This window comes from Kitasatospora sp. NPDC029367 (genome assembly GCF_055569135.1).
On record NZ_JBVHYH010000003.1, the window covers coordinates 24,625 to 81,953 of the forward strand.

The following is a 57,329-nucleotide window of genomic DNA, read 5'->3' on the forward strand; positions in this document are numbered from 1 at the left end:
TTGCGGGGGGGGGGTGGTTTTTTCTTCGGGGGGGGGGGGAAGGGGGGGGGGTTGGGACAAAGAAGAAACAGGGGGGCCCCCCCGGCGCGGCTTGTCCCCTCCCCCCCCACCCCTCTGTGCACTCAGCTGAGGTTGTCGTACCAGAAGAAGATGGTCCGCAGGAGGATGCCCGGGGCGCCGGCGCCGAAGCCCAGGACCATGGCCTGGCCGACCGCGACATCCGTCGGGTCGATGCCTTGGGACCAGGTGACCTTGGCGTCCAGGCCGGGGATCGTACGTCCCGGGGCGTACGACCGGAACGTGCCGTGGGCGTCGGCGATGAGGGTGCCGTTGCGGCGCAGCTCCGCCCGGCGCAGGCCCCTGGGCCGCAGCTCGTAGGTGCGGTCGCCCACCACAGCCGTCCGCGTGCGGTTGCGGGCCCGGCTGGTCGGGATGTTGTGCCCGCCCATGTTCATCGCGCCGTGGTCGCGGTCGGGCACCACCGTGACGGCCGGTATCCCCGCCCCCTGGACGCGCGCGACGACGGACGGCCAGCGGTCGTGACTGATCTGTATCGGCCCGAACGGGCCGTCGATCACTCGCTGTTGGAGCTTGGGCATGCCTGTGCTACTCCCCCTGAACACCTGAACACCGGATATCACACAGCGGAGCCGCCATGACGGCGGCTCCGCTGTGGGCTGGATGACCTTGTCTTAGAAGTCGTCGTCGAACGAGACGGAGCCCTCGACCGCGACCTGGTACGCCGACACCCGGCGCTCGAAGAAGTTGGTCAGCTCCTGGACGTTCTGGAGCTCCATGAACCCGAACGGGTTGGTCGACCCGTACCGGATCGGCATCCCGAGCCGCGCCAGGCGCTGGTCGGCCACGGCCTCCAGGTACTGGCGCATGGAGTCGGTGTTCATGCCGGCCAGACCGTCACCGCACAGGTCCTGGGCGAACTGGAGCTCGGCCGCGACGGCCTCCTCCAGCATCTCGGTGACCTGCTTGGCCATCTCCTCGTCGAAGAGGTCGGGCTCCTCCTCGCGCACGGTGTCCACGACGGACATCGCGAAGTCCATGTGCATGGACTCGTCGCGGAACACCCAGTTGGTGCCGGTGGCCAGACCGTGCAGCAGGCCACGGCTCCGGAACCAGTACACGTACGCGAACGCGCCGTAGAAGAACAGACCCTCGACGCAGGCCGCGAAGCAGATCAGGTTGAGCAGGAACGCCCGCCGGTCCTCCTTGGTCTGCAGCGAGTCGATGTGGTCGACGGCGTTCATGTACTTGAAGCAGAACTGGGCCTTCTGGTGGATGGAGGGGATGTTCTCCACCGCCGCGAAGGCCGCGTTGCGGTCCTCCGGGTCCGGAAGGTAGGTGTCCAGCAGCGTCAGGTAGAACTGGACGTGCACGGCCTCTTCGAACAGCTGCCGCGAGAGGTACAGCCGCGCCTCGGGCGAGTTGATGTGCTTGTAGAGGCTCAGCACCACGTTGTTGGCGACGATCGAGTCACCGGTCGCGAAGAACGCCACCAGGCGGCCGATCAGGTGGCGCTCGCCCTCGCTGAGCTTCGCCAGGTCGGCGACGTCGGAGTGCAGGTCCACCTCCTCGACGGTCCAGGTGTTCTTGATCGCGTCGCGGTACCGGTCGTAGAACGACGGGTAGCGCATCGGGCGCAGGGTCAGCTCGAAGCCGGGGTCGAGCAGCATCTTGCGGTCGTCGGCAGTCATTACTGGCAGGCCTCGCAGGACTCGGGGTTCTCCAGGGAGCAGGCCAGCGCGGCCTCTTCCTCGGGGGTGAGGGTCGGGGTGTTGACCGGCACGGGCGCGGCGGCACGGGCGGTGCCGGAGGCGGCCTGGGCGATCCGGGTCGCGGGGCGCGAGCGCAGGTAGTAGGTGGTCTTGAGACCGACCTTCCACGCGTAGGCGTACATCGAGCTGAGCTTGCCGATGGTCGGCGCCGCCATGAACAGGTTCAGCGACTGGCTCTGGTCCAGGTACGGCATGCGGGCCGCGGCCAGGTCGATCAGGGCGCGCTGCGGCAGCTCCCAGGCGGTGCGGTACAGCGACCGGACCTGCTCCGGCAGCCAACCCAGCTCCTGGACCGAGCCGTTGGCGTCGCGCAGGGCGTCGCGGGTCTGCTGGTCCCAGACGCCGAGCTCCTTGAGCTCGCGCACCAGGTACGGGTTGACCTGGAGGAACTCGCCCGAGAGGGTCTCGCGCTTGAACAGGTTGGACACCTGCGGCTCGATGCACTCGTAGACGCCGGCGATGGAGGCGATGGTCGCGGTCGGGGCGATCGCGAGCAGCAGCGAGTTGCGCAGGCCGGTCTCGGCGATGCGGGCGCGCAGCGCCGTCCAGCGGTCGGTCCACTCCGGGGCGGCGCTCGGGAAGTGGTCGATGTGCAGCTCGCCGCGGGCGGCGCGGGTCTCGCCGTAGGCCTCGTGGCGGCCGAGCTGCTCGGCCAGGTCGGCGGAGCGCTCGTACGCGGTGAGCATGATGCGCTCGGCGATCAGCGTGGACAGGCGGGCGGCCTCGGCGGAGTCGAAGTCGATCCGCAGCTTGAAGAAGACGTCCTGGAGGCCCATCACGCCGAGGCCGACCGGGCGCCAGCGGGAGTTGGACGTACCGGCCTCGGTGGTCGGGTAGAAGTTGATGTCCACCACGCGGTCGAGGAAGGTGACGGCGGTGCGGACGGTGGCGTCGAGGCGCTCCCAGTCCATGGCGCCGAGCAGGTCGTCGGCCGTGGCGCCGGGGGCCACGTGCGCGCCGAGGTTGACCGAGCCGAGGTTGCAGACGGCGGTCTCGGAGTCGTCCGTGACCTCCAGGATCTCGGTGCACAGGTTGGAGGAGTGCACCGTGCGGCCGGGCAGCGCGGTCTGGTTGGCGGCGCGGTTGGAGGCGTCCTTGAAGGTCATCCAGCCGTTGCCGGTCTGCGCGAGGGTGCGCATCATGCGGGCGTAGAGGGTCTGCGCCGGGATGGTGCGGACGGCCTTGCCGGCCAGCTCGGCCTTGCGGTACGCCTCGTCGAACTCGGCGCCCCACAGGTCGACCAGCTCGGGGACGTCGGCGGGGGAGAACAGCGACCAGTCGGCGTTGGCGTTCACGCGGCGCATGAACTCGTCCGGGATCCAGTGGGCCAGATTGAGGTTGTGGGTGCGGCGCGCCTCCTCACCGGTGTTGTCGCGGAGCTCCAGGAACTCCTCGATGTCGGCGTGCCAGGTCTCCAGGTACACGCAGGCCGCGCCCTTGCGGCGGCCGCCCTGGTTGACGGCGGCGACCGAGGAGTCGAGGGTGCGCAGGAACGGGACGATGCCGTTGGACTTGCCGTTGGTGCCGCGGATCAGGCTGCCGCGCGAGCGGATGCGCGAGTAGGACAGGCCGATGCCGCCGGCGTGCTTGGAGAGCCGGGCGATCTGCGCGTAGCGGTTGTAGATCGAGTCCAGGTTGTCCAGCGGCGAGTCCAGCAGGTAGCAGCTGGACATCTGCGGGTGCCGGGTGCCGGAGTTGAAGAGCGTCGGCGAGGAGGTGAGGTACTCCAGACGGCTCATCAGGCCGTACAGCTCGGACACCTCGCGCACCGACTGCTCGGAGTCGCCGACCGCCAGGCCGCAGGCGACGCGGAGCAGGAAGTGCTGCGGGGTCTCGATCACCTTGCGGGTGATCGGGTGGCGCAGCAGGTAGCGGGACTGGACGGTGCGCAGGCCGAAGTACTCGAAGCGGTCGTCGCCCTTGGTGTCGACGAGCGCGTTCAGGGCGTCGGCGTGCTTGGCGACGAAGGCCGCGGTGGTGTCGCCGATCAGGCCCTCGGCGTGGCCGACGGCGATCGAGGCGGAGAAGGAGGTCGAGCCCTGGCTGTTCGCCTCGTCGACGATCTCCAGGGCGAGCAGGCGGGCGGCCAGCTTCGAGTACTGGGGGTCCTCGGCGATCATCGACGCGGCGGCGTCCACGGCCAGCCCGCGCAGCTCGGCGAAGTCCGAGCCGGCGTGGCGGCCGCGCAGCGCGGCGGCGGCGACATGGCCGGGGTCGACCTCGGTGAGGTCGGCGCTGCGGTCGGTGAGCAGCCGCAGGAGAGCACCGCCGGGGTCGGAGACCGTCGGGTCGGTGAAGGCGGTACCGGAGCCCTGGGCGGGCAGGGTGACTGAGGCAGCGGTGGTCAAGGCGCTCTCTCCTGGCGGCGATCGTGCGGCGGTGATCGGGGTCACCCGGGCCGATCTGGGCAGGGGAGCACGGCGCGGACGCAAAGGCGCCGCGCGAGGTGTCTCCCCGGCCCGCCCGCGAGGCCCGGAGGGGTGGTGCTGGGTGCCGGCGCGGCCTCTGCGGGAGGGCCGTGGCGCACGCTGTTCGGCAGGTACTCGGACTCGCGGTACGGCTGCTGGAGCCGCCCGCACACCGCTGCGGGGCAGTCCCGGATTCCCACCGGGTTCCCCTGCATCGACAGCAGAAGCGAGCATACATGTAGTGGTGTCTCCTCGATGCGACACCACATGTAGTGCGGCGTGGTGTGTTGTCGCGATGACGGGTTGTGCCCGGGCCGGTGGCGGTTCGTGGTCGTCCGAGGCCCGGAAGCACGCTCCGGACGTGTCGCGGCCGCCCGCCGGACGCCTCGGATCCGGGTGTCGGACACCCGGGGCCGGCGCGCCGGGCGTCCGGGTTTCGATACGGAACGGTCACCGGGCCGAGGGGCGGTGAGGGTCATGCCCTACGATCTGGGCGCATGAGCGACGGAACTGGTGTACCTGGGCACGGGCCGCAGGGGACGCCTCCCGCCGGGTCGGGGGGCGCACAGAATCAGCAGCCGGTGGGGCCGGGTCCGGTGCCGCCGCCGGGCGGTGGTTTCGGCCCGCCGCCGGCCTCGTACGGACCGGTGGCGCCGGCCGCGCAGCCGTTCTCCCAGCCCGTCCCGCCGGTGCCCCAGCCGGTTCAGCCGCCGGCTCCGCAGCCGCAGTGGCAGCAGCCTCCGCAGCAGCCGGGCCCTCCGCAGCAGCCGGTCGCGCCTCAGCAGCCGGTCCCGCCGCAGCGCGTCGAGCCGGACTGGGCGGCGCTGGCGGACCGCAACGAGGCCGAGGCCAGGCGCAAGCGCCGGGTGAAGATCATCGGCAGCGCGGTGGCCGTCGTCCTGGTGGGCGGTCTGGTCGCGGGTGGAGTGCTGCTGTTCGGCAAGAAGGACGACCCGGCCAAGCCCGGCGGCGGTGCGGTCGCGACCGCACCCGCCTCGGGCAAGCCGACCCCCGGCCCGTCGAACGGCGGCGCGACCCCGGGCGGGCAGCCGGAGGACCCGTCGAAGCCGATCTGGGAGGCCGCCACCGACCCGGCGCCGCAGGATGCGGGGGCCCTGTTCTCCGCGCTGCAGGTGACGGTCAACGGCGTGTCCTGGAACCGGACCGTGGTCTCGCTGGACCAGCCCTGCTGGGACGGCAACTCCACCACCGGCGGGCTCGGCAAGGTCCTCGGGGACCAGGGCTGCCAGAAGGTGCTCCGGGCGACGTACGTCTCCGGCGACAGCGCGGTGACCGTCGGCGTCGCGGTCTTCGACCACAAGATCCAGGCCGAGACGGCGATCAAGAACTACACCGGGCAGCTCAAGGGCCTGCCCGCGCCGGGCGCCCCGGCGTTCTGTGCCAACCCCGGCTGCACCGGCACGCACAGCAGCCTGGGCCGGTACGCCTACTTCACCGTCGAGGGCTCGGCGAAGGGCGGCAACGCCCCTGACGCCACCGCGACGGCGGCGGCTTCCGGGTTCGCCGAGCACGTGAAGGCCCAGTTGCTCCAGCGGGCCAAGGCGGCAGGCTCGGCCACGCCGGGTTCGCAGGGCACGCCGACGGCCGCCGCGACCGGCTGACCCGCTGTGACACCCCGGTCCCGGCGGACCTGTTCGCCGGGACCGGGGGAGTGTGGCAGGCTCTCGTCGGAGTCATTCGTACGCGTGTTCCGGTTGCGTCCGTGGGGGTCGGCGCCGGCGAGAAACCGGAGGAGCGGTCGTGGCCCTGCCCAGAGCCCTGCGCGGTAAGCCGGCCGTCCTGGCCGCGGCCGGTGTCGTGGTCGCCGCCGGCAGTCTCGTGCTGCTGGACCGCGACGACCGGACCGAGGTCGGACTGCCCATTCGGGTGCCGGTGTCGGTCGGCGCCCCCGGCCGCACCCTGCCGCCGGACGTGGGCCGGGACCTGCTGGCCCGGGATCCGCAGGCCTCGCCGAACGCCCGCGCCGTCCAGCAGTTCCTCGCGGACCTGGAGGCCCAGGCCCGCACCGGGCACAGCGGCGGCACGGTGATCGGCCAGCACGTCGAGGCGCACAACGAGCGCAACAACCCCGAGTACGGCGACTACCGGGGCACCAAGCAGGTCGGTTACTACTACAAGAAGGCCGCCGACATCACCGGCCGGCTGCCCGGCTTCATGGAGACCGACCTCGGCCCCGGCTACGGCCAGAACGCCTGGGGCGTCGGCAACCCGCGCTCCTACTCGGCCGGCCGCTGGCCCACCTGCCGCGCCGGCTGGCAGTACACCGACGACGCCGTCGACCTGATGACCGCCGTCTGGTCCGGCCACCCGCGCGCCGACGACGGCACCTACGACGGCTCCGGTGTCCAGCAGAACTGCGACGGCAGCACCACCGCACTGCCGGACAACGGCGGGGCCCCGGCCGGAATCGTCGGCATGTCCTTCCACGAGCCCTATCCCGGGTCCGGCGTCAAGTCCTTCGACCGGGTGCTCTGTTCGAACTCCCCGGCGGCCAAGGACCCGGGCTGGTTCGGCCGGGTCGTGGACGCCGGGGGCGACACCCCCGAGTACCGCGCACTGATCACCGACCTGTCCTACCTGGCCGACCACCTGGAGTACCTGGCCGCCCACGACGTGCCGGTGCTGCTGCGCCCCTACCACGAGATGAACGTCCAGGACTGTGCCAGCCGGTTCTGGTGGGCGGGCCAGAAGCCGGCCGACTACCAGGCGCTGTGGCGGATCACCTACAAGTACCTGGTGGAGACCAGGGGCCTGCACAACCTGCTGTTCGTCTGGACGCCGGTGTCCTGGGACGGCGCCCCGGGCGTGGACCCGTGGGACTACTACCCGGGCTCCCAGTACGTCGACGTGGTGGGGGTGGACGACTACAGCGGCAGCCCGGCGCACCCGATCGGCACCGGCGAGGTGTGGACCAAGCGCTACTACGACGGGCTCGCCGCCTACCACAAGCCGAGGATGCTCGCCGAGTCCTTCGCCGTGCCGGTCAACTCCCGCCAGCCGGACACCCTCAGCCGCACCCCCTGGACGATCTGGACGGTCTGGGGGCAGTCCCTCACCTCCGACAACCTGGCCCCGGACCAGCCGCGGAACTCCGGGGCGGACGTCAACGCCACCTACCACAGCCCGCTGGCGATCACCGGCGGCTCCGGGCCGTCCGGCGGGAGCCTCGACTGGGGCGGGCTGCACGTCCGCTGACCGGTCCGGAGCCGTTGAACCGGCGGAATTCCGGGTCCGTTGTGCCGTGTGGCATCCTGTGGCGGCGAAACCCGAGGGTTCGGCGGACGGTCGGAAGAGGACCGGAGGGGCGGGGTGCGGGGATGACACAGACACGTCCGATACGCGGGGCCGGTGGCCTGGCGGTCGGCTGGGGCGTGGTGCTGCTCGGCTGGGCGGCCTACAACTGCTTCGGGCAGGTCGGCTTCGCGACCTACCTCAAGGGCATCTTCTACTACGGCGGGACCTCGGTGGACGCCGAGACCGGGAGCCTCAACTACGGCCTGCTGTACCTGGCCGCGGGCATCCTGCTGCTGCGCGGGCGCGACTGGGCGCTCGGCGTGGCGGCGGGCGTGGCACTGGTCGAGGGCTACAACCGGGTGCGCAGCCTGACCGGCGCGCTGCTGGACGAACCGCAGCGGCAGTGGTTCACGGGGACGACCGAGGGCGGACTGAAGCTCGCCACCTTCGCGCTCGGTGTGGTCGTCACGGCGACGCTGATCGTGCTGCTCGCCCGCTCCAAGTGGCGGGAGCAGGCGGAGGGCTCTTCGGCCGGGACGGCCTGGCCGCCCGCGCAGAGCGCGGCTCCGGGCGGGCCGCTGCCGGGGCCGTACGGAGTGCCGCAGCCGGGCCAGCTACAGCCCGGGCAACCGCAGCCCGGGTGGCCGGAGCAGCCGCCGGCCCAGCCGGTGTGGTACCAGCAGCCGCAGCCGCAGCCGCAGGCCCAGCCCGCCGCCTGGCCGCCTGCGCCGCCCCAGGCGGTGCCGCCCGCGCCGGGCCCGTACGCCCAGCAGCCGCCCCAGGCGGCGACGTACCAGCCGACCGCGGTCCAGCAGCAGTGGCCCGCCGCCCCGCCCGTACCCGGCCCGCAGGCCCCCGGCCCGCAGGCCCCCGGCCCGGTCGTGCCGCCGCCCGCCGACGCGCCGCCGGCCCAGCGTCCGCCGCAGGCCTGACCGCCCACCGCTCGGCCGCGCTCCCCACCGGAGCCGGACCGACCGGACCGATCGATCGACCGACCGACACCAGACGAGGAACGACTTCCGCCATGACGTCCACAGCCCCTGCGCGGACGGTGCTCACCACGTCCCGCGAGGCCGCCCGGCTCGCCGAGCGACAGATGTCCTGGAAGCCCCGGGTGCTGCCGTTCTACACCGCCTTCGTGATCATCTTCGCCTTCTCGATCTGGGCGTACGTGCCCAACCCGACCCCGCTCGGCTGGGCGATCACCATCCTGTGGGGCATGCCGGTGTTCGGCGTGCTGATCGGTTTCCAGGGGGTACTGATGGTCCGCCGACGGCTGCGGCAGGTGGACCGGATGACCCCGCCCGCGCCGGCCGAGGACGACTTCCTGATCGTGCTGGTGCCGACCATCGGCCGGCACGACACCTACCCGGCGCTGGAGCGCTCGGTGCTCTCGTACGTCGAGCACCTGCCGCCGTACTTCCCCTGGATGAGGGTGGACATCCTCACCGAGGAGGGCTGCGCCGCCGCGGAGAAGATCGACGAGCTGGCCGAACGCCACCCGTTGATCCGGGTGGTGACCGTGCCGAAGGCGTACGAGACGGCCAACGGCACCAAGTTCAAGGCCCGCGCCAACCACTACTCGCACGAGCTGCGGATCGAGGAGGGGGAGGCGCAGGACGACGTCTGGGTGCTGCACATGGACGACGACACCGGTGTCGGGCCGGACACCGCCGCCGCCGTCGCCCAGTTCGTCAACCGGCAGCGCCGGGCCGGGGACGACGCCAAGCACATGGCGCAGGGCATCCTGACGTACCCCCGGGAGAACGCCGTCTCCACCTTCACCTGGCTCGCCGACGCGATCCGCCCGGCCGACGACATCGCCCGCTTCCGGGCGATGACCGGCACCGGCACCCCGATCGCCGGAGTGCACGGCGAGCTGCTGATCGTGCGCTCCTCGGTGGAGGCCACCATCGGTTGGGACTTCGGGCCGAAGACCATCGTCGAGGACGCCCAGATGGCGCTGAACTTCTGCCAGCGCTACCCGGGCCGCAGCGACTGGTTCAACGGGCGCTGCTACGGCGCCTCGCCGGCCGGCGTCAAGGACTTCCTCAAGCAGCGCGAGCGCTGGGCCTGGGGCCTGGTCGCGCTCTGCTTCAACAAGACCATCCCGCTGCGGTACCGGCTGTTCATCGGGATGGGCATGGTCAGCTGGGTGCTCGGCCCGCTGCAGCACGTCGGCCTGGTGCTGCTGGTCGCCTGGTTCACCGGCACCTGGAACACCTCACCGGTCACCCAGTCCGTGGTGCTGCTGTGGGCGATCAACTTCGCCTACGTGATCTGGACCTACTGGGAGGGGCTGCGGCTGAACGTGGTCGCCTCGGCCAACCACCGGCGCAAGTGGTGGGAGCCGATCGTCGTGGTGGCCTGCATCCCGGTGTTCTCCTTCCTGGAGGGCTGGGGCGGGCTGCGGGGGCTGATCAAGTTCCTCAAGCGCGAGGAGAACAAGTTCGTCGTCATCGCCAAGCCGGCCTGATCGGAAGTCACGACCGTTGAAGCGCCCTGCCATCTTCATCCTGCCGACCGTCGTCGTCGCCGTCACCGTGGCGGTCCCCGTGGTGTGGGGAGACCACCCGATCCGGTTCGACCACCAGCGGCCCACCACCGTCCACCTCGCCGCCCCCACCGAGCAGGGCCGGGTCTGGGGCTTCGGCAAGGACACGCCGCCGGTCGAGGACACCGGCCCCAAGGTGGCCCGTCCGTGGAAGAAGGGCAGCCCCGAGTGGGGCGTGCAGGTGTACTGGCTGGACGACCCGGCGGACCCGGACAACTTCGTCCAGGGCAAGGTCGACCGCATCGTCAAGTACGTGGTCGGGCTGAACGCCAACTCCCTGTCGGTGACGTTCCCGTACTACACCACGGGTACCAAGTCGAACGCCGTCGCCGCCCGGCCGACCACGCCCACCCCGGAGCGCCTCGCCCTGCTGCTGGACGCCGCCCACCGGGCGGGTCTGCGCACCACCGTGCGTCCGATCATGGACGAGGACGTGTTCGACTACGTCCACACCCTCAAGTGGCGCGGCAACATCACGCCGACCGACCGGGACGCCTGGTTCGCCAGCTACACCGCCTTCCTGGCGCCGTACCTGAAGACCGCCCAGGAGCACTCCGTGGCGGAGTTCACCCTCGGCACCGAGTTCAACTCGCTGGAGGGCGACCCGCACTGGCAGGGCCTGGTCGACGAGGCCAGGAAGGCCTTCCACGGCGAGCTGGCGTACGACGCGAACTTCGACAACTGGGCCAAGGGCCCGATCGCGGTGCCCGTCGACGCGACGGGCGCGGACGCCTACCCGCCGGCCAAGAACTCCGACGACGACGCCCCGATCGCCGACCTCAAGGCCAGCTGGAACGCCTGGCTCGACAAGCGCAGCACCGGCCCGCAGCCGACCACCAAGCTCACCGAGGTGGGCATCCCGGCGCAGAAGGGCGCGTACAAGACACCCGGTGAGTACTACAAGAAGACCGAGGTGAACGAGGCCGTCCAGGCCACCTGGTTCACCGCGGTCTGCCAGGTCGCCCAGGAGCGCAAGCTGCGCGGGGTGTACTTCTGGTCGCTGTACTTCGGCATCGACCCGACCCTGCCGGTCACCCCGGACACCCCGCGGATGGACTACGCCGGGCGCCCGGGCTCCGAGAAGGCGATCCGCGACTGCTTCGCGCAGACCTACCAGATCCCGCAGCCGTAGCGGGCCCGGCGCAGGTCCGCTACGGCTGGGGATCGGCGCAGGTCCGCTACGGCTGGGGCTCGGCCGGGTGCTCGCCGGCGCCCTGGGTCCCCTTGGCGGTCGGCGTCCGGGTCGGCTTGGCCGGGGTCGGCTTACCTGACGGCCGGGTGCTCGCCGTCGGCGTCGGTGTCGGCGTGGGGGTGGGGGTGGGCGTCGGGGTGGAACTCGGCGCCGCGGTCGGGGTCGGTGCGGGCGCCGACCCGGCCGGGGACTGCGGCTGGGCCCCGGACAGCCCGTCCGCGATCTGCTTCTCCAGCCACGGGGTCACGAACCGCATGCCGGCCGGGGTCAGGTGCACCCCGTCGTTGGCCGGGGTGACCCAGTGGCCGTCCTTGTCCTTCCACACGCAGGTGTCGTACGGGCAGTAGAAGGTGTCGAGGTCGACCAGCCGGACGGTGCCGCCGGCGGCCTTCACGAAGTCGCCGACCTGCTGGTTGAAGCAGGTGCCCCAGGTCTTGCTGATGGCGCCGTTCTCGACGCGCTCGTTCATCAGCAGCACCCGGGCGGCGGGCGCCCGCCGGCGGACCTGCTCGACGGCCTGGGTGAGCTCGGTGCGGTACCGGCTGCGGTAGTCGTCGTCGCAGGGGCTGAGCCAGGTGCCGTCCAGGTACTGCTCGGCGGCGTCCCAGCCGAGGTGGATCACCACGGCCTCCGGCGCGGCGGAGGCGATCTGGCGGTCCCACTCGGCCGCCCGGTTCCGGCAGTCGGAGCTGGTCTCGAACTCCGTCCCGGAGACGGTGCGCACCTTGTCCGGGTCGAACACCCCGCAGCCGCTGATGCCGCCGTCGACCACCCGGTAGCGGTCGCCGTCCCGGTACAGGCCGGTGGCGAGGTCCTGGGCGAAGGAGTCGCCGAGCACCAGGACCAGCGGCTTGCCGCTCGGTCCGGACCGCATGTCGTGGGTGACCCAGGCCGGCAGGTACCAGGCCCCGGCGGTGGCCACCGCGGTGGTGACGGCCAGCAGCGGGATGGCCGGGAAGGCCCGCCAGCGCAGCACCCGCAGCTTCTCGGTCGCGGTGTGCAGCAGCCAGGCCAGCACCCAGGAGACCGGGCCGCCGATCAGCAGCAGCTTCTGCGGCGAGATGTCGTCGACGTAGTGCTGCAGCAGCCAGTACACCGGCAGGTGGAGCAGGTAGAGGCTGTACGAGATGGTGCCGGTGAGCCGCAGCGGCGGAAGTGACAGCAGCCGCACCAGGGGGCCGCGGTCGCGGCAGAGCGAGGCGGTCAGCACGGCGGCGAGCGCCGCGACCAGGGCCAGTCCGCCCTCGTACAGCCAGGGTTCGTGGTAGGTGCCGACGGAAAGGCTGGCCCAGACCAGGCCGCCGAGGGCCGCCGTGCCGACCAGGGTGGGCACGGCGGTGCCGCCGCGGCGGGCCGAACGGGGGGCGTCGGCGGTGGCACGGGCCTTGCGGCGCTGCCACAGGTAGACCCCGAAGGCGGCGGTGGCCCCGGCCGCGAAGCCGACGGCGCGGGTCTCGGTGCCGAGGTAGAGACGGTCGCTGTTGCCGCCGTTCCACATCAGCGGGGCGACGAGCGCGGAGGCCGCGAACAGGACGGCGGTGGCGATGCCGGTGGCGCGCAGCGAGCGGCGGCACAGGCCGAAGACCATCAGGAGCAGCAGCGGCCAGACCGCGTAGAACTGCTCGGTGATGCTGAGTGACCACATGGCCGCCAGCGGGTCGATCGAGGCGAAATGCTGCCAGTAGGCGTCGCCGCGGGACAGCTGGGCCCAGTTGGCGACCTGGGCGAGCGTGGCGAGCGCCTGCGGGCGCAGGTCCCGGACGTCCCGGAGCGGGCTGACCAGGGCGGACAGTCCGACGACCAGGATGATGGTGGCGAGCAGTCCGGGCAGCAGCCGCTTGGCGCGGCGGCGGTAGAAGACCCCGAGTCGGATGCCGTCGGTGCGGTCCAGCTCGCGGATCAGTACCAGGCTGACCAGGAAGCCGGAGAGCACGAAGAAGACGTCCACGCCGAACAGGCCGTTCTGGAACCAGTCGGTGTGGTAGAGCAGCACAGAGGCGATCGCGAGGCCGCGCAGCCCGTCGACCGCCTTGAAACGGACCGAGGGCGGCAGCGGGCCGCGCGGTACGGGGGGCGGCGCGGGGATCGCGTAGCGGCTGGAGGTCGGGGCCTCTATGCCCCGAGCCTCGCGCATGTCCTGGAGCGTCGGGCCGCTTCCGGGCATGCTGAGGCCGGGCCCGTCGTCCATGTGGTGGGTCCCCCCGGTCGATCGACTGTCGCGACGTGTCGAAGACATGTCTTGATCTGTGGTTTATATCAAAAGACGCCTGTTGATCGTCTGCCTGTCACCGGGGTGGGGAGGGGCCGGTGAACCGCTGCTGGGAGCTCAGAACGCCATGGTGTAGACCATCAGGTCCATCCCCGGGTACGGGGCCCAGTCGCGTTCGGGGGTGCGGCGGAAGCCGACCCGCTCGTAGACGCGGTGGGCGGCGGTCATCTCGGGGCGGGTGGAGAAGGCCATGCCGGTCAGGCCGAGTTCGCGGGAGCGGGCGACGCAGGCGCGGACCAGGGCCTCGCCGACGCCGCGGCCGCGGGAGGCGGCGGCGGTGGCGAGCATCCGGATCTCGCCCTCCTGCGGGGTGGCGATGTCGGCCCACTCGGTGCCGCCGACGGCGAAGGTCACGCAGCCGAGGACCTGCTCGTCGGCCCCGTCGACGGCGACCAGGAGCTCGGCCTCGCGGGAGCGCCGCCCGGCGTCGCGGAGCAGCTCGACGTAGCCGCTTGTGGGCTTGGTGTAGCCGTCGCCGACGAAGGCCTCGACGGTGATCCGGCCGGCCTCTTCGAGGTCCTGGGGGAGGGCGTGGCGGATGAGGTAGTCCATCGGGCCAGTGTGCCGGAGCCCGGTACGGCGACCGGCCCGGGGGCCGGGCGGAGCGGCAGGTCAGCGGCGTCGGCGGCGCGGGCCGGGGGCACGGCCGGAGCCGCTGCCGGGGCGCCGTGCAGCCGGTCGGCGCGGTGTGGGTCGGCGGGGTAGCCGCCGGGCCGGTGGTAGTTGTCGCGGCCGGCCGCGGGGCCGCGGGAGAGCTCGCGGCCGATCAGGGTGCCGAGCAGGCCGAAGCCGCCGACCGCGCCGACCAGGGCGAGTGCGCTTGCGAGGGTGCCGGATTCCATGGCCACCACTGTGGCCGGGCGGTGCCGGGGCCGACGAGTGGCAGGAACGCCGGGTTGCCTCGAAATCCTGCCAGCCGGGGGCTTCCCGGCGCCCGGCCCGGCGGGGCATCCTGGGCGGCATGCTGAGGAACGTGGTCGCGGTGGTGCTGGAGGAGGTCCACCCGTTCGAACTGGGCGTGGCCTGCGAGGTGTTCGGCCTGGACCGCACCGCGGACGGGCTGCCCGGCTACGACTTCGCGCTGGCCGGCGCCCACCCCGGGCCGCACGCCACCCACTCCGGGTTCACGGTGGACGTCCCGTACGGCCCGGAGCGGCTGGCCGACGCGGACCTCGCGGTGGTCACCGCCTCGGGGATCCGCGACAGCTACCCGGAGCCGCTGCTGGCGGCGCTGCGCGCGGTGGTGGCGCGCGGCGGCCGGGTGCTGTCCATCTGCAGCGGCGCCTTCGTGCTGGGCGCCGCCGGGCTGCTGGACGGCCGCCGCTCCACCACCCACTGGCGGCACACCGACGACCTGGCCCGCCGCTTCCCGGGGACGGCGGTGCAGCCGGACGTGCTGTACGTGGACGACGACCCGGTGGTCACCTCGGCCGGTACGGCGGCCGGCATCGACGCCTGCCTGCACCTGGTGCGCAAGTTCCAGGGCGCCGAGGTGGCCCGGGGGATCGCCCGCCGGATGGTGGTGGCGCCGCACCGGGAGGGCGGGCAGGCGCAGTTCGTGAACCGCCCGCTGCCGGAGGGCGGCGGCGACTCGCTGGGCCCGCTGCTGGACTGGATGCGCCACCACCCGGACCAGGAGGCGACCGTCGAGCAGCTGGCCGCCCGGGCGCACATGTCGCCGCGCACCTTCGCCCGGCGCTTCCAGCAGGAGACCGGCACCACCCCGCACCGCTGGCTGGTGGGGCAGCGGGTGCTGCTGGCCCAGCGGCTGCTGGAGTCCACCACCGAGTCGGTGGACGCGATCGCGGCCCGCTGCGGCTTCGGCAACGCCGCGGCGCTGCGGCACCACTTCGGGCGCCGGCTGGGCACCACGCCGCTGGCCTACCGCCGCGGCTTCGCGGACCCGGCGGTCGGGCGGTGACCCGACGGCTGGTGGCCCGACGACTGCCGACCCGACGCCTGGCGACCCGTCAGTCGCCCTCGCCCGTCAGGTGGTCGACGGCGTTCCAGCGGTCCGGCCGCAGCCGCCCGTCCTGGGCCCGCCACAGGCTGGTGGAGCAGTTGTGCACCGCCCCGAGTTCGATGAGCTGCTGCTCGGTGAGCCGGTCCAGCGCGTAGCGCAGCATCAGCACCGTGCAGTCGTGGGCGACCAGCAGGACGGGCCGGCCGGCCTCCTCCTCGCAGACGTCCCGCAGCAGGCTGCGCACCCGCAGGGCGACGTCGGCCCAGGACTCGCCGCCGGGCGGGCGGTAGTACAGCTCGCCCATCTTGCGCCGCCGGGCGGCCTCCTCCGGGTGCTTGGCCTCGATGGCGGCCTTGGGCAGCATCTCCAGGATGCCGAGTTCGCGGTCGCGCAGCCGCTCGTCGTAGCGGACGGCCAGGGTGACGGGCACGGCGCCGAGGCCGGCGGCCTGGGCGAGCGCGAGCCGGGCGGTCTCGGCGGTGCGCACGTACGGCGAGCACCAGACGCTGCGCGGGCGGTCGGTGCCGGGCAGGGCGGCCCACCAGCGGCCGAGGGCCTGGGCCTGCCGCTGGCCGCGCAGGGACAGCGGGATGTCGGCGTCCCGGCTGCTGATCGGGACGCTGAGCGCGCCGACGGCCTCGGCCAGCTGGAACTCGACGTTGGCGGTGGACTCGCCGTGCCGGGTGGCGATCAGCACGGACGGCAGCCGGGTGGCCGCCGCCGGGCGGTGGGCGGTGACGTGGGGGTGGTGCTGGTGTTGGGGGTTCTGGTGCTGGGTGGCCTGGTGCTGGGTGGACTGGTGCTGGCCGTTGAGGGTGGTGCCGAGTTCTGCCATGGCCGCGAGCTCCCCGTGGGTCGATCAGGTTCCGGCCGGATGCCGGTCCGGTCTGGTGGTGCCCGGCGTGCACGCCTGTTCATACATATGATCGCGCCGCCTCCTCCAGTGTTCACGGAGAAGGCGGCGCGATCACAGGGCGCGCGCACGGCCAATCAGTGCGCCGCTACGGGCTCCGGCGCGTTCTCCCGCTCGTCGCCGCCGGCCTCGGCGCTGTAGTCGGAGGGCTTGGTCTCGTCCGGGCCGTCGGGCGTCCTGAGCGCCCGCAGCACCAGGGTGAGCACCACCGAGACGATCAGGTTGAGCACGAAGGCGGTCAGGCCGATGTAGCCGATCTCGCCGATGCCGGGGATCTCGGCCGCGTTGCCGCCGAAGTGCTTGGTGGCCGGGCTGGCCAGCCCGTACGCCTGCCAGGTGCCGTAGCCCATGCCCGCCGCCCAGCCGGCGAACAGCGCCCAGTGGTGGAACCAGCGGGTGAACAGGCCGCCGACGATCGCCACGAAGGTCTGCAGGATCCACAGGCCGCCCAGCAGCTGGAGGTTGATCGCGGCCTGCTTGTCCATGCCGAGCACGAAGACTAGCGCGCCGACCTTGACCAGCAGCGAGACCAGCTTGGCGACCCGGGTCTCGTCGGCCGGGGTGGCGGCGGGCTTGAGCCACTCCTTGTAGACGTTGCGGGTGAACAGGTTGGCCGCGGCGATGGACATGATGGCGGCCGGCACCAGCGCGCCGATCCCGATCGCGGCGAAGGCCACGCCGGTGAACCAGTCCGGGAACATGTTCGCGAACAGCTGCGGCACCGAGAGCTGGGCGTTGTAGCCCTTGACGCCGCTGCCCACGCCCGCCGCGATCGCCATGAAGCCGAGCAGCGCCAGCAGCCCGAGCATCAGCGAGTACGCGGGCATGATCGCCATGTTGCGGCGCACGGTGTTGCGGGACTTGGAGGCCAGCACGCCGGTCACCGAGTGCGGGTACATGAACAGCGCCATCGCCGAGCCGATCCCCAGCGTGGCGTACGTCCACTGCTTGTTGTCCGGGAGGGTCAGCCCGCCGGCCTTGGCCTGCTTGAAGTGCGCCGCGGCCGCGTCGAAGATGTGCCCGTAGCCGCCGAGGCGCAGCGGGATGTAGATCACCGCGACGATGATCACGATGTAGACCAGGGCGTCCTTGACGAAGGCGATCAGCGCCGGGGCGCGCAGGCCGGAGGAGTAGGTGTAGGCGGCCAGCACGCCGAAGGCCAGGAACAGCGGCAGGTCCTTGACGAACCAGTTGGCGTCCGCCCCGCCGCCGAGGCCGAGCACGTCCAGCACCGCCTGGATGCCGACCAGTTGCAGGGCGATGTACGGCATGGTGGCCAGGATCCCGGTCAGCGCGATGACCAGGGACAGCGGCCGCGAGCCGTAACGGCCGCGGACGAAGTCGGCCGGGGTGACGTAGCCGTGCACCCGGGAGACCGACCAGAGCCGGGGCAGGAACAGGAAGACCAGCGGGTAGGCGATGATCGTGTACGGCACCGCGAAGAAGCCGGCCGCGCCGGTCGCGTACACCGCGGCCGGGACGGCCACGAAGGTGTAGGCGGTGTAGAGGTCGCCGCCGAGCAGGAACCAGGTCACCCAGGTCCCGAAGCTGCGCCCGCCCAGGCCCCACTCGTCCAGGTGGGCCGCGTCGTCCGCGCGGCGCCAGCGGGAGGCGAGGAAGCCCATCACGGTGACCAGCAGGAAGAACAGCACGAAGACCACGAGGGCCGGCACGTTGACGTCCTTCATCGCGCACCGCCCTTGCGGGCCGCGCTGCGGGCCTTCTCGTCCCGGTTGATCAGCAGGTAGGCGGCGACGGTGAAGACGGCCGACACCGGCACCCAGAGCAGCTGGTACCAGTAGAAGAACGGCATCCCGGCCACCGCCGGGTCGGTCTTGTCGTAGGAGGAGACCCAGAGCATCGCCACGATCGGCACGAGCAGGGCGAGTCCGGCGAGCACCCGCTCGGGGGTCACGGCCGGGACGGGACTCCCGGCCGGCTCGGGCATGACAGCTTCGCTGGGGGCTTGGTCAGACGGCATCTTCTGCTCCGCTCCGGAGGGTTCCGTCGGCGCCGCAGCCCCGGAGGTGCCGGGCACCCCCGTAGCCCGCCGGGCAGCACCATCGGTGATCGGCAGTCAGTACGGCTGCGCAATCTAGAGCATGGGGTGATCCATGTCACCCGATATGACGCAACTTCCCGCCATCCGGACGCGAACGGGCACCGGCGCGCGGGTCGCGCACGCCGGTGCCCGTGGTGAGAGGGGAGGGGCCCACCCGGGGCTCGTGCCCCGGACGGCTGCCTCGGTCCGGGGCTGCCTCGGACGGCCGCCCCGGACCGCTACTCCGGCCGCTGGAGCCGGGTGATGAACTTGTAGCGGTCGCCGCGGTAGATGGAGCGCACCCACTCGACCGGGTCGCCGTCCGCGTCGAAGGAGTGCCGGGAGAGCTGGAGCATCGGCAGGCCCAGGTCGGAGCCGAGCAGGCCGGCCTCCCGCGGGTTGGCGAGGGTGGTCTCGATGGTCTCCTCGGCCTCGGCCACGGTGACCCCGTAGACCTCGCGCAGCGCCGCGTACAGCGAGTTGTGCTTGGCCAGGTTGCGCCGCAGGGCGGGGAAGCGCTTGGCGGAGAGGTGGGCGACCTCGATGGCCATCGGGTCGCCGTTGGCCAGGCGCAGCCGTTCGATCCGCAGCACCCGGCCGCCGGGCTTGATGTCGAGCAGCGGGGCGAGCCGGTCGTCGGCGGTGATGTAGCCGATCTCGATCAGCCGGGAGGTGGGCTCCAGGCCCTGGGCGCGCATGTCCTCCGTGTAGGAGGTGAGTTGCAGCGCCTGGGCGACCTTGGGCTTGGCCACGAAGGTGCCCTTGCCCTGGATGCGCTCCAGTCGGCCCTCGACGACGAGTTCCTGGAGGGCCTGGCGCACGGTGGTGCGCGAGGTGTCGAACTGGGCGGCCAGCGCGCGCTCGGGCGGGACCGGGGTGCCCGCGGGCTGGGTCTCGGTGAGCTGGAGGAGGTGGCGCTTGAGGCCGTAGTACTTGGGGACGCGCGCGGTCGGATCTGCGCCGGTCTGCGTCGGGAGGTTCTTCACCTCGGGGTCGTCGGCCTGGGCGGTGGATCCCCCGTCGCTGCTCATCGGACCTGTTCTCCCGCTTCTCGCGGGGCCTTCTACCGCCCCGCCACATCGTTAACGGACCACATCGTTGCATGTATGGCTACGGAACGAATACCTCATCACGCGATGAACGATGTGCGGTGTCGGCTTGATAACGGGTGGTCGAGATCGGTCGAACAGCCGTTGACAGGCCCATTGGTCTAGGCCAAGCTCCAGGCATCTGGTCTACACCACTAGGCCGGTAACGATGAATCCCCCCACCCGCTCGAAGGGGTCCGCGGCACCTTTCCTCCCGCTTTGCGTGGGTCTGCCGCAGCCGCCCGACGGGGGTAACCCAGGCATCCCTCAGGAGGATGGCGTGAAGCGTCAGCTCATCGCGGCGGTCGGCGTCGCAGCAATGGTCGTCGGTCTCGCGGCCTGTGGCTCGGACGGCAAGAAGGACGACGGCGGTTCCTCGTCCTCCACGTCGGCCGACCGGTACAAGGGCAAGACGCTCAAGGTGTGGACCATGACCGGCTCCGCCCCCAAGGGCTGGACCGACTCGGTCAAGGCCGAGTTCGAGAGCACCTACCCGGGCTCCAAGGTCGACTTCCAGGCCCAGGAGTGGACCGACATCGGCCCGAAGATCACCGCCGCCCTGTCCGAGGGCTCGGTCGACGTCCTGGAGCTGGGCAACACCCAGACCTCCGGCTACGCCGCCACCGGCGGTCTGCTCGACATCACCAAGGACAAGTCCGCGCTGGGTGGCGACGCTTGGGCCGCCAACCAGAACGAGGCCGCGATGCTGGACGGCAAGCAGTACGCCGCCCCGTGGTGGGTCTCCAACCGCGTGGTCGCCTACAACAAGGACCTCTGGAAGGCCGCCGGCCTGACCGACGCGCCGAAGACCCTGGACGAGTTCTACGCCGACCTGGACAAGCTCAAGGCCACCCCGGGCGTCGTCGACCCGATCTACCTGCCGGGCCAGGAGTGGTACACCTACTTCGGTCTGCTCACCGGCGAGGGCGGCAAGATCGCCAAGCAGGAGGGCGGCAAGTGGGTCGGCGGCCTGGAGTCGCCCGAGGCGCAGCGCGCCTTCGAGACCTACAAGACGCTGCAGAGCCACTCGCTCACCGGTCCGAAGGACAAGGACGAGGCCACCCCGCAGCAGAAGGACGTCTTCGCCAAGGGCAACGTCGGCACCATGATCGCCCTCGGCTGGGAGCTCCCGCTGGAGAAGGAGATGCCGAAGGACAAGATCGGCTTCTTCCCGATCCCGGGCAAGACCGCCGACAAGCCCTCCGGCGTCTTCATCGGCGGCTCGAACCTCGCGATCTCCGCGCAGAGCAAGAACACCGCCATGGCGAAGGACTTCCTGAAGATCGCCCTCAACGACAAGAACGAGGGCATGGTCGCCGCGGCCGGCAACATCCCGAACAAGCCGGCGCTGAACAGCCAGCTCACCGGTGACTTCGCGAAGGCCGCCCAGGCCGCCACCGCGGTCGGCGGGATCACCCCGAACACCCCGAACTGGGCCAGCGTCGAGAACACCCCGAACCCGATCAAGGACTTCCTGACCGCGGTCCTCCAGGGCGCCGACTACGCGTCCACCGCGAAGAAGTACGACGACGAGATCGCCAAGCGGCTCAACCAGAAGAACTAGTGCATCGAGCGGCGTCGCTCACCGGCCCCCGGCGGGGGGCCGGTGGGCGGCGCCCGTCCGTCGTGGCCGGGCTGTGAGGAAGTGAGAACGATGGCTGTGCATTCGGACCGGGTGCGGACGCAGTCCCCGGAGTCAGGGGAGGCTGTGGTGGCCGAGATTGACACCAGTGCCGCCGGCGGCGGAGCCAGGGGCACCGCGCCGAAGGGCACCAGACCCGCGAGCGGCCCCGGTCTCGGCGCCCGCTCCGCGCCGTACCTGTTGCTGCTGCCGGCCATCGTGGCGACCATCGTCCTGCTCGGCTGGCCGCTGCTGAAGACCTTCCTGCTGTCGTTCCAGAACCTCAACCGGCGCCAGCTGGTGATGCACCTGACCGAGTGGACCGGCTTCGACAACTACAAGGACCAGCTGAGCGACCCGGAGTTCTGGTCGGTCACCGGTCGCACCGTCGTCTTCACCCTGGTCAACGTGGTGCTGATCATGGTCGGCGGCACCCTGGTCGGCCTGCTGCTCAACCACCTCGGCAAGAAGATGCGCCTGGCGCTGTCGATCGCCCTGCTGATGGCCTGGGCGATGCCCGTGGTCGCCGCCACCACCGTCTACACCTGGCTGTTCGACGAGCAGTGGGGCGTCGTCAACTGGGGCCTGGACAAGCTCGGTTGGCACTCGATGGCGAACTACAACTGGATGAGCGACGAGTACTCGACCTTCTTCGTCGTCATCCTGCTGATCGTCTGGCAGTCCATCCCCTTCGTGGCGTTCAACATGTACGCCGGCCTGACCACCATCTCCAAGGAGCTCTACGAGGCCGCCCGGATGGACGGCGCCGGCTCCTCGAAGATCTTCAGCTCGGTGATCTTCCCGAACCTGAAGCCCTTCTTCCTGGCCACGACCTTCCTGGAGGTCATCTGGGTGTTCAAGTCCTTCACCCAGATCTACGCGATCAACGGCGGCGGCCCCGAGAAGCTCACCCGGACCCTGCCCGTGCACGCCTTCCTGGAGGGCCAGGGCAGCCAGCACTACGGCGTCGGCGCCGCGATCGCGGTGCTCACCATCCTGATGCTGGGCGTCCTGATGGCCTACTACTTCCGCATCGTGATCAAGCAGGAGGACGAGCTGTGAGGCGCTCTCTCTTCGGACGTACCTGGCCGAACGTGATCGCGGTCGTCCTCGTCGTCTTCTTCATCTTCCCCGTCTACTGGATGATCGCGACCGCGTTCAAGCAGAACCGCGACATCATCAGCAAGACGCCGGTCTTCCTGCCCCTCGACGCGACCTTCGAGCACTTCACCACCGCGGTGGACGCGCCGAACTTCTGGACGTACGTCACCAACAGCATCACCGTCACCGTCGGCGCGGTGCTGATCTCGCTGGTGATCGCGACCCTGGCGTCCTTCGCCGTCGCCCGGATGAAGTTCCGCGGCCGCAAGAGCTTCGTGCTGGTCATCATGCTGGCCCAGATGGCGCCCTGGGAGGTCATGACCGTCGGCGCCTACATGATCACCCGCGACAACGACATGCTGAACAGCCTGCTGCCGTTGACGTTCTTCTACATGATGATGATCCTGCCCTTCACCATCTGGACGCTGCGCGGCTTCATCGCCGCGGTGCCGAAGGAGCTGGAGGAGTCGGCCATGGTGGACGGCTGCACCCGCACCCAGGCCTTCGTGAAGGTGATCTTCCCGCTGCTGGCCCCGGGCCTGATGTCGACCTCGCTGTTCGGCTTCATCACGGCCTGGAACGAGTTCCCGCTCGTCCTGTGGCTGAACAAGGAGCAGGGCAAGACCCTCCCGCTCTGGCTGACCTCCTTCAAGACGGCCTTCGGCAACGACTGGGGCGCCACCATGGCGGCCTCCACGATGTTCGCCGTCCCCGTGCTGATCCTGTTCGTCTTCCTCCAGCGCAAGGCGGTCGGTGGTCTGACCGACGGCGCCGTGAAGGGCTGAGCCACCGTGAGCATCCTCGTACCCACCGCCCCGGACAGCGACCAGCTCCACCGGGACGCCCTGACCGTCCTCCAGCCCGGCTTCGTCGGCACCGAGCCGCCCGCCTGGCTGCGCCGCCACCTGGCCGCCGGGCTCGGCTCGGTCGCGCTGTTCGACCGCAACGTGGTCGACCTCGACCAGCTGTCCGCCCTCACCGGCGCGCTGCGCGCGGAGAACCCCGACCTCCTGATCGCGATCGACGAGGAGAGCGGCGACGTCACCCGCCTGGAGGCCGGCTCCGGCTCGTCCTGGCCGGGCAACCTCGCCCTCGGCGCGATCGACGACCCGGCGCTGACCAGGGACGTCGCCCGCGAGCTGGGCCGGGCGCTGGCCGCGGCCGGCGTCAACTACAACTGGGCGCCCACCGCGGACGTCAACTCCAACCCGCGCAACCCGGTCATCGGCGTGCGCTCCTTCGGCGCCGACCCCGAGCTGTGCGCCCGGCACACCGCCGCCTGGGTGGAGGGCCTGCAGTCGGCCGGTGTGGCCGCCTGCTCCAAGCACTTCCCCGGCCACGGCGACACCGCGGTGGACTCGCACCACGGCCTGCCGGTGATCGACGTCGACCTGGACGTGCTGCGCACCCGCGACCTGATCCCGTTCCAGGCCGCGATCGCGGCCGGCACCAAGGCCGTGATGACCGCCCACATCATGGTCCCGGCGCTGGACCCGAAGCTGCCCGCGACCTTGAGCCCGACCGTGCTGCGCGACCTGCTGCGCGCCGCCCCGGCCGACGGCGGCCTCGGCTACCAGGGCCTGATCGTCAGCGACGCGATCGAGATGGGCGCCATCGCCGACACCTTCGGGATGGGCGAGGGCACCGTGCTGGCGCTGGCGGCCGGCGCGGACGCGATCTGCGTCGGCGGCGGGCTGGCCGACGAGGAGACCGTGCTGATGCTGCGCGACGCCATCGTGGCGGGCGTGCGCTCCGGCCGGCTCACCGAGGAGCGGCTGGCGGACGCCGCCGACCGGGTCCGGGCGCTGGGCAGCTGGGGCCGGATCGCGGCCCAGGGTGAGCAGGCCGAGCCGGACCTCGCGGTGGGCCTGCGGGCCGCGCGCCGGGCGCTCAAGGTGGTCCGGGCGCCGGGCCGCGAGGTGCTGCCGGTGAGCGAGCGCCCGTACGTGGCCTCGTTCTCGGACGAGCCGAACATCGCGGTCGGCGACGTGACCCCGTGGGGCGTGGCCGGCATGCTGGCCGACCGCTTCCCGGGCACCCGCACCCGTGCGGTGTCCGCGGCCGAGGCCGCGCCGGAGCTGCTGGAGGCCCTGGTCGCCGAGCTGGTGGCGGGGGCGCAGGGCCGCCGCCTGGTGCTGGTGGTCCGGGACGCCCACCGGCATGCCTGGATGGCCGCCGCGCTGGCCCGTCTGGTGGCGGCCCGGCCGGACGCCGCGGTGGTGGAGATGGGGCTGCCCCAGTCCGAGCCGGTCGGCGCGCTGTACATCGCCACCCACGGCGCCGCCCGGGTCTGCGGGCTGGCGGCCGTGGAGGTGCTCACCGGGCAGCCGGGAGCGGTCGGCTGAGACCGTACGGACGCCGCCGGCCGCAGCCGGGGGCGTCCGCCGACGGGCCCGTCATGCGCATGTCGCATGGCGGGCCCGTCGCGTTTCCCCGGTGTCGACCCGGGCGTCCGCCGAATGACCGTGCTCCCTCAAGACAGCCTTAAATCCACCTTAAGTCCCACTGAGGGTGATGACCCGACGACTGATCGCCACGCGGTACAACGGGTCGGCAACAGCCTTGGTAACAAGGCCTGTTGGCCGTTGACACCACAGTTGGTCTAGGCCAGAGTCCATGCAACCGGTTCGAAATCGAACTCACCGGTTGTGGTATCGCGCCCTCCTCGAAGCTCTTCGCCGCCCCCGCCAGGACTCTCCGCCGCGGGCGCCAATCACGCTGTCGGCGGGCACCACCGTTCTTGGACAACCCTCGGAGGATGGCGTGAAGAAGCGTCAGCTCGTTTCGACGCTCGGGATCGTGGCGCTGGCCGTCGCACTGACAGCCTGTTCCTCGACCGGATCACCCTCGGGCGACGGCCGGAGCTCCGCCGCGGATCCGAAGGCCGCCGCCGGCACCGTCACCGTCTGGCTGATGGACGACGCCCAGAAGAACTGGCCGGACCTGGTCCAGCGGGTCAACGACGAGTTCGCGGCGAAGTACCCCAAGGTCGCCCTCAAGCTGGTCTACCAGGGCTGGGCCGACAAGGTCGGCAAGCTCGACAAGGCGATCGCCGACGGCAACGCCCCCGACGTGGTCGAACTCGGCAACACCGAGACGATGAAGTACGTGCTCTCCGGCGCGCTGGCCCCGGTGGACCGCACCACCTTCGACAACTCCGACAGCTGGATCAAGGCGCTCGCCAACACCTGCACCTACCAGGACAAGCTGTGGTGCGTGCCCTACTACGCGGGCGCCCGGGTCGCGGTCTACAACTCCACCGTCTTCCAACAGGCCACCGGCAGCGGGGAGTTCCCCAAGACCGAGGGCGAGCTGATGACCGCCCTGGACAAGATCGCGGACAGGAGCAGATCGGACCGCACCTTCTCCCCGCTCTACCTGCCCGGGCCGTACTGGTACGCCGCGATGAGCTACGTGGCCGCGTACGGCGGCAGCATCGCCAAGTTCGACAGCTCCGGCAACTGGCACGGCACCCTGCACGACGCCAAGTCCCAGCAGGGCATCAGCCACTTCGTGGACCTCGTCCGCAAGTACAACAAGGGCGACCTGACGCAGAACGAGCAGAACCAGTTCGAGGCGATGGCGCGCGGGCACGCCGCGTCCTTCTACGGCAACGGCTTCGAGGCCGCCAGCGTGATCGCGCCGGTCACCGGCGACTCGGGCCTCAAGGACAGCGTCAAGGTCGCCACCATGCCCGGCCCGGACGGCAAGCCGCTGCCCACCTTCATCGGCGGCTCCGACCTCGCCGTCACCGCCAAGTCCCAGCAGGCGGCGCCGGCCGCCGACTGGATCCGGATGTTCACCAGTACCAAGTCCGAACAGGCGCTGGCCGACAAGGACATCCTGCCGAACAACCTCAACCAGCTGAACCCGTTGAAGAACAAGCCCAACACCGCCGCCGCGGCCAACGCCGTCCCGGACGCCTGGTTCACCCCGCTCGCCCCCGGCTGGGGCGCGGTCGAGAAGCAGAAGATCATCCCCGACATGCTGACCGCGATCCTCAAGGGCAAGTCCGTCGACCAGGCCACCAAGGACGCCGACGCGGCGATCGACCAGCTGATCAACAACCCGTCCTGACACCCGGTCCGCCCGCCGCCCCCGCCCGCCCCCGTCCAGCCTCCGGTTCGGGGGTGCCGCGGCGGGGGCCCACTCGTAGGATTGCCCAGCAGGAATCGCAGCGAGTGTGCGGACTCGCCGCCGTAGAGGTCCCCGTCGGGCAGCCCGCCCGGGCGGGGTCGACCCATCTCATCGGAGGCAATCCAGATGTCCGACCCGCAGACTGTTTCCGTCCCCGGCCGGATCATGGCGGCGGAGATGGCCGAGCAGCCGGCCGTCCTCCAGCGCATCCTCGACGAGGGAGCCCCGAAGATCCGCGAGATCGCGGCCGGGATCGCCGCCCGCAGTCCGCGCTTCGTCCTGCTGACCGCGCGCGGCACCTCCGACAACGCCGCGCTCTACGCCAAGTACCTGATCGAGATCCTGCTCGGCAAGCCGGCCGGCCTGACCTCGATGTCCACCACCACGGCGTACGGGGCCCGGCCCGACCTCACCGACGTCCTGGTGATCACCGTCAGCCAGTCCGGCGGCTCGCCGGACCTGGTCGCCTCCACCAAGGCCGCCCGCGAGGCCGGGGCGATCACCCTCGCCGTCACCAACAACCCCGACTCCCCGCTCGCCGAGGTGTCCGAGTTCCACATCGACGTGCTGGCCGGGCCGGAGAAGGCGCTGCCGGCCACCAAGACCTACACCGCCGAGTTGCTGGCGCTCTACCTCCTGGTCGAGGGCCTGCGCGGCGGGGACGGCTCGGCGGCCAAGGAGCTGCCGGGCCTGGCCGCCGGGGTGCTGGCCCGCCAGGCGGAGGTGAAGGCGCTGGCCGAGCGCTACCGCTTCGCCCAGCGCCTGGTCATCACCTCGCGCGGCTACGGCTACCCGACCGCCCGCGAGGCGGCGCTCAAGCTGATGGAGACCACGTACATCCCGGCCACCCCGTTCTCCGGCGCCGACCTGCTGCACGGGCCGCTGGCCATGGTGGACAACGTCTCGCCGGTGATCGCGATCGTCCCGGACGGCAAGGGCGGCGAGGCTCTCCAGCCGGTGCTGGACCGACTGCGGGGCCGCGGCGCGGACCTCGTGGTGATCGGCCAGCAGGCGCAGGTGGACGCCGCCTCGGCGGGCTTCGCGCTGCCGGCCGGCGTGCCCGAGGAGGTCCAGCCGATCCTGGAGATCCTGCCGCTCCAGCAGCTCGCCTACGAGGTCACCATCGCCCGCGGCCAGGACCCGGACGCCCCGCGCGCCCTGGCCAAGGTCACCGAGACGCGCTGATATTCGCCCGCTCGCCTCCGGGGCGCTCTGACCCGGTGCCGACGGTCGTCGCTCCGGCGCTCGTGCCTCGCTTGTCGCTCCTCGCTTTCGGCACCGGCGCGCCCCTTCGGCTCGGGGCGGGGGCTCGCCCGCTCGCCTCCGGGGCGCTCGGACCCGGTGCCGACGGTCGGCGGGCACTGCGCCACCTCCTTCGTCGGTGGCTTGGCCCTTCTCCCTTTCGGCACCGGCGCGCCCCTTCGGCTCGGGGCGGGGGCTCGCCGTTCGGGGACGGAACCGGCCCCCGTCCACAGGCTGTGGACGGGGGCCGGTTCGCTGAGCGGCGGAAACGGGTCCGGAAAGCACTACGGGCCACGGCGCCGACACGGGACCCTCAACCCATGCGGCACCGCAGCCCGGAGCTGTCGTCGGGCGCCGGTGTCGATCGAGGACTGTGCGGGGTCCTCGTTCGGCGGCGTCCGACCGAGGAGAAGCCGCGCGCGGTCAGGGCAGTTGCGCGGTGGGCCTCTCCTTGGTGCCCTTTCATTGTGGACTAGACCAATCTGGGTTGTCCAGGCAGCTCGGCGAATTGGTCTAAACAACTCCGGACAGTCATCCGGCGCCAGCGGACAGTCCGCCGAGCCCCCCACCGGGCCGCGGCGCTACGCTCGCCATGTGCCCTCGCTGAACGAACTCGTCCGCCGCCACACCACCCTGACCGGGGCCGACGTGGACTGGCTCCACATGCTGGTCTCGGAGTGGCAGCTGCTCTCCGACCTCTCCTTCGCCGACCTGGTGCTGTGGATCCCCACCTGGGACGGCATCCGCTACGTCTCGGTGGCACAGATGCGGCCCAACACCGGGCCGACCTCCTACCAGGACGACATGGTCGGCCACCTCGTCCCGCGCGGGCGCCGCCCCCTGCTGGACGCCGCCTTCGACGAGGGGCGGATCGTGCGCGAGGGCGACCCGGAGTGGCGCGAGGAGGTCCCGGTCCGGGTCGAGTCGATCCCGGTCCGGCGCGAGGGCAAGGTGCTCGGGGTGATCGCCCGCAACACCAACCTGCTGACCGTGCGCACCCCCAGCCGCCTGGAGCTCACCTACCTGCAGAGCGCCTCCGACCTGGCCCAGATGATCGCGGCCGGCAGCTTCCCGTACCACGGCGTCGAGCAGGCCGACATGGACGCCGCCCCCCGGGTCGGCGACGGCCTGATCCGGGTGGACGCGGACGGCATCGTCACCTACGCCAGCCCCAACGCGCTCTCCGCCTACCACCGGCTCGGCCTCACCACCGACCTGGTCGGCAGCCACCTCGGCCGCGCCACCGCCGACCTCGCCCCGCCCTCCCGCTCGGCCGTCCACGAGGCGCTGGTGAAGCTGGCCAGCGGCTGGGCGCCCCGGCAGACCGAGGTGGAGGCGCAGGGGGGAGTGGTGACCCTGCGCGCGATCCCGCTCAAGCCCAAGGGGACGCTGACCGGCTCCCTGGTGCTCTGCCGGGACGTCACCGAGCTGCGCCGCCGTGACCGCGAGCTGATGACCAAGGACGCCACCATCCGGGAGATCCACCACCGGGTGAAGAACAACCTGCAGACGGTCGCCGCTCTGCTGCGGCTGCAGTCCCGCCGGATGGAGTCCGAGCCGGCCCGGGCCGCGCTGGACGAGGCGGTGCGCCGGGTCGGCTCGATCGCGATCGTGCACGAGACGCTCTCCCAGGCGCTGGACGAGCAGGTGGCCTTCGACGAGATCGCCGACCGGGTGCTGGCGATGGCGATGGAGCTGTCCCAGGACGGCCGGGTGGCGACCCGCCGCAGCGGAAGCTTCGGCATCCTCTCCGCCGAGGTGGCCACACCGCTGTCGATGGTGCTGACCGAGCTGCTGCAGAACGCGCTGGAACACGCCTTCGGTCCGACGGCCTCCGGCAACCTGGAGGTCAGCGCGCTGCGCGGGCGGGCCCCGGCGACCGGCAAGGGCTGGTCGGACAGCTGGAACGGCGGCGCCCGGCCGGAGGAGTACCTGCTGATCACCGTGCAGGACGACGGGCGCGGCATGCCGGAGGGCTTCGACCCGAAGACGGCCGGCAACCTCGGTCTGCAGATCGTCCGGACGCTCGCCACCGGCGAGCTGGGCGGGACCTTCGACATGGTGGCCGGTCCGAACGGCGGCACCAAGGTGATCCTGGAGATCCCGGTGCGCTGATGCGTCGGGTTGCGCGTCGGGGGCGTGCGCGTGGTGGAAGCGCCGGGTGCACGCTCCGCGCGCCCGGCGTGTGGAGCCGGGGCGGAGGCGGGGCGCAGGTGTGGCGGAGCCGGAGTGGAGACCGGGCGCGGGCGCGGCGCAGGTGCGGCGGAGGCGCGCGGAAACAGAAACGAGGCCCTGTCGACCGGGGGGGGGTGGGTCGACAGGGCCTCTCAACCCGTTCCGGCCGTCGGGGGGAGTCGGCCGGAACGGGGGCTCTGGGTGGTGCGGCACCTCGCATGTGCGTTGCACACGGTGAGCGCCTCAGCTCCACGATATTGCTCTAAGTGAACAGTATCAAGTGGCTGGACGGTTCGGTGTCGCGGGACCTCGCGAGGCAAGGCCCTTGGTGCGGAAGGCTTCACCAGGAGGAGCAGGGAAGCCTTTGATCATGTGTTGATCGGTTGTTGATCGGTACTACGGTTACTGCTGGTGCTACGGCGTGTGACCGGATGCTGCTGATCAGGCGGTGCGGGCGCGGTTGCGGGCGGCACGGCGCTTCATCGCGCGACGCTCGTCCTCGCTCATGCCGCCCCAGACGCCGGCGTCCTGGCCGGTCTCGAGGGCCCACTGGAGGCACTGCTCCATCACCGGACAGCGGCGGCACACGGCCTTGGCTTCCTCGATCTGCAGCAGAGCAGGACCGGTGTTCCCGATCGGGAAGAACAGCTCCGGGTCCTCTTCGCGGCAGACAGCGCGGTGGCGCCAGTCCATGGTCGTCCAACTCCTCCTGCCGCGGGGGGTGGCCCGATCGGCATAATCGAATGGCTTGTGAATGTGAACGCTTTCACGAATCCCACAACAGCAAAAGAGACCAAAGGCCCACCGGGCCCGGGTGGTCTGCGCTGGGAGGGGATTCGGCGATTCGAGGGGCACTCCGCGGTCGGCGCTCCTGTGGTTCCGGAGGTGCCGTCGCTGCGATGTGTCCCGATCGCCATGTAGAGGTTCGCAAACCTCGGGCTCGGATACAACCCCCTTCGGGGAGGAATTTTTGATTCTTCGGTGTCGCCTAGCTCACAGCCAGTACTTCCATGGAGTGAAGGGGGCTTGTGCGTTCGAGAAGAAGGGCGAACCCCCCTTCCGGTCACACAATCACACGCAGTGCCCGCCGAACGCCTGTGAAACTGACGCGACTCCGGTCTCCAAGATGGTCCCCGTCGACCTGGAACGGCACGGGTTCCTGGGAAACCAAGGTGAAGTGTCTGACGTCGTGATAGGAGACGACGTGCTTTCCGGACGGTCCGGCCGCCGGGGCGCCGTCGCTCGAAGGCGCGTACGACCGCAGGATCTGACGGATCGTTCGAGCCGTACCGAACGCCGTCATCCGGGTGATGCCGAAGACGTCCAGATCCGTGTCGAAGGAGGCGAGGGGCGAGGGGTAGACCGGTCGGTTGCCGAGGAACGTCCACGGCGAGGTGTTGCTGACTATCGTCAGCGCCAGGCCCGGAACGGCCTCGTGGCCCGGGATTTCCAAGGCCACCGGGCCCGAGCGGCGCTGCTCACGCTGGGTGAAGTAGTGCCGGAGGGCCTGCCCGACGTACAGGGCGTGGGTGGACTTGCGCCCGGCCCTGCGCTGCTCCTCGACCCGGCCCACCACGCCGGCGTCGAAGCCGAGGCCGGCGGTGAAGGTGAACCAGCGGTCCGGCAGCCCCTCGGTCATCGCCTTGCCCAGTCCGATCGGCCGCTCGTGCCCGCGCTCCAGCGCGTTCAGCAGGGCGCCGGTGGCCTCCACCGGGTCGTTGGGCAGGCCCAGCGCGCGGGCGAAGACATTGGTCGAACCGCCCGGCACCACGGCCAGTCGCGGGACCTTCTCGCCCGGGCCGTGCGCCAGCAGCCCGTTCACCACCTCGTTGACGGTGCCGTCCCCGCCCAGCGCCACCACCAGGTCGACGGTGCCGTCCTGGGCGGCGTCCCGGGCCAGGTCGTGCGCGTGCCCCCGGTACTGGGTCTCGGCGACGTCCAGCTTGAGGTCGCTGCGCAGCGCGTGGATCAGTACGTCCCTGGTCCGGCCACTGGTGGTGGTGGCCTTGTGGTTCACGACCAGGAGAGCGCGCATGGGGAAAGCCTACGGGGCGGTACGGACCGACCGGCGGCTACCCTGCTGGAGTGACCGCAGAATCCTCCGCACCCGCACCCGCCCGTCCGGTCCCGCTCACCCTGGGCGCCGCCATCACCGCCCTGGAGGGCGCGGCGCTCGCCGTCGTCGGCGTCTCGGACATGGTCTCCGCGCTGTCCGGCCAGGCCAAGCAGCTGGCCCTGAACGAGTTCGGCGGCCTGGTCATCGTGCTGCTCGGGGTGCTGCCGATACTGGCCGCCCGGGCGCTGCTCAAGGAGCGCCGCTGGGGCCGCAGCCCCGCCGTGCTGACCAACTCGATCTGCCTGCCGGTCGCTTACTACATGATCCAGAGCGGCGGCGCGATGATCGCGGTCGGTGTGCTGGTCGGGCTGCTCGGCCTGGTGGGCATCGGCGCGCTGCTGAACCCGCGGTCGACGGCGGCCCTGTACGCGCAGCAGCAGGAGGGCTGAGCGCCCGCACCGCCCCGCACCCGCACCGCCCCGCACCCGCGCCGCAGTGCCCCGCACCGCAGTGCCCCGAACGCGAACGGACGGCCGCCGCAGCACCCGCTGCGGCGGCCGTCCGTTCGTCCTGCGCCTGCTACTCCTCCACGAGGAGCTTCTCCCGCAGCTGGGCCAAGGTCCGGGCCAGCAGTCGGGACACGTGCATCTGGGAGATCCCCACCTCGGCGGCGATCTGCGACTGGGTCATGTTCCGGAAGAACCGCAGCACCAGGATCTTCTGTTCCCGGGGCGGCAGTTGGGCCAGCAGCGGCTTGAGCGACTCGCGGTACTCGACCCCCTCCAGCGCCTCGTCGGTGGCGCCCAGGGTGTCCGCCACGGCCGGCGACTCGTCGTCGCTGTCCGGGACGTCCAGGGACAGCGTGGAGTACGCGTTGGCGGACTCCAGGCCCTCCAGCACGTCCTCCTCGGAGATGCCCAGGTGCTCGGCCAGTTCGTGCACCGTGGGGGAGCGGCCGTGCCGCTGGGAGAGCTCGCTGGTCGCCGTGGTGAGCGACAGCCGCAGCTCCTGGAGGCGGCGCGGGACGCGCACCGCCCACCCCTTGTCGCGGAAGTGCCGCTTGATCTCGCCGACGATGGTCGGCGTCGCGTAGGTGGAGAACTCGACCCCGCGCTCGTGGTCGAAGCGGTCCACCGACTTGATCAGTCCGATGGTGGCGACCTGGGTCAGGTCGTCCAGCGGCTCACCCCGGTTGCGGAACCGCCGGGCCAGGTGCTCGACCAGCGGGATGTGCATCCGGACCAGCTGGTTGCGCAGCTCCACGCGCTCCGGGGAGCCCTCGGGCAGCGCGGCCAGCCGGACGAACAGCGCGCGGGCGGCCTCCCGGTCCGGCGCGCCGGTGCGGTGCGAGCCCTGGGCGGGCACGGCGCCGTGCAGGTCCGCGCCCTCCTCCGCCGGTTCCGCCGGGGGAGGGGAGGCAGGCGTCGGCTCAGACGTCGGCTCGGTCGGGTGGCTCATCCGGTGGGCGTCCTTCGGGTGCGCTTCGTCGTTGGCGGCGAGGCCGGAAACGCTCGCCTGGGTCGGTACGGCAGGTCCCGCCGTCGCGAGGCCGGTACGGTCCAGATCACTCACGGCCATTCCCCCGTTCCGTTCCGGGAGCACCGGGGCCGTCGGCCCCGGCATCGTCTCGTTGGTCGTACCGCCGGTGGGGCGGTACCGGGAGCCGCCCGCCGGCCCCGGGCGGGGTGCGGCGGACGGCCCTTGCAGGGTGCTGCTCGGTGCCCGGTCAGTGGGCGGCGGACCCGCCGCGCTTCTTGTGCAGGCTGATCGTCACGGTGTTGTCCTCGGCGACCGAGGAGTCCACCTCGCCGGCCAGCGCGGAGAGCACCGTCCACGCGAAGGTGTCGCGTTCGGGCGCCTTGCCGTCCGTGGTGGGAGCGGAGACGGTCACCTTGAGCGAGTCGCCGACCAGCCGGAACTCGCAGGACAGGACGGAGCCGGGCACCGCCTGCTGGAGCAGGATGGCGCAGGCCTCGTCCACCGCGATCCGCAGGTCCTCGATCTCGTCGAGGGTGAAGTCCAGCCGGGCGGCAAGCCCGGCCGTCGCTGTTCGCAGCACGGAGAGGTAGGCCCCCGCCGCGGGCAGCCGGACCTCCACGAAGTCCTGAACTCCGAGATCGCTGTCGATCTGGGACACCCTTGCCTCCTGGGTGACGCGCTGTGCTTGCTTGGTCCCCCGAGGGGGCGTCCTCCGCACCCGGTGCGGGAGTTACTCATGGTAAGGCATTGCGACGCAGGGTGGCAGGGGCTTTGCCCGTACTCCGTGCGTGGGTTCAACGCTTCCCGGCGGCCGTGAGTGCCTCGTCGGTGAGCCGGTAGACCGTCCACCCGTCCATCGGCACCGCGCCGAGCGAGCGGTAGAAGTCGATCGAGGGCTGGTTCCAGTCGAGCACCGACCACTCGACCCGGGCGTAGCCGCGCTCGACGGCGATCCGCGCCAGCTCCAGCAGGAGCGCCTTGCCGTGGCCGCCGCCGCGGGCCTCCGGGCGGACGTAGAGGTCCTCCAGGTAGATCCCGTGGGTGCCGCGCCAGGTCGAGAAGTTGAGGAACCAGAGCGCGAAGCCGACCGGCTCGCCGGTGGCCGGGTCCTCCGCGATCAGGCCGAACAGCGCCGGGGCGGCGCCGAACAGGGCCTCGCGCAGCTGCTCCTCCGTGGCCACCGCCTCCTGGGGGGCCTTCTCGTACTCCGCGAGTTCGCGGATCATGGCCAGGATGACGGGGACGTCGGTGACTACGGCGGTGCGGATCATGCCGCGAGCCTACTGCGCGGGCCCCGCCCGGGCCCAGGGCCGACCGGTCGGTGGACGGTTCAGCGGGCCGGGACGGTCCGCAGGAACTCGGCCAGGGTGCTGATCGCGGCCGGGTTGCGCGGGCTCTCGACCAGGTCGGCGTAGTCCATGACGAAGATCCGGTCGTTCCTGATCGCGGCGACGTTCGCCAGCGGCGGGAAGGACTTGAGGAACTGCCGCTTCTCCTCGGCGCCCGGGGTCCCGTAGTCGTTGATCACGATCACCTCGGGGTCGCGCTGCACCACGCTCTCCCAGCCGGCGGTGACCCAGGTGTCCGCGAGGTCGCCCATGATGTTGGTCCCGCCGGCCTTCGCGATGATCTCGTCCGCGGCGGCGAACTTCCCGGCGGTGTACGGCTTGTCCTGCCCGCTGTCGTACAGGAAGACGGACGGGCGGCGCTCCGGCTGCGGCACGGCGGCGATGGTGGCCCTGGACTCGGCGATCAGCCGGTCGGCGCGGTCCTTGACGTCGAAGATCGCGCCCAGGTTGGCCAGGTCGGTGTAGAGCGCCTCCAGCGGGTCCATCACCCCGCGCTCGGAGCCCTTGCCGCTGCGGCAGGACTCGCTGAGCACGTAGGAGTCCACGCCGAGCGCCTTGAACGCCTGCGGGGTGACCCCGCTGCCCTCGTCGAAGCCGTAGTGCCAGCCGGCGAACACCAGGTCGGCCTTGGCGTCCAGGGCGATCTCCTTGGTGAGCACCTTCTTGGAGAGCCAGGCGGTCTGCTGGTAGCCGTCCTTCCAGGCCACCTTGTCGACCTTCCCCTTGTCGTCGGGCATCACGTAGCCGGCCATCCGGTCGGCGAGGCCGAGGGAGAGCATCAGTTCGGTGATGTTGACGTCGTTGGTCACCACCCGGGCGGGCTTCTGCGCGAAGGTGAGCCGCTCGCCGCAGTTCGTCACGGTCACCGGGTAGTGGGCGGAGGCGGTGGTGGCGCCCGGGCCGGGGGCGATCTCGGCGCCGCAGGCGGTCAGCCCGAGGGTGAGCAGGGCGGTGGCGGCAACGGCCTTGGTGCGCATACGAGTTCCTCGGGGATTCACGGATCGGCTCGGGGATTCACGGGTCGGTCAGACGAGACGGTCGAACAGCAGCTGGAGGGCGCCGGTCGCGGGGTGGCGGACGGGGGTGGCCCGGACGCCGAACACCTCGGCCAGCAGCTCGGGGCGGAGCACCTCGTGGGGCTCCCCGGCGGCGACGATCCGGCCGGCTTCCAGCACGTACAGCCGGTCGCAGTGGGCCGCCGCCAGGTTGAGGTCGTGCAGGGCGGTGAGCACCGTCGGCCCGGCCTCGCGGGCGAGCGCCAGCACCTCCAACTGGTGTGCGATGTCGAGGTGGTTGGTGGGCTCGTCCAGCACCAGCAGGCGCGGTTCCTGGACGAGGGCGCGGGCGATCAGCACCCGCTGCTTCTCGCCGCCGGACAGGCTCGGGAAGGCGCGTTCGGCGAGGTGGTCGGCCCGGACCCGGCGCAGCGCGGCGGCGCAGCGTTCCCGGTCCCCGGCGGTCGGGCCGGCGGCGAGTCCGCGCCGGTGCGGCAGCCGGCCCATGGCGACCACCTCGGCCACCGTGAACTCGAACTCGGCGGGGTGCTCCTGGGTCAGCGCGGCCACCCGGCGGGCGGTGTCGCGGGCGGTGAGCGCGTGCAGGTCGTCGCCGGCCAGCCGGACGGTCCCGCCGGCCGGGCGCAGCACCCGGTAGACGCAGCGCAGCAGGGTCGACTTGCCGCTGCCGTTCGGGCCGATCAGCCCGACCACCTGCCCGGCGGCGGCCGCCAGGCTCACCTCGTGGACCAGCCGGGCGCCGGCCAGTTCCACCGAGACGCCGTCGACGCGCAGTTCCTCGGCGCCGGTCGAAGGGGTCGGGGCCGTCATCGCCGTCATCGCCGGCCTCCGAAGGCCTGGCCGCGGCGGCGCATCATCAGCAGGAAGGCGGGCACCCCGAGCACCGCGGTGAACACCCCGACGGGCAGTTCGGCGGGCGCCAGCAGGGTGCGGGAGGCGATGTCCACCCAGACCAGCAGCAGCGCGCCGGCGAGCGGCGCGATCACCAGCACCCGGCGGTGCCCGGCGCCGACCAGCATCCGGGCCAGGTGCGGCATCAGCAGGCCGACGAAGCCGATCGCCCCGCTGACGGCGACCACGGTGCCGGTGACGGCGGCGGTGACCACGAACAGTTCCCGGCGCAGCCGGTCCGGGTCGACCCCGAGCGAGGCGGAGGTCTCGTCGCCCATCGCGAGCGCGTCCAACCGCCCGGCGGCGCAGGCCAGGTAGGCCAGTCCGGCCAGTACGGTGCCGGCCGCGATCGGCACCGAGCCCCAGGTGGCGCCGCCGAGGCTGCCGAGCAGCCACATCATGGCGTCCCGGGCGGCCTCGGCGTGGTCGGCGGAGAAGACCATCAGGGTGGTCACGGCGGAGAAGCCGTAGGAGAGCGCGGTGCCGGTGAGCACCAGCCGCAGCGGGGTGAGCCCGTACGCGGTGCGGGCGGCGAGGTAGACCAGCACCATGGCGAGCAGCGCGGAGCCGAACGCGGAGACCGAGATCGCCCACACCCCGAGCGAGGCGAAGGCGCCGAGCAGCAGGACGGCGTTGGCGCCGACGGCGGCGCCGGAGGAGATGCCGAGCACGAAGGGGTCGGCGAGGGCGTTGCGCACCAGGGCCTGGACGGCGACCCCGGTGGCGGCCAGCCCGCCGCCGACCACGGCGGCCAGCAGGGTGCGGGGCAGCCGGAGCTCCCAGACGATCGCGTACGCCGCCGCGTCGCCCGCGTCCAGCCGTCCGCCGGTCAGCCCGGCGCCCAACAGCCGCAGGACGTCCGGGAGTTCGATCCCGGAGGCGCCGAGCGCGACTCCGCAGACCAGGGAGAGCAGCAGGGCGGCGGCGAGGCCGAGGGCGAGTGGGAGGGTCGGTATTCGGCGAACGGGGTCACTCACGTGCGGGCGCGCCTTGCCTCGGGCCACGGGTGTGCCGGGGCGGGCGCCGGTCGGGGACGGGCCCGGGCGCCTTCCCCTCGCAGTCCACGGCGAGTTGTCGGGAGGTCAGCGGCCGGGGGCGATCGGGCTGGCACAGTCGCTGGGACTGCGCTCACCGTTGCGGGTCAGCGCCGGATTCGCACCGGACTTCCCCCTCGGACGCCCTGGCAGCATAACAGCCACTCAGGGCAGGCAACCCTTACCGGGATCCGTTCCCGGGGTGGCAGGCCTGGGAGACCCGGACCGGCCCGGGAAACGCACGACCGCCCCCGTCCGACGGTGCGGACGGGGGCGGCCGGGTGGCGACGCGTCAGGCTCAGGCCTGCTTGGTCTCCCAGAAGATCTTGTCGACCTCGGCGATCAGGTCCAGCAGGGCCTGGCCGGTGGCCGGGTCGGTGGACGCCTTGGCGGCCGAGGCGGCCTTCAGGGTGTCGTTGATCAGCTGGTGCAGCTGCGGGTACTTCTCGAAGTGCGGGGCCTTGAAGTAGTCGCTCCACAGCACCGAGATGTGGTGCTTGACGGCCTCGGCGCGCTGCTCCTTGATGATGATGGCGCGGGCGCGGAAGTGCGGGTCCTCGTTGGCCTGGTACTTCTCCTGGGTGGCCTTGACCGACTCGGCCTCCAGCTTGGCCTGGGCCGGGTCGTAGACACCGCACGGCAGGTCGCAGTGGGCGTGAGCAGTGGCACGCGGTGCAAACAGACGAGAGAACATGGGAGTCCTTCCTTAGATCGTCTTCCCGCGCCCGAGATTACCCTTCCGGCCTCCGGGTTTCGCGGCCGGGCGGTGGGCCTAGGGCAAAAGACGGACCCGGAACCGGGGTAATCCGGACATCGAACGGACCTGTGACCGGGGTCGTCCGGACATCGAACGGATGACGGTCCGTACGGCAGACTGGGGGCGGTCGGTCCCCCCGGAGGAGGAGCCATGGCGCGGAGCACGGAGCCGCAGGGCGGCGGGCCGGGCGGCGCGGTGCCGTTCGGGCTGGTGGACGTCTCGGGCCCGTCGATGGTCCCGACCCTGCGCGAGGGCGACCAACTGCTGGTCCGCTACGGCGCGCCGATCCGGCCCGGTGCGGTGGTGCTGTTCCGGCACCCGTTCCAGCAGGACCTGCTGGTGGTGAAGCGGGCCGCCGAGCGCCGTCCGAAGGGCTGGTGGCTGCTGTCCGACAACCGTCCGGTGGACAGCGACAGCCGCAGCTACGGCCCGGTCCCGGACGAGCTGGTGCTCGGCCGGGTGCTGCTGCGGCTGCGGCCGAGCCCCGCCTGGCTGGCGCCGGGCCGGGGGCTGGAGCGGCTGCTGCTCGGCCCCCGGCTGGCCCGGGTGCCGGGCCTGGCCCGCCGGTTCGGGGTCTTCGTCGACGAGCCCTGAGGCCGCCGCTACGTCCCGGCGGTGTGCGCCGCCTCGGCCTCCTGGCGCTTGCGGGCCCGGTACGCGGCGACGTTGGCGCGGGTCGCGCAGCGGTCGGAGCAGTAGCGGCGGGAGCGGTTGGTCGAGGTGTCCAGGTAGGCGTTGCGGCACGGCGCGGCCTGGCAGATGCCGAGCCGGTCGGCGCCCAGCTCGGTGAGGTGCACGGCCAGGCCCATGCAGGCGACGGCGCTGAAGTGCGCGGTGGCGGTGGGCGAGTTGTCGGCCAGGTGCAGGTGCCAGCGCGGCCGGCCGGCGTCGTCCAGGTAGTCGTGCCCGGAGACCAGCGGGCTGACGGGGTACTCCATCAGCAGGCTGTTCAGCAGGTCGACGGACCGGATCTCGTCCCCCTCGGCGGCGGCCTCGAACACCCCGCGCAGCCTGGTCCGCACCGCCCGCAGCCGGGGCACGTCGGACTCGTCGGCCAGCGCGGCGGCGCGGGAGGAGTCGGAGAACAGGGCGCGTACGGCGTCCACCGAGGTCAGCGTGTCGGTGCCGCGCTCGGGTTCCTCGGTGTTCACCAGCCGAACGGCGAGATCGGCGTACGAGGCGAGCTCCACGGCGGTCCTTCCAGTGGTTGCGGTAACGGGCCCGGACCGTTGCGGTAACGGGCTGGGCGCTTCCAGCCTATTACCCGGCCGGGGAAAACGTCGGCGCCCGGCAGGAAGTCGTCTGCCGGGCGCCGGGCGTACGGGCTCAGAGCACCTTGGAGAGGAAGGCCCTGGTGCGCTCGTGCTGGGGGTTGGTGAGCACCTCGCGGGGGTTGCCGGACTCGACCACCACACCGCCGTCCATGAACACCAGCGCGTCGCCGACCTCACGGGCGAAGCCCATCTCGTGGGTCACGACCACCATCGTCATGCCCTCCTCGGCCAGGCCGCGCATGACGTCCAGGACGTCGCCGACCAGCTCCGGGTCGAGCGCCGAGGTGGGCTCGTCGAAGAGCATCAGCTTGGGCTTCATGGCCAGCGCGCGGGCGATCGCCACGCGCTGCTGCTGGCCGCCGGACAGCTGCGAGGGGTAGTTCTTCGCCTTGTCGGCCAGGCCGACCCGCTCCAGCAGGGCCATCGCGCGCTCCCGGGCCTCGGCCCGGCTCTCGCCCTTGACCTGGACCGGCGCCTCGATGACGTTCTCCATGGCGGTCATGTGCGGGAACAGGTTGAAGCGCTGGAAGACCATGCCGATGTCGCGCCGCTTGAGGGCGACCTCGCGGTCCTTGAGCTCGTGGAGCTTGTCGCCCTTCTGCCGGTAGCCGACCAGTTCGCCGTCCACCCAGAGACGGCCGCCGTTGATCTTCTCCAGGTGGTTGATGCACCGCAGGAAGGTCGACTTGCCGGAGCCGGACGGGCCGATCAGGCAGAACACCTCGCCCTGCTTGACCTCCAGGTCGATGCCCTTGAGCACCTCGACCAGGCCGTAGGACTTGTGCACGTTCTCGGCCCGGACCATCGGCTCGCCGGTGGGCGCGGAGTCGGTGGGGGTCTTGCTCAGATCGGTCATACGTGACCACCTCCCTCGAGCCCCGGGACGACGTCGGCGGTGGTCTTCGGGGCGGGCTTCCCGGCGAACAGGCCCCGCAGTCGCTGCAGCGGGGTGGGCGGGAGGGTTCGGTTGGAACCTCGGGCGTAGTGGCGCTCGATGTAGTACTGACCGATGGTCAGCACCGAGGTGAAGAACAGGTACCAGAGGCTGACCACGATCAGCAGCGGGATGTTCTGGTAGTTCCGGGAGTAGATGACCTGGCCGGCCCGGAAGATCTCCTCCAGGGAGATCACGGAGACCAGCGAGGTGGTCTTGAGCATCGAGATGGTCTCGTTGCCGGTCGGCGGGATGATCACCCGCATGGCCTGCGGCAGGACGATCCGCCGCATGGTCTGGAACCGGCTCATCCCGAGCGCGTGGGCGGCCTCGGTCTGGCCCTCGTCGACCGACTGGATGCCGCCGCGGACGATCTCCGCCATGTAGGCGGCCTCGTTGAGGCCGAGGCCCAGCAGCGCGGCGACGAAGGTCGGGATCAGGACGTTGGTCTCGCCGGACCAGAACTCCGGACCCCACGGGACGCCGATCGACAGCTTGGCCCAGATCAGGCCGAGGAAGTTCCAGAACACCAGCTGCACCAGGACCGGGGTGCCGCGGAAGACCCAGATGTAGACCCAGGCGGTGCCGGCCAGCAGCGGGTTCGGGGAGAGCCGCATCACCGCGAGGATGATGCCGCCGACCACACCCATGAGCATGGAGAGGGCGGTCAGCTCCAGCGTCACGAGCAGCCCGTGCATGATGCTGTCGTGGAACAGGTACTGCCCGACGATGTCCCACTTGAAGGCGGGGTTGGTGAGGAGGGCGCTCAGCAGCATCGCCGCGAGCAGGGCGATGACGACGGCGCCCGCCCAGCGTCCGGGGTGGCGGACCGGGACGGCCTTGATGGTCTCAGGCCGTCCCTTCGGCGCCGTCCCCTTGTCCAGAGAGTTCACGGTGTGGCCTCGGGGGAGAGATGAAGCGTACGAGGGGTCAGCTGACGGCGCCGTTGACGGTCGACTTGTCGATGGCACCGCTCTCGACGCCCCACTTGGTGAGGATCTGCTTGTAGGTGCCGTCGTCGATCAGCGACTGGATGGCGCCCTGGATGGCCGGGGTGAGCTTGGAGCCCTTGGCGAGGGCGACGCCGTAGGGGGCCACGCCGTAGGTGTCGCCGAGCTTCTCCAGCTGCCCGCCGGACTGCTTGATCGCGTAGTCGACGACCTGGGAGTCGGCCATCATCGCGTCGTCGCGGCCGGAGACCACGGCGTTGGTGACGTCCGTCTGGAGGTCGAACTTGTCGCCGTCGTTCTGGATGCCCGGCTTGCCGGCCTTGGCGCAGTCCGGGTTGCGGGTGTCCTTGATCTCGTCGGCCTGGGTGGTGCCGGTCTGGACGGCGACCTTCTTGCCGCAGAGGTCCTTCGGGTCGACCTTGCCGGGGTTGCCCTTCTTGACCGCGATGGCGCTGCCCGAGTTGAAGTAGGTCACCATGTCGACGACCTGCTCGCGCTCCTTGTTGTCCGTGAAGGACGACATGCCGAGCTGGAACTTGTTCGACTGGATGCCGGGGATGATCGCGGTGAAGCCGGAGTCCTGGACCTCGGCGGTGAGGCCGAGCTTGGCGGCGATCGCGTTGGCGAGGTCGACGTCCATGCCGATGACCTTGCCGCTGTCGTCCTTGAACTCGTCCGGCGCGTACGAGGCGTCCGCGCCGACCAGGAGCTTCCCGGCCGACTTGACGTCGGCGGGGACGAGGGCGGCCAGCTTGTCGTCGGCCTTGACCGTGTTCACGGTCGCGGAGGCGTTGGGGGCGCCACTGCCGTCGCTGCTCTTGCTGCTGCTACAGCCGCTCAGCACCAGGGACACGGACACGGCAGCCACGCCGGCCGCGAAGAGGCGGGTGCGCTGGGTACGGACGGTCATGAGGGGGATCTCCTCCTGGGGAGAGAAATCGGGCGGAGCGCGCCGCGGGAGCGGCGCACCGGGGCAGCTGGCCGTACGGAGCCGTACGGGTGGTCACTCGCGGTACGTCTTCGTACGTGCGTTGCCGGGTGGTGCAGTTGCCTGGGCGCAGGTGGCCGCCCAGGGTGGTGCGGGGTACTGCTTCCGCCACCCTCCGCCGAGGTGGACGTCGACCTGAACCGCCTCGACCGGTGGTCGGCTCGATCCGAGATGGGGGGAATCCTGCCATCTGATGACGGTCAGGGGGCCCTCATCCAGATCAAAATCGGATAACGAGGGCTCGTGCTGTCCGCTATTCGGACGGATCGCGTGCCCCTGTCACCCTGCGTATAAGTATGCAGATCCGGCTGTGCTGTTCCCGGACGCCCCGCCGCTGCCCCGCGGCCCCGCCCGTTCCCGACCCGCGCCCCGCCGCTGCGCGCGGGTCAGATGCCCCCGTTGACCACCGCGTTCTGCGCCGCGCCCGCGCTCACGTTCCACTTGGCGAGGATCTTGTCGTACTCGCCGCTGCGGATCAGCTGGTCCACCGCCTTGGACACGGTGTCGCGCAGCTCGGTGTCCTCCTTGCGGACCGCGATGCCGTACGGGTTGGAGGTGGACTGGGCCCCGGTCACCTCGAAGCGGCCCCCGCCGTCCGTCGTCTTCGCCGCGTAGGCGGCCACCGGGAAGTCGTTCAGCCCGGCCGCGGCGGTGCCGGCGGCGACCTCGGCCAGCGCCTTGGCGTCGGTGTCGAAGCGGTGCACCGTCAGCTGCTTGCCGGCGCGCGAGCAGACGGCGACCTGCCGGGTGGCGATCTCGTCCTGGGTGGTGCCCTGCTGGAAGGCGACCGTCTTGCCGCACAGGTCGTCCAGGGTCCGGATCCCCTTGGGGTTGCCCTTCGGGACGACGATCGAGGTCCCGGCGATGAAGTAGTCGACGAAGTCGACGCCCGGGTTGACCTGCTTGCCGTCGTCGTCCAGGCCGTCGCGGCGCGTGCGGACGTCGCTGAGCGCGGACATCGCCACGTCGAACTGCTTGCCCTGGAGGTTCGGTATCAGCTTGTCGAACGGGGTGTCCACGAACTCGACCCGCACGTCGAGGATCCGGCCGAGGGCGGCGGCGAGGTCCGGGTCGAGGCCGGTCGGCTTGCCGTCCGGGCCGCGGAACTCCACCGGCGCGTAGTTGACGTCCATGCCGATGCGCAGCACGCCGGCGGAGCGCTGGGCCTTCGGCAGCTTGGCGCGGATGTCCTTGACCGGGTCGCTCGCGGCGGCCTGCCCGCCACCGCCGCAACCGGTGAGCAGCAGGGCGCCGGCGGCGGCCAGGGCGGCCGCGGCGAAGGCCGGGCGACGGGCGGGCGTGAGGTGAGGCATGAGGGTGCTCCTGAGGGCGGAACCGTGGTCGCTGCGGTGTCGCGCGGGTGTACGCGGAACGGCGGACAAGCGATCCTGCCATCCCGCCCTGCCGGGCCCGGCAGCGGGTGTGTCAGAATTCGGTACCGGGTGACCCCCGAACGCTCGAACCAGACCGACGAGCCCCGACAGGCTCGGGGTGCCCAGGACCGGAAGTCATCACGTGGCTCCGTATCCGGGGCACCGATCCCCCGTGGATCTGCGTTCACACTTGCGGGTGCGCGTGCCTCAGCGCCGTTGCCGCCGCCGGAGCCCGGCGCTTCCGACACCGGGCCCCAGCCGACGCGACAGCACGGCGATGAACTGCGCGCGACGAGGACGAAAAGGCATAGGTGCGATGCCTTGGTCCGACCTACGCTCGGCCCGGTAGCACAAGCGGACAACACAAGACCCCATAAAAAACCCTCATCCGAGGGCGCCACCCGACGGCAGCGCCCCCGCCCCGACCCCGGGTCCGCTCAGGCGTACCCGGTTTCCGGCTTACGGCCGGGGCGCCCAGTCCGTCGGCCGCGCACCTCGCCGGAACAATGACGAAGAGGTCATCGTGGCAGCGGAGATCATCAGCAGCACCCAGGACACCGACGATCCGGTCGACGCCGTTTTCGCGCTCCACCGCGGCGGCAAGATGGAGATCCGGGCGACCGTGCCGGTGCGCGACGCGGACGACCTGTCCCTCGCCTACACCCCCGGTGTCGCCCGGGTCTGCACGGCCATCGCCGAGCAGCCGGAGCTGGTCAACGACTACACCTGGAAGTCCAACACCGTCGCGGTGGTCACCGACGGCACCGCCGTGCTGGGTCTGGGCGACATCGGCCCGGAGGCCTCGCTCCCCGTGATGGAGGGCAAGGCCATCCTGTTCAAGCAGTTCGGCGGGGTGGACGCGGTGCCGATCGCGCTGGCCTGCACCGAGGTGGACGAGATCGTCGAGACGGTGGTCCGGCTGGCCCCGTCCTTCGGCGGCGTCAACCTGGAGGACATCTCCGCCCCCCGCTGCTTCGAGATCGAGCGCCGGCTCCAGGACGCCCTGGACATCCCGGTCTTCCACGACGACCAGCACGGCACCGCGATCGTCACCACGGCCGCCCTGTGGAACGCCGCCAAGGTGACCGGCCGGGAGATCGGCTCGCTGCGGGCCGTGATCTCCGGCGCCGGCGCGGCCGGTATCGCCATCGCCAAGATGCTGCTGGCGGCGGGCATCGGCGACGTCTCCGTCTGCGACCGCAAGGGCGTGGTGTACCGGGGCCGTGAGGACCTGACCGACGTCAAGGCCGAGATCGCCGAGCTGACCAACCGTTCGGAGCTCAAGGGCTCGCTGGCCGACGCGCTGGCCGGCGCCGACGTGTTCATCGGCGTCTCCGGCGGCACCGTGCCGGAGGAGGTCGTGGCGACCATGGCCGAGGGCGCGTTCGTCTTCGCGATGGCCAACCCCAACCCGGAGATCCACCCCGAGGTGGCGCACAAGTACGCGGCTGTCGTCGCCACCGGGCGCAGCGACTTCCCGAACCAGATCAACAACGTGCTGGCCTTCCCGGGCATCTTCGCCGGCGCCCTCCAGGTGCGGGCCTCCCGGATCACCGAGGGCATGAAGCTGGCCGCCGCCAAGGCGCTGGCCGCCGTGGTGGCCGACGAGCTGACCCCGCAGAAGGTCATCCCCTCGCCGTTCGACGAGCGGGTCGCCCCGGCCGTCACCAAGGCCGTGGCCGAGGCCGCCCGCGCGGAGGGCGTCGCCCGGATCTGACGATCGGGCACCGGCCCCCGGGGCCGGGGGAGCGTGCCGGCCACGACGGCCGCTCCCCCGCCCCCCGAGCCGCAGCGGGTCCGAGCGCCCGGAGGCGAGCGGGGGAGTAACAAGCGGGGGAGTAACAGTCGGGACACGCGTCACACTCACGCGTGGTTCCCGGCCCCGGCCGTCCCGGCTAGTGTCCGGGGCATGTTTGCTGCCTATGCCGCCCGTATCGACGCCGACGACCCGCTGAGCGGGCTGGAGCTGGGCGAACTCCCCGAGCCGCAGGCCCGTCCCGGGTGGAGCGTGGTCACGGTCAGGGCCGCCAGCCTCAACCACCACGACCTGTGGTCGCTGCGCGGAGTCGGCCTGCCCGCCGAGAAGCTGCCGATGATCCTCGGCTGTGACGCCGCCGGCGTCGACGAGGACGGCAACGAGGTGGTCGTCCACTCGGTGATCGGCCAGTCCGGCCACGGGGTGGGCCCGAAGGAGCCCCGGTCCATCCTGACCGAGCGTTACCAGGGCACCTTCGCCCAGCGGGTGGCCGTGCCCACCTGGAACTTGCTGCCCAAGCCGGCCGAGCTGAGCTTCGAGGAGGCCGCCTGCCTGCCCACGGCCTGGCTGACGGCGTACCGGATGCTGTTCACCAACGCCGGGGTCAAGCCCGGTGACACGGTGCTGGTGCAGGGGGCCGGCGGCGGGGTGGCGACCGCGCTGATCGTGCTCGCCAAGGCGGCCGGCCTGCGGGTCTGGGTCACCGGCCGGGACGAGGCCAAGCGCGACCGGGCGGTCGGGCTCGGCGCGGACGCGGCCTTCGAGAGCGGCGCCCGGCTGCCCGACCGGGTGGACGCGGTGATGGAGACGGTCGGCGCCGCGACCTGGTCGCACTCGGTGAAGTCGCTGCGCCCGGGCGGCACCATCGTCATCTCGGGTGCCACCTCCGGCCCCAGCCCGAAGGCCGCCGAGCTGAACCGGATCTTCTTCCTGGAGCTCAAGGTGGTCGGTTCGACCATGGGCACCAAGGAGGAGCTGGCCGGGCTGCTGTCCCTGTGCGCCAACAGCGGGGTCCGTCCGGTGATCGACTCGGTGCTGCCGCTGGCCGAGGCCCGGGACGGCTTCGCCCGGCTCGCCAAGGGCGAGGTCTTCGGCAAGATCGTGCTCAACCCCTGACGCGCGGCGGCCCGGCGCCCCCTGGTCGGGGGCACCGGGCCCGGGCGGGCGGCCTGGTCAGCCGAGCAGCCGCTTCAACCGTTCGCCGGCGGCGCCCAGCACCGAGCGGGCCTCGGCCAGCCGGTCGGCGCTCACCGCGCCGTCCCGGGCCGCGTCGCGGACTTGGTCGCGGAAGCGGTCGAGCAGCCGCTCCAGTTCGCGGGCCGGGTCGCCGTCCGGATCGGTGCGCGCCCACGGCGGCAGGTCCGCGGTGGCGGTCGGCCCGGCCTGGCCCTTGCCCGAGTCCTCGCCCGAGTCCTTGTCCAGGTCGATCCGGGTGACCGTGACCCGCTCGGACGGCTCGGAGGGCTCGGCCGCCCCGGCGCCCTCGCCGGCCTCACCGGTCGGATGGCCCCAGCGGGCCGCGTCGGCCAGCCCGGCCAGGCCCTTGGTCAGTTCGGACAGGCCCTCGGCCAGCCCGGTCGGCCAGTCGCCCTTCGCGGCGTGCTCGCGCACCTGCTGCTCGACCCGGCGCTTGATCCGCAGCGCCTCCTGCTGGGCGGCGGTGCGGGAGGCCTTGGCCTGCTCGCGCAGCCGGCGGGCCTCCTCCTCGGCGGCCTTCGCCTTGGCCTTGGCGGCCCGCTCCTGCTCCCGGGCGCGCTTGGCCTGCTCCTTGGCCTGCCGCTTGAACTGGGCGAACTCCTCCTTGGCGCGCTGCCAGGCGTCGTTGTCGCCCCAGGGCCCGGCCCACGGGTCGCCGCCGGTCTCGGCGCGGTCCGGCCGGGGGGCCTGCTTGGCGGCCTGCCAGAGCTCCTCGCGCAGGTCCTTGGCGCTGTCCCGGACGTCCTCCCGGATCGCCCCGGCGAGCTGCGCCACCGAGTCGTGGATCTCCAGCTCCAGCTCGTCCAACTCGACCCGCCGGGCTTCGAGTTCGGCGCGCCCGGCGTCGGTCAGCCGGTAGACCTTGCGGCCGCCCTCGGTGCTGTGGCTGACCAGGCCCTCCTGCTCCAGCTTCGCCAGTCGCGGGTAGACGGTGCCGGCGGACGGCGCGTACAGGCCCTGGAAGCGCTCCTCCAGCAGGCGGATCACCTCGTAGCCGTGCCGCGGGGCCTCGTCCAGCAGCTTGAGCAGGTAGAGCCGGAGCCGGCCGTGGCCGAACACGGGGCTCATCTCAGGCCTCCTTGGTGAGGTCGGGGCCGGTGGGCCCGTCGGAGGCGGGGCCGGCCGGGAGCTCCCGGACCACCACCGGGGCGTCGTCCTCCGACTCGGGGCGGCGCAGCACGGTGACCGCGCCGGAGACGGTGGTGACGTTGAGGCTGCCGCGGCCCTCGCCGAGCTGGCCGGTGATCTTCTTGGCGCCCCAGGTGCTGCTCATCCTGAGCTCGTCGAAGGTGCTGGAGACGTCGCCGCTGGTGGAGCCGGCCTCGACGGTGGCGTCCGCCAGCGAGGGGATCCGGACCACGACCGGGCCGCTGACCGTGTTGACCTTGACGTCGGTCTCGCCGGCCACGTCGAGGTCCAGGGTGACGGCGCCGGTGACGGTGTTGGCCTGGACCCGGTCGGCGGTGCCGGCGATCACGGTGAGCTGCCCGGAGACGGTGTTGACCTTGAGCTGGCCGCCGACCGCCTGGGCGTCCACGTCGCCGGTGACGGTGCTCGCGTCGATCCGGCCGGTGACCCCGGCCAGGGTGGTGTCGCCGCTGGCGCTCTGCACCGAGACCTGGCCGTCGATGCCGGTCACGGTGGCGTGCGCCGACACGGTGCCGACCTTGACCTCGGTGCCGGCCGGCACGGTCAGGGTGACGCCGACCGAGCGCTTGCGCTTGAAGGAGTCGAAGAAGCTGCGGACCGAGCCGACCGACTTGATCCAGCTGCCGAACTCGCCCCAGCTGTTGATGTCCTTGTAGGTGACGGTCAGGACGCCGTCGACCAGCGTCAGGTGCAGCGGGTCACCGGTGAGGTCGGTGACCTCCAGGCGGGCCGGGCCCTCGGCCGCGACCACGTTCACCGTGCCGTCGATGACGCGCACGTGCAGCGCGCGGACCTCGTCCTCGAACGTGGTCCTGCCCGGCTCCTCGATCGTCCACTGGCTCATCTCTGCCGCCTCCCGTAGCGGATCGCGATGTATCGCGTTCTCTTCCAAAGACGATATATCGCGTGCCGGGAAAAGCAAGCGGTTCCACCCCGGAACCCACCCCTGACCCGGCCCCGACGCGTCCCGGAGCCGTCCCCTACGGGAGACGTGCGAAGGGCCCGGGAGGCGGTCGCCTCCCGGGCCCTGCTACGAGCGGCCGCTGGGGCTCACTCGTCGTCGTCCTCGTCGTCGAGCCGGGCCAGCCAGGTGGCCAGCCGCTCGACCGGGATCTCGAAGTCCGGGTTGAGGTCGACGAACTCGCGCAGGCGCTCGGCGAGCCACTCGAAGGTGACCTCCTCCTCGCCGCGCCGGCTCTCCAGCTCCTCGATGCCTCGGTCGGTGAAGTACACGGTTCGCTCCGGTCGGATGGGGATTGACCCGGTCAGGATAGTCGGGGCCGGCCGACCGGTGCGGCGGCGGTCGGCCGGTACGCCCGCGGCCCCGCCCCCCCTGGTCGGGGGACGGGGCCGCGGGCGTCGGTGGTGCCGTGGAGCCTGCGCGCGTCAGAGCGCGAAGATCTCCTCCAGCAGCGCCTGCTGCTCGGCCGCGTGCCGCTTGGCGGAGCCGACCGCCGGCGACGAGGCCGCGGTGCGGGCGACCCGGCGCAGGCGGGCGTCGCCGCCGCTGCGGCCGATGACGACCTGGAGGTGGTCGACCAGGTTCATCGCGATGAACGGCCAGGCACCCTGGTTGGCCGGCTCCTCCTGCGCCCAGACGAACTGGACGTTGTCGCCGTAGCGGGCCAGCTCCTCCTGGAGCTCGGCCACCGGCAGCGGGTAGAGCCGCTCGACCCGGACGATCGCGGTGTCGGTGACACCGCGCTCGGCGCGGGCGGCCGCCACGTCGTAGTAGAACTTGCCGGCGGTGATGACCACCTTGCGGACCTGCGCCGGGTCGACGGTGGTGTCGCCGATGACCGGGCGGAACGAGCCGGACAGGAACTCCTCGGTCGCACTCGCCGCGGCCTTGAGACGCAGCATCGACTTCGGGGTGAAGACGACCAGCGGCTTGTGGTGCGGGTTGTGCGCCTGCCAGCGCAGCAGGTGGAAGTAGTTCGACGGCAGGGTCGGCATCGCGACCGTCATGTTGTCCTGCGCGCACATCTGCAGGAAACGCTCCGGGCGGGCGGACGAGTGGTCCGGCCCCTGGCCCTCGTAGCCGTGCGGCAGCAGCAGGGTGACGCCGGAGTGCTGGCCCCACTTCTGCTCGGCGGAGGCGATGTACTCGTCCACCATGGTCTGCGCGCCGTTGACGAAGTCGCCGAACTGCGCCTCCCACATGACCAGCGCGTTCGGGCGGGTCAGCGAGTAGCCGTACTCGAAGCCCATGGCCGCGTACTCCGACAGCAGGCTGTCGTAGACGGTGTAGCGGGCCTGGTCCTCGGTGAGGTACTGCAGCGGGGTGTAGTCCTCGCCGGTCTTGCGGTCGATCAGCACGGCGTGCCGCTGGCCGAAGGTGCCGCGGCGGCTGTCCTGGCCGGCCAGGCGGACCGGGTGGCCCTCCATGAGCAGCGAGCCGATGGCGAGGGTCTCGCCCATCGCCCAGTCGATGGTGTTGTCCTCGACCGAGGCGGCGCGGCGCTGCAGCTGCGGCAGCAGGCGCGGGTGGACGGTCAGCCAGTCCGGCAGGTTGACCTGCGAGGCGGCGATCCGCTTGACCATCTCCTGGGAGATGCCGGTCTGGATGTTGACCGGGAAGTCGGCCTGCGGCTTGCCGCCGGAGGTCGGGGCCGGCGCCTGGGCGGCGTCGCGGACCTCGGCGAAGACCTTCTCCAGCTGGCCCTGGAAGTCCTGGAGCGCCTGCTCCGCCTCTTCCATGGTGATGTCGCCGCGACCGATCAGGCCCTCGGTGTACAGCTTGCGCACCGAGCGCTTCTTGTCGATCAGGTCGTACATCAGCGGCTGGGTGAACGACGGGTTGTCGGCCTCGTTGTGACCGCGGCGGCGGTAGCAGATGAGGTCGATCACGACGTCTTTGTGGAACGCCTGGCGGAACTCGAAGGCGAGCCGCGCGACGCGGACCACGGCCTCCGGGTCGTCGCCGTTCACGTGGAAGATCGGGGCCTCGATCATGCGGGCCACGTCGGTGCAGTACATCGAGGAGCGCGAGGACGCCGGGGCGGCGGTGAAGCCGACCTGGTTGTTCACCACGACGTGCACGGTGCCGCCGGTGCGGTAGCCGCGCAGCTGCGACATGTTCAGGGTCTCCGCGACGACGCCCTGGCCGGCGAAGGCCGCGTCGCCGTGGATCTGGATCGGCAGCACCGGGAAGGTGGTGCCGCCCTGGTCCAGGATGTCCTGCTTGGCGCGGGCGATGCCCTCGACGACCGGGTCCACGGCCTCCAGGTGGGAGGGGTTCGCGGCGAGCGAGACCTTGATGGTCTCGCCGTCCAGGCCGGTGAAGGTGCCCTCGGCGCCCAGGTGGTACTTGACGTCGCCGGAGCCGTGCATCGACTTCGGGTCGAGGTTGCCCTCGAACTCGCCGAAGATCTTGCCGTACGGCTTGCCGACGATGTTGGCCAGCACGTTCAGGCGGCCGCGGTGGGCCATGCCGATGACGGCCTCGTCCAGGCGGTGCTCGGCGGCGGAGTCGATGGTCGCGTCCAGCAGCGCGATCAGCGACTCACCGCCCTCCAGCGAGAAGCGCTTCTGGCCGACGTACTTGGTCTGCAGGAAGGTCTCGAAGGCCTCCGCCGAGTTCAGCCGGCGCAGGATCCGCAGCTGCTCCTCGCGCTCCGGCTTCGAGTACGGCTTCTCCAGGCGCTCCTGCAGCCACTTGCGCTGCTTCGGGTCCTGGATGTGCATGTACTCGATGCCGACGGTGCGGCAGTAGGTGTTGCGCAGCAGGCCGAGGATGTCGCGGAGCTTCATCATCTTCTGGCCGCCGAAGCCGCCGACCGCGAACTCGCGCTCCAGGTCCCACAGGGTGAGGCCGTGGGTGGTGACGTCCAGGTCGGGGTGCTTGCGCTGCTTGTACTCCAGCGGGTCGGTGTCGGCCATCAGGTGACCGCGGACCCGGTAGGAGTGGATCAGCTCCATGACGCGCGCGGTCTTGTTGACCTCGTCGTCGTGGGTGGTGGCGACGTCGGTGGCCCAGCGGACCGGCTCGTACGGGATCCGCAGCGACTCGAAGATCTCGTCGTAGAAGCCGTTCTCGCCGAGCAGCAGGCGGTGGATCTCGCGCAGGAACTCGCCGGACGCCGCGCCCTGGATGACGCGGTGGTCGTAGGTCGAGGTCAGCGTCATGATCTTGGAGACGCCCAGGCGGGACAGGGTCTCCGGGGCGGAGCCCTGGAACTCGGCCGGGTACTCCATGGCGCCGACGCCGACGATGGTGCCCTGGTTCTGCATCAGGCGCGGCACGGAGTGCACGGTGCCGATGCCGCCGGGGTTGGTCAGCGAGACCGTGACGCCGGTGAAGTCGTCCATGGTCAGCTTGTTGGCGCGGGCCCGGCGGACGATGTCCTCGTAGGCCTGCCAGAAGCCGAAGAAGTCGAGGGTCTCGGCCTTCTTGATGGCGGCGACGACGAGCTGGCGGTCGCCGTTCGGCTTGACCAGGTCGATCGCCAGGCCGAGGTTGACGTGCTCCGGCTTGACCAGGAAGGCCTTGCCGTCCTCCACCTTGTAGCTGTGGTTCATGCCCGGGGCGGCCTTGATGGCCTGGACCAGGGCGTAACCGATCAGGTGAGTGAAGGAGACCTTGCCACCGCGGGCGCGCTGCAGGTGGTTGTTGATGACGATGCGGTTGTCGATCAACAGCTTCGCCGGGACGGCGCGGACCGAGGTGGCGGTCGGCACCTCCAGCGAGGCGTCCATGTTGGTGGCGACGGCCTTGGCCGGGCCGCGCAGCTGGACCAGCTCGGGGCCGGCCGCGGCGGGAGCGGCGGGCGCGGCCGGGGCGGCGGCCTTGGGGGCCGGGGGCGCGGCGGGCGCGGCGGCGAGCGGGGCGGCGGCGGCCGGGGCCGGAGCGGCCGGGGCCGGAGCGGCCGGGGCGGCGGCGGGTGCGGCCGGCGCAGCAGCTGCGGCGGGCGCGGGGGCAGCGGCAGGGGTCGGCGTGGGGCCGGCCTGGGTCGCGGCCTGGGTCACTGGGGTCACCTCGGTACCGGGCTTGTAGTCGGCGAAAAAGTCCCACCAGGCTCGGTCTACCGAGTTCGGGTCCTGGAGGTACTGCTGGTAGATCTCATCGACGAGCCACTCATTGGGGCCGAAGCCAGTGGAGCTTGCCGAGCTGTTGGGGGTTTCAGGGGACTGTGGCGACACGGCGGCAACCGCCCTCTTCCGCTTCCTTTTGGGATGTTTGGACAGCGGGGATTAAGGCTACGCCCCTGACCAGTGATCGCGCAGTCCCCGGGCCCCAGGCGTCGCCCAGATCACAGTCCTGACCTGCAGATTGGCTGAAAAAGCACGTTAGAAAGCCGTATCTGAGGGGAACCGATCGCGCCCGATCACCCCCTAAATCGGGGCGAAAGCGGACAAACACCCGGGTTCATCCGTCGACGATCTTCGTATGCGTCTGTGTCGGATCTGTGACAAATGTCCCGGCCGGCTCAGGACTGCCCGGGCAGCCGGACCTCGATCCGGCAGCCGCGCGGCGACTCGGCGACGGCGATCCGTCCGCCGTGCAGGTCCACCGCCCAGCGGGCGATCGCCAGGCCCAGCCCGGTGCCGCCGTCCGAGCCCGGCCCGGAGGCCGTCGCGGTGCCGCTGCGGCTGAACCGCTCGAAGACCCGGCCGCGGTCCGCCGGCGGGATGCCGGGGCCCTCGTCCTGGACCTCCAGCAGCAGGCCGCCGTCCTCGCCGTCGGGCCGGGCGCGCACCGTCACGGTGCCGCCGGGCGGGGAGTGCTTGCAGGCGTTGTCGACCAGGTTGGCGACCACCTGGTGGAGGCGTTCCGGGTCCGCCACGGCGGTCAGGCCGGCCGGGCTGACCTCCAGGGCGAGCCGGACGTCGCCGCGCCGGGAGAAGGCCCCGCCGGCCGTCGCGCCGTCCACGGTGACCCCGCGCAGCACGCCGTCCAGGAACTCGCGCACCTCGAAGGGGCGGGCGTCCAGGTCGACCACGCCGTCGTCGATCTTGGAGAGGTCAAGCAGGTGGGTGACCAGGCGGCCGAGCCGCTCGGTCTGCTCCAGCGCGGCCCCCAGCGTCGCCGGGTTGGGCTGGACGACGCCGTCCACCACGTTCTCCAGCACGGCGCGCAGTGCCGCGATCGGCGTGCGCAGCTCGTGCGAGACGTTGGCGACCAGCTCTCGGCGGTGCCGGTCGGCGGCCTGGAGGTCGGCGGCCATGCCGTTGAAGGCGGCCGCCAGTTCGCCGATCTCGTCGCGCGAGTTCACCTCGACCCGGCGGCTGTAGTCGCCGGAGGCCATCGCGCGGGCGGCGTCCGTCATCTCGCGCAGCGGGGCGGTCAGCCCGTGTGCGAGGAACTGCATGAACAGCAGCGAGGCGATCATGGAGAAGACCATGATGATCCGGATCTGGGTCTCGGACCGGATCGCCACGACCACCATCCCGGTGGCCAGGAACACGGAGACGATCACCAGCAGGGCGAGCTTGCCCTTGATCGAGCGGACCGGGTCGAGCGGACGGATGTCGGCCCAGACCCGGCTGGCCGCCCGGGCGGCCAGGGTCTGCGGGCGAGCGCCGTCGGCGTCCCCGTTGCGTTGCTGTGGAAAGGTCATTGGTCCCCTGTGATCCCCGCGTGTTGTCACGGCGGTGCCGGGACACGGGCCCCCCGGTGGCCCGTCGCCCGAAGCCCCCGTCAGGAGAGCGGGGCCTCCAGCGCGTATCCGACGCCGTGGACGGTGCGGATCCAGCTGGCGCCGATCTTGCGGCGCAGCGCCTTCACGTGGCTGTCCACGGTGCGGGTGCCGGACGCGTCGGTCCAGTCCCACACCTCGGCCAGCAGCTGCTCGCGGGTGAGCACCGCGCGCGGCTGGGCGGCCAGGCAGGCCAGCAGGTCGAACTCGGTCGGCGTCAGGTGGACGTCACCCGAGGCGAGCCGGACCCGGCGCTGCACGTGGTCGATCTCCAGCTCGCCGAAGCGCAGGCTGCCGAGCGCGGGCGTGCGGGCCGCCTGCTGGGCACGCTCGACGCGGCGCAGCAGCACGTTGACCCGGGCGGCCAGTTCGCGCATGGAGAACGGCTTGGTCATGTAGTCGTCGGCACCGACGCCGAGGCCGACCAGCAGGTCCGTCTCGTCGTCGCGGGCGGTCAGCATCAGTACCGGCACCGGGCGCTGGGCCTGGATCCGGCGGCACACCTCCAGCCCGTCGAAGCCGGGCAGCATGATGTCCAGGACCACCAGGTCCGGCTGCCAGGTGTGGAAGCCGTCCACCGCGCCGGGGCCGTCGTGGGCCACGGCGACCTTGAACCCCTCGGCGCCCAGTCGCGCCGCGATCGACTCGGCGATCGTGGGTTCGTCCTCCACCACCAGCACTCTGCGCTGGCTGCTCACAGTGCCGCCGGTGTTGGGGTTGTCCTGCTGAATTTCTGTCACGGTCACGCCACCGCCCCCAGGGCTGCGGGCCGGCCACCTGTGGGGATGGCGGGGCTCCGCTCGTAGTCTTGTTCCGTCGTGGACTGTGCCGGGTCCGCCGTCCCGTTCGTGCACCGGGGAGTGGCGGACGGATGGTCTTCCGTCCACTCCTCCCACGCACTTCGCAGCGTACGGACAGCGGATGCCTCCCGGCAGGCGGACCGGACGTTTCCGGCCCGCTGGGCCGGCTGTCCGGCCACCCTCGGGCCCACCGCACGAGTGGGCACGGGCCGATACCTTACCCGGCGAATTTTCACTGCGTAACGGTACGTATGCAGTTCAGTTGACGCCAAGTCGCCGGTCAGAGGCCCTACTGACGCGTTAATCGGAAGTAGGTCTGGACCAATGCCGGGAATCCGGCCGGTCCCGCCGTCGACGGTCTTCACGGGCTTTTCTCAGGTGCCTCTCAGAACCTCGACGTAGCGTGGCCGCGACAACGCCCCGCAGGGCGGAATCCGGCCTCCGTGCCGGGGCGTCGGGTGCCTCCGGGCGCCGTGCGGCTGCGGGTGTGGGAGCGGAGGCGTCATGGCTGGACTGCGGTGGGGTGCCGGCGGGCGCGCGCCTTCGGGGGCGCCGTACGGAATGCTTCCGGGCCGGCTGCGCGGCGGTGCCGTCGAATGGCTGCTGGAACGCGTGCCGACACCGCGGCGTACTCCGTTCACGATCGGATATCTCGCGGTCGTCGGAGCCACCTCGACCTTCGCCGGGATCGCCGATCCGGAACTCGTCCGGCGTTTGCAGGAAGCTTCCAGCTCCGACGGCCACAACCTGCTCGAGCACCCGCTGCGCGCCCTGCTGCTCAGCGGCTTCTGGGTGGCCGGGGGATCGTGGCTGCCCTACCTGTGGGGGTTCGCCCTCACCCTGGCCCCGTTGGAGCGCCGGGTCGGGCCGGCTCGGACGGCGGCGGTGCTCGCCGCCGGGCACGTCGCGGCCACCCTGCTCTCCCAGGGCGTGGTGATCACCGCGGTGGAGACCGGACGGCTGGCCCCGGCCGCGATGGACCAGCTGGACATCGGCGTCAGCTACGGCGTGCTCGCCTGCCTGGGCGCGGCGGCCGGGGCGCTGCCGCCGCGCGCGCGGGCGGTGGCGCTGGCCGGCGTCGGGCTGATGCTCGTCCAGCAGATCGCCACCCAGAAGGACCTGGTCACGGCGGTGGGGCACCCGGCCGCGCTGCTCACCGGGATGGCGCTGGGGCGCCGGCTGGACCGGATCGAGCGGCGCCCGCCCGGGCCGCGGTCGCGTCCGGCGCGGCTGCGGGCGGTCGGTTCCGCCGCTTCCCTGTCCGCCTCCTCGGCGCTCTCCTCGGTCGTCTCCCCGGTCGTCTCCCTGGCCGCCGCGGCGGTGCGGGCCGGGCGGCGACCGTCCACCGCGCGCTGACGCCGGGGCCCTCTTGGGCCGTTCTTTCCGCTTCCTTTTGACGGCGCCTCCTCCCGGCCGTTCCGGTGACGACGCCGTTCGCTCACGGCGAACAAGATGCGGGGAACAACTGGCGCTCGTGAATCCTTAGTCAGGTCGACTCAAGTTCACTGACCGGGGAGAGATCATGGCATCGACGTCCACACCGCTCACCCTGCCCGTGCTGCCCCTCGACGACGAGGTGGTGCTCCCGGGCATGGTCGTCCCGCTGGACCTCAAGGACACCGAGGTGCGTGCCGCGGTCGAGGCCGCCCGTGCCGCGGCCGCCGGCTCCGGCAAGCCCCAGGTCCTGCTGGTCCCGCGGGTGGACGGCTCGTACGCGGCGGCCGGCACGCTGGCCACCGTCGAGCAGGTCGGCCGGCTGGCCGACGGCCCGGGCACGATCGGGCAGCCGGCGGCGCTGGTGCGCGCCGTGCGCCGGGTCCGGATCGGGGTCGGCACCACCGGCCCCGGCGCCGCCCTCTGGGTGGAGACCACACCGTTCCAGGAGTCCTCGGTCGGCATGCCGGTGGCCGGGCGGGCCGCCGAGCTGGTCAAGGAGTAC

Annotated in this window: 48 protein-coding genes and 1 riboswitch (1 of these 49 running past the window's edge); of the genes, 19 read left to right on the forward strand and 29 right to left on the reverse strand. The window is 71.6% G+C overall.

What is annotated here, in order from left to right; translation table 11 throughout:
- Positions 1–122: 122 nt before the first annotated feature.
- From ACZ4W5_RS03375 to ACZ4W5_RS03385, 3 genes are all read right to left on the reverse strand, one after another.
- Positions 123–599: a hypothetical protein gene (locus ACZ4W5_RS03375; protein ID WP_465652492.1), complete on the reverse strand. Its 477-nt coding sequence runs from the start codon at positions 597–599 to the stop codon at positions 123–125.
- Between the two features lie 93 nt (positions 600–692).
- On the reverse strand, positions 693–1,709 hold the full coding sequence (locus tag ACZ4W5_RS03380) for a ribonucleotide-diphosphate reductase subunit beta (RefSeq protein WP_360233383.1): 1,017 nt from the start codon (positions 1,707–1,709) through the stop codon (positions 693–695).
- The gene (locus ACZ4W5_RS03385) at positions 1,709–4,114 is read right to left on the reverse strand and encodes a ribonucleoside-diphosphate reductase subunit alpha (protein ID WP_465652604.1); all 2,406 of its coding nucleotides are present in this window, start codon (positions 4,112–4,114) and stop codon (positions 1,709–1,711) included. Before ACZ4W5_RS03385 ends, ACZ4W5_RS03380 begins: the two co-directional genes overlap by 1 nt.
- 193 nt (positions 4,115–4,307) lie before the next feature.
- Positions 4,308–4,448, reverse strand: a riboswitch (cobalamin riboswitch).
- A 439-nt stretch (positions 4,449–4,887) separates the two neighbouring features.
- Here ACZ4W5_RS03385 and ACZ4W5_RS03390 point away from each other — a divergent pair.
- The 5 genes from ACZ4W5_RS03390 to ACZ4W5_RS03410 all read left to right on the forward strand — a co-directional run bounded on the left by ACZ4W5_RS03390 (position 4,888) and on the right by ACZ4W5_RS03410 (position 11,139).
- Positions 4,888–5,820, forward strand: coding sequence for a hypothetical protein (locus ACZ4W5_RS03390; protein ID WP_465652494.1), 933 nt, complete (start codon positions 4,888–4,890; stop codon positions 5,818–5,820).
- Positions 5,821–5,959: 139 nt separating this feature from the next.
- Entirely contained in the window at positions 5,960–7,414 is a 1,455-nt protein-coding gene (locus ACZ4W5_RS03395) for a glycoside hydrolase family 26 protein (protein WP_360233389.1), read from the forward strand.
- Between the two features lie 122 nt (positions 7,415–7,536).
- On the forward strand, positions 7,537–8,385 hold the full coding sequence (locus ACZ4W5_RS03400; RefSeq protein WP_465652497.1) for a hypothetical protein: 849 nt from the start codon (positions 7,537–7,539) through the stop codon (positions 8,383–8,385).
- A 92-nt stretch (positions 8,386–8,477) separates the two neighbouring features.
- Complete coding sequence (locus ACZ4W5_RS03405; protein WP_360233395.1) at positions 8,478–9,929, forward strand: glycosyltransferase family 2 protein; 1,452 nt, start codon at positions 8,478–8,480, stop codon at positions 9,927–9,929.
- A gap of 16 nt (positions 9,930–9,945) precedes the next feature.
- The gene (locus ACZ4W5_RS03410) at positions 9,946–11,139 is read left to right on the forward strand and encodes a glycoside hydrolase family 113 (protein ID WP_465652499.1); all 1,194 of its coding nucleotides are present in this window, start codon (positions 9,946–9,948) and stop codon (positions 11,137–11,139) included.
- Positions 11,140–11,185: 46 nt separating this feature from the next.
- Here ACZ4W5_RS03410 and ACZ4W5_RS03415 read toward each other — a convergent pair whose 3' ends face one another.
- A complete protein-coding gene (locus tag ACZ4W5_RS03415) occupies positions 11,186–13,333 on the reverse strand; it encodes a DUF459 domain-containing protein (RefSeq protein ID WP_465652501.1) in 2,148 nt (715 codons plus the stop codon).
- Between the two features lie 192 nt (positions 13,334–13,525).
- On the reverse strand, positions 13,526–14,020 hold the full coding sequence (locus ACZ4W5_RS03420) for a GNAT family N-acetyltransferase (RefSeq protein WP_465652503.1): 495 nt from the start codon (positions 14,018–14,020) through the stop codon (positions 13,526–13,528).
- 409 nt (positions 14,021–14,429) lie between these two features.
- Between ACZ4W5_RS03420 and ACZ4W5_RS03425 the strand changes: the two genes are divergently transcribed.
- Positions 14,430–15,389, forward strand: coding sequence for a helix-turn-helix domain-containing protein (locus ACZ4W5_RS03425; protein WP_465652505.1), 960 nt, complete (start codon positions 14,430–14,432; stop codon positions 15,387–15,389).
- Between the two features lie 49 nt (positions 15,390–15,438).
- Here the strand turns inward: ACZ4W5_RS03425 and ACZ4W5_RS03430 are convergent, their stop codons facing one another.
- The 4 genes from ACZ4W5_RS03430 to ACZ4W5_RS03445 all read right to left on the reverse strand — a co-directional run bounded on the left by ACZ4W5_RS03430 (position 15,439) and on the right by ACZ4W5_RS03445 (position 19,416).
- Positions 15,439–16,266, reverse strand: a complete 828-nt coding sequence (locus tag ACZ4W5_RS03430) for a histidine phosphatase family protein (RefSeq protein WP_465652507.1) — start codon at positions 16,264–16,266, stop codon at positions 15,439–15,441.
- 155 nt (positions 16,267–16,421) lie between these two features.
- A complete protein-coding gene (gene mctP / locus ACZ4W5_RS03435; RefSeq protein WP_360233413.1) occupies positions 16,422–18,032 on the reverse strand; it encodes a monocarboxylate uptake permease MctP in 1,611 nt (536 codons plus the stop codon).
- Positions 18,029–18,325 (reverse strand): DUF3311 domain-containing protein, encoded by a 297-nt coding sequence (locus tag ACZ4W5_RS03440; protein ID WP_402481312.1) that lies wholly within the window; start codon positions 18,323–18,325, stop codon positions 18,029–18,031. The genes mctP and ACZ4W5_RS03440 overlap by 4 nt, the downstream gene beginning before the upstream one ends.
- Positions 18,326–18,624: 299 nt before the next feature.
- Positions 18,625–19,416 (reverse strand): GntR family transcriptional regulator, encoded by a 792-nt coding sequence (locus ACZ4W5_RS03445; protein WP_360233419.1) that lies wholly within the window; start codon positions 19,414–19,416, stop codon positions 18,625–18,627.
- Between the two features lie 337 nt (positions 19,417–19,753).
- Between ACZ4W5_RS03445 and ACZ4W5_RS03450 the strand changes: the two genes are divergently transcribed.
- The 7 genes from ACZ4W5_RS03450 to ACZ4W5_RS03480 all read left to right on the forward strand — a co-directional run bounded on the left by ACZ4W5_RS03450 (position 19,754) and on the right by ACZ4W5_RS03480 (position 29,689).
- Entirely contained in the window at positions 19,754–21,037 is a 1,284-nt protein-coding gene (locus ACZ4W5_RS03450; RefSeq protein WP_360233422.1) for an extracellular solute-binding protein, read from the forward strand.
- A gap of 90 nt (positions 21,038–21,127) precedes the next feature.
- Positions 21,128–22,156, forward strand: a complete 1,029-nt coding sequence (locus ACZ4W5_RS03455) for a carbohydrate ABC transporter permease (RefSeq protein WP_465652510.1) — start codon at positions 21,128–21,130, stop codon at positions 22,154–22,156.
- Positions 22,153–22,980 carry a carbohydrate ABC transporter permease gene (locus ACZ4W5_RS03460; protein ID WP_360233428.1) on the forward strand — a complete coding sequence of 276 codons (828 nt, stop codon included), beginning with the start codon at positions 22,153–22,155 and terminating at the stop codon, positions 22,978–22,980. Before ACZ4W5_RS03455 ends, ACZ4W5_RS03460 begins: the two co-directional genes overlap by 4 nt.
- 6 nt (positions 22,981–22,986) lie before the next feature.
- The gene (locus ACZ4W5_RS03465; protein ID WP_360233431.1) at positions 22,987–24,540 is read left to right on the forward strand and encodes a glycoside hydrolase family 3 protein; all 1,554 of its coding nucleotides are present in this window, start codon (positions 22,987–22,989) and stop codon (positions 24,538–24,540) included.
- A 418-nt stretch (positions 24,541–24,958) separates the two neighbouring features.
- Entirely contained in the window at positions 24,959–26,272 is a 1,314-nt protein-coding gene (locus ACZ4W5_RS03470) for an extracellular solute-binding protein (RefSeq protein ID WP_465652512.1), read from the forward strand.
- Between the two features lie 186 nt (positions 26,273–26,458).
- Positions 26,459–27,517 carry an SIS domain-containing protein gene (locus ACZ4W5_RS03475; RefSeq protein WP_360233437.1) on the forward strand — a complete coding sequence of 353 codons (1,059 nt, stop codon included), beginning with the start codon at positions 26,459–26,461 and terminating at the stop codon, positions 27,515–27,517.
- A gap of 651 nt (positions 27,518–28,168) precedes the next feature.
- Complete coding sequence (locus tag ACZ4W5_RS03480) at positions 28,169–29,689, forward strand: sensor histidine kinase (RefSeq protein ID WP_360233440.1); 1,521 nt, start codon at positions 28,169–28,171, stop codon at positions 29,687–29,689.
- A 501-nt stretch (positions 29,690–30,190) separates the two neighbouring features.
- Here ACZ4W5_RS03480 and ACZ4W5_RS03485 read toward each other — a convergent pair.
- Together ACZ4W5_RS03485 and ACZ4W5_RS03490 are read right to left on the reverse strand one after the other, a co-directional pair.
- Positions 30,191–30,442: a WhiB family transcriptional regulator gene (locus ACZ4W5_RS03485; RefSeq protein WP_014138019.1), complete on the reverse strand. Its 252-nt coding sequence runs from the start codon at positions 30,440–30,442 to the stop codon at positions 30,191–30,193.
- Between the two features lie 370 nt (positions 30,443–30,812).
- The gene (locus ACZ4W5_RS03490; protein ID WP_465652515.1) at positions 30,813–31,784 is read right to left on the reverse strand and encodes a diacylglycerol/lipid kinase family protein; all 972 of its coding nucleotides are present in this window, start codon (positions 31,782–31,784) and stop codon (positions 30,813–30,815) included.
- 50 nt (positions 31,785–31,834) lie between these two features.
- Between ACZ4W5_RS03490 and ACZ4W5_RS03495 the strand changes: the two genes are divergently transcribed.
- Positions 31,835–32,254 (forward strand): hypothetical protein, encoded by a 420-nt coding sequence (locus tag ACZ4W5_RS03495; RefSeq protein ID WP_360233446.1) that lies wholly within the window; start codon positions 31,835–31,837, stop codon positions 32,252–32,254.
- A 130-nt stretch (positions 32,255–32,384) separates the two neighbouring features.
- Here the strand turns inward: ACZ4W5_RS03495 and ACZ4W5_RS03500 are convergent, their stop codons facing one another.
- The 7 genes from ACZ4W5_RS03500 to sodN all read right to left on the reverse strand — a co-directional run bounded on the left by ACZ4W5_RS03500 (position 32,385) and on the right by sodN (position 38,268).
- Entirely contained in the window at positions 32,385–33,377 is a 993-nt protein-coding gene (locus ACZ4W5_RS03500; protein WP_360233449.1) for an RNA polymerase sigma factor SigF, read from the reverse strand.
- A gap of 154 nt (positions 33,378–33,531) precedes the next feature.
- Positions 33,532–33,942, reverse strand: a complete 411-nt coding sequence (locus ACZ4W5_RS03505) for an ATP-binding protein (protein WP_360233452.1) — start codon at positions 33,940–33,942, stop codon at positions 33,532–33,534.
- A gap of 136 nt (positions 33,943–34,078) precedes the next feature.
- Positions 34,079–34,555, reverse strand: coding sequence for a GNAT family N-acetyltransferase (locus tag ACZ4W5_RS03510; protein WP_360233455.1), 477 nt, complete (start codon positions 34,553–34,555; stop codon positions 34,079–34,081).
- A gap of 59 nt (positions 34,556–34,614) precedes the next feature.
- Positions 34,615–35,610 (reverse strand): ABC transporter substrate-binding protein, encoded by a 996-nt coding sequence (locus ACZ4W5_RS03515; protein WP_360233458.1) that lies wholly within the window; start codon positions 35,608–35,610, stop codon positions 34,615–34,617.
- A gap of 48 nt (positions 35,611–35,658) precedes the next feature.
- Positions 35,659–36,459: an ABC transporter ATP-binding protein gene (locus ACZ4W5_RS03520; RefSeq protein ID WP_465652606.1), complete on the reverse strand. Its 801-nt coding sequence runs from the start codon at positions 36,457–36,459 to the stop codon at positions 35,659–35,661.
- 5 nt (positions 36,460–36,464) lie between these two features.
- Positions 36,465–37,517 (reverse strand): FecCD family ABC transporter permease, encoded by a 1,053-nt coding sequence (locus ACZ4W5_RS03525; RefSeq protein WP_360233464.1) that lies wholly within the window; start codon positions 37,515–37,517, stop codon positions 36,465–36,467.
- Between the two features lie 355 nt (positions 37,518–37,872).
- On the reverse strand, positions 37,873–38,268 hold the full coding sequence (sodN, locus tag ACZ4W5_RS03530; protein ID WP_045699892.1) for a superoxide dismutase, Ni: 396 nt from the start codon (positions 38,266–38,268) through the stop codon (positions 37,873–37,875).
- 213 nt (positions 38,269–38,481) lie between these two features.
- Between sodN and sodX the strand changes: the two genes are divergently transcribed.
- On the forward strand, positions 38,482–38,925 hold the full coding sequence (sodX, locus tag ACZ4W5_RS03535) for a nickel-type superoxide dismutase maturation protease (RefSeq protein ID WP_360233467.1): 444 nt from the start codon (positions 38,482–38,484) through the stop codon (positions 38,923–38,925).
- A gap of 8 nt (positions 38,926–38,933) precedes the next feature.
- Here the strand turns inward: sodX and ACZ4W5_RS03540 are convergent, their stop codons facing one another.
- The 5 genes from ACZ4W5_RS03540 to ACZ4W5_RS03560 form a co-directional block, all read right to left on the reverse strand.
- Positions 38,934–39,521: a CGNR zinc finger domain-containing protein gene (locus tag ACZ4W5_RS03540; protein ID WP_402481281.1), complete on the reverse strand. Its 588-nt coding sequence runs from the start codon at positions 39,519–39,521 to the stop codon at positions 38,934–38,936.
- 136 nt (positions 39,522–39,657) lie between these two features.
- Entirely contained in the window at positions 39,658–40,461 is an 804-nt protein-coding gene (locus ACZ4W5_RS03545; RefSeq protein WP_402481278.1) for an amino acid ABC transporter ATP-binding protein, read from the reverse strand.
- Positions 40,458–41,432 (reverse strand): amino acid ABC transporter permease, encoded by a 975-nt coding sequence (locus ACZ4W5_RS03550; protein WP_360233473.1) that lies wholly within the window; start codon positions 41,430–41,432, stop codon positions 40,458–40,460. Before ACZ4W5_RS03550 ends, ACZ4W5_RS03545 begins: the two co-directional genes overlap by 4 nt.
- A gap of 37 nt (positions 41,433–41,469) precedes the next feature.
- Entirely contained in the window at positions 41,470–42,399 is a 930-nt protein-coding gene (locus ACZ4W5_RS03555) for an ABC transporter substrate-binding protein (protein WP_465652520.1), read from the reverse strand.
- A gap of 464 nt (positions 42,400–42,863) precedes the next feature.
- Positions 42,864–43,790: an ABC transporter substrate-binding protein gene (locus tag ACZ4W5_RS03560; RefSeq protein WP_402481275.1), complete on the reverse strand. Its 927-nt coding sequence runs from the start codon at positions 43,788–43,790 to the stop codon at positions 42,864–42,866.
- A gap of 583 nt (positions 43,791–44,373) precedes the next feature.
- Here ACZ4W5_RS03560 and ACZ4W5_RS03565 point away from each other — a divergent pair.
- Positions 44,374–45,567 (forward strand): NAD(P)-dependent malic enzyme, encoded by a 1,194-nt coding sequence (locus tag ACZ4W5_RS03565; RefSeq protein ID WP_465652522.1) that lies wholly within the window; start codon positions 44,374–44,376, stop codon positions 45,565–45,567.
- Positions 45,568–45,759: 192 nt separating this feature from the next.
- The gene (locus tag ACZ4W5_RS03570) at positions 45,760–46,722 is read left to right on the forward strand and encodes a zinc-binding dehydrogenase (RefSeq protein ID WP_465652524.1); all 963 of its coding nucleotides are present in this window, start codon (positions 45,760–45,762) and stop codon (positions 46,720–46,722) included.
- A gap of 57 nt (positions 46,723–46,779) precedes the next feature.
- Here the strand turns inward: ACZ4W5_RS03570 and ACZ4W5_RS03575 are convergent, their stop codons facing one another.
- The 6 genes from ACZ4W5_RS03575 to ACZ4W5_RS03600 all read right to left on the reverse strand — a co-directional run bounded on the left by ACZ4W5_RS03575 (position 46,780) and on the right by ACZ4W5_RS03600 (position 55,330).
- The gene (locus ACZ4W5_RS03575) at positions 46,780–47,871 is read right to left on the reverse strand and encodes a PadR family transcriptional regulator (RefSeq protein ID WP_465652526.1); all 1,092 of its coding nucleotides are present in this window, start codon (positions 47,869–47,871) and stop codon (positions 46,780–46,782) included.
- 1 nt (position 47,872) lies between these two features.
- Positions 47,873–48,796, reverse strand: coding sequence for a DUF4097 family beta strand repeat-containing protein (locus tag ACZ4W5_RS03580; protein ID WP_402481266.1), 924 nt, complete (start codon positions 48,794–48,796; stop codon positions 47,873–47,875).
- Between the two features lie 206 nt (positions 48,797–49,002).
- Entirely contained in the window at positions 49,003–49,185 is a 183-nt protein-coding gene (locus ACZ4W5_RS03585) for a DUF6104 family protein (RefSeq protein WP_350504423.1), read from the reverse strand.
- A 153-nt stretch (positions 49,186–49,338) separates the two neighbouring features.
- Entirely contained in the window at positions 49,339–53,094 is a 3,756-nt protein-coding gene (locus ACZ4W5_RS03590; protein WP_465652529.1) for a multifunctional oxoglutarate decarboxylase/oxoglutarate dehydrogenase thiamine pyrophosphate-binding subunit/dihydrolipoyllysine-residue succinyltransferase subunit, read from the reverse strand.
- A 287-nt stretch (positions 53,095–53,381) separates the two neighbouring features.
- Complete coding sequence (locus ACZ4W5_RS03595; RefSeq protein WP_360233498.1) at positions 53,382–54,512, reverse strand: sensor histidine kinase; 1,131 nt, start codon at positions 54,510–54,512, stop codon at positions 53,382–53,384.
- Between the two features lie 80 nt (positions 54,513–54,592).
- Entirely contained in the window at positions 54,593–55,330 is a 738-nt protein-coding gene (locus ACZ4W5_RS03600) for a response regulator transcription factor (RefSeq protein ID WP_094742879.1), read from the reverse strand.
- A gap of 564 nt (positions 55,331–55,894) precedes the next feature.
- On the opposite strand from ACZ4W5_RS03600, the gene ACZ4W5_RS03605 reads away from it, so the two are divergent.
- Positions 55,895–56,746 carry a rhomboid-like protein gene (locus ACZ4W5_RS03605; protein ID WP_465652532.1) on the forward strand — a complete coding sequence of 284 codons (852 nt, stop codon included), beginning with the start codon at positions 55,895–55,897 and terminating at the stop codon, positions 56,744–56,746.
- 166 nt (positions 56,747–56,912) lie between these two features.
- Positions 56,913–57,329, forward strand: partial view of an endopeptidase La gene (lon, locus tag ACZ4W5_RS03610; protein WP_465652534.1) — the 5' end (the start) only. It continues 1,995 nt past the right edge of the window; only the first 417 of its 2,412 coding nucleotides appear in the window; it begins with the start codon at positions 56,913–56,915; its stop codon lies off the right edge, out of view.

Coding starts and splice junctions, on each gene's coding strand:
- ACZ4W5_RS03420 (WP_465652503.1), bottom strand. CDS start 14,020: ATGGACTACCTCATCCGCCACGCCCTCCCCCAGGACCTCGAAGAGGCC.
- ACZ4W5_RS03580 (WP_402481266.1), bottom strand. CDS start 48,796: ATGAGCCAGTGGACGATCGAGGAGCCGGGCAGGACCACGTTCGAGGAC.
- ACZ4W5_RS03405 (WP_360233395.1), top strand. CDS start 8,478: ATGACGTCCACAGCCCCTGCGCGGACGGTGCTCACCACGTCCCGCGAG.
- ACZ4W5_RS03415 (WP_465652501.1), bottom strand. CDS start 13,333: ATGCGCGAGGCTCGGGGCATAGAGGCCCCGACCTCCAGCCGCTACGCG.
- ACZ4W5_RS03605 (WP_465652532.1), top strand. CDS start 55,895: ATGGCTGGACTGCGGTGGGGTGCCGGCGGGCGCGCGCCTTCGGGGGCG.
- ACZ4W5_RS03490 (WP_465652515.1), bottom strand. CDS start 31,784: ATGCGCGCTCTCCTGGTCGTGAACCACAAGGCCACCACCACCAGTGGC.
- ACZ4W5_RS03510 (WP_360233455.1), bottom strand. CDS start 34,555: ATGATCCGCACCGCCGTAGTCACCGACGTCCCCGTCATCCTGGCCATG.
- ACZ4W5_RS03440 (WP_402481312.1), bottom strand. CDS start 18,325: ATGCCGTCTGACCAAGCCCCCAGCGAAGCTGTCATGCCCGAGCCGGCC.
- ACZ4W5_RS03560 (WP_402481275.1), bottom strand. CDS start 43,790: ATGCCTCACCTCACGCCCGCCCGTCGCCCGGCCTTCGCCGCGGCCGCC.
- ACZ4W5_RS03455 (WP_465652510.1), top strand. CDS start 21,128: ATGGCTGTGCATTCGGACCGGGTGCGGACGCAGTCCCCGGAGTCAGGG.
- ACZ4W5_RS03575 (WP_465652526.1), bottom strand. CDS start 47,871: ATGAGCCCCGTGTTCGGCCACGGCCGGCTCCGGCTCTACCTGCTCAAG.
- ACZ4W5_RS03400 (WP_465652497.1), top strand. CDS start 7,537: ATGACACAGACACGTCCGATACGCGGGGCCGGTGGCCTGGCGGTCGGC.
- ACZ4W5_RS03425 (WP_465652505.1), top strand. CDS start 14,430: ATGCTGAGGAACGTGGTCGCGGTGGTGCTGGAGGAGGTCCACCCGTTC.
- ACZ4W5_RS03570 (WP_465652524.1), top strand. CDS start 45,760: ATGTTTGCTGCCTATGCCGCCCGTATCGACGCCGACGACCCGCTGAGC.
- ACZ4W5_RS03520 (WP_465652606.1), bottom strand. CDS start 36,459: ATGACGGCCCCGACCCCTTCGACCGGCGCCGAGGAACTGCGCGTCGAC.
- ACZ4W5_RS03555 (WP_465652520.1), bottom strand. CDS start 42,399: ATGACCGTCCGTACCCAGCGCACCCGCCTCTTCGCGGCCGGCGTGGCT.
- ACZ4W5_RS03485 (WP_014138019.1), bottom strand. CDS start 30,442: ATGGACTGGCGCCACCGCGCTGTCTGCCGCGAAGAGGACCCGGAGCTG.
- ACZ4W5_RS03595 (WP_360233498.1), bottom strand. CDS start 54,512: ATGACCTTTCCACAGCAACGCAACGGGGACGCCGACGGCGCTCGCCCG.
- ACZ4W5_RS03375 (WP_465652492.1), bottom strand. CDS start 599: ATGCCCAAGCTCCAACAGCGAGTGATCGACGGCCCGTTCGGGCCGATA.
- sodN (WP_045699892.1), bottom strand. CDS start 38,268: ATGTTCTCTCGTCTGTTTGCACCGCGTGCCACTGCTCACGCCCACTGC.
- ACZ4W5_RS03380 (WP_360233383.1), bottom strand. CDS start 1,709: ATGACTGCCGACGACCGCAAGATGCTGCTCGACCCCGGCTTCGAGCTG.
- ACZ4W5_RS03445 (WP_360233419.1), bottom strand. CDS start 19,416: ATGAGCAGCGACGGGGGATCCACCGCCCAGGCCGACGACCCCGAGGTG.
- sodX (WP_360233467.1), top strand. CDS start 38,482: ATGGCGCGGAGCACGGAGCCGCAGGGCGGCGGGCCGGGCGGCGCGGTG.
- ACZ4W5_RS03430 (WP_465652507.1), bottom strand. CDS start 16,266: ATGGCAGAACTCGGCACCACCCTCAACGGCCAGCACCAGTCCACCCAG.
- ACZ4W5_RS03515 (WP_360233458.1), bottom strand. CDS start 35,610: ATGCGCACCAAGGCCGTTGCCGCCACCGCCCTGCTCACCCTCGGGCTG.
- ACZ4W5_RS03545 (WP_402481278.1), bottom strand. CDS start 40,461: ATGACCGATCTGAGCAAGACCCCCACCGACTCCGCGCCCACCGGCGAG.
- mctP (WP_360233413.1), bottom strand. CDS start 18,032: ATGAAGGACGTCAACGTGCCGGCCCTCGTGGTCTTCGTGCTGTTCTTC.
- ACZ4W5_RS03475 (WP_360233437.1), top strand. CDS start 26,459: ATGTCCGACCCGCAGACTGTTTCCGTCCCCGGCCGGATCATGGCGGCG.